The organism is Bradyrhizobium algeriense (assembly GCF_036924595.1).
GTDB lineage: Bacteria > Pseudomonadota > Alphaproteobacteria > Rhizobiales > Xanthobacteraceae > Bradyrhizobium > Bradyrhizobium algeriense.
This window is the reverse complement of sequence record NZ_JAZHRV010000001.1, coordinates 4,538,700-4,596,370: the sequence shown is the minus strand read 5'-3', so window position 1 is coordinate 4,596,370 and position 57,671 is coordinate 4,538,700. Positions and strand designations below refer to the sequence as shown.

Here is a 57,671-nt window from a genome sequence, read left to right as displayed (position 1 = left end):
CGCCTATAATCGCGTGCTGTTGTCGTCGGTGCTGGCCGGCGAGACCACCTCGCAGGACATCGAGCTGCGGCCGGCCTCCTGGTGGCGCGACCGCGGCGTCACCCTGAAATATGGCTGCACGGCCACCGGGGTCGATGTCGGCCGCCGCGAACTCAAGATCGAGAATGACGAGAGCGTTCCGTTCTCGAAACTGGTGCTGACCACGGGCTCGTCGCCGCTGCGGCTCAACGTGCCGGGCGCCGACCTTGCCGGCGTGCATACGTTCCGCGACAGCCGCGACGTCGATTTGTTGCTGACGCTGGCTGCGCAGAAGAAGCGCGTGGTGGTGGTCGGCGGCGGGTTGCTGGGCCTCGAAGCGGCCTATGGTCTCGCCAAGGCCGGCGCGCCGGTGACGCTGGTGCATCTGATGGACCGCCTGATGGAGCGCCAGCTGGATGCGCCCGCGGCCGAACTTTTGAAATCCCTCGTCGAGCGCAAGGGGATCGAAATCCTCCTCAACGCCAACACCGCGCGCATCCATGGCGTGACGCGCGTCGAAGGGGTCGAACTGGTGGACGGCCGGCTGATTCCGGCCGACGCCGTGATCTTCGCGGCGGGCATCCGGCCCAACGTTGCGCTCGCCCGGGAAGCCGGCATATCAGTCAAGCGCGGCATCGTGGTCGACGACCATCTGCAGACCGGCGCACCCGATGTATTTGCGATCGGCGAATGCGCCGAGCATCGCGGCATCTGCTACGGGCTGGTCGAGCCGGCCTATGAGCAGGCGAGGGTGCTGGCGCGGCATCTCGCCGGCCGCGAGGCTTCCTATGCCGGCAGCATCGTTGCGACCAATTTGAAAGTCTCCGGGGTCAGCGTGTTCTCCGCCGGCGATTTCATCGGCGGCGACGGCAGCGAGAGCATCGTGCTCTCCGATATCAATCACGGCACCTACAAGAAGCTTGTGATATCAGGCGGGCGATTGATCGGTGCGGTCCTGATCGGCGATGTCGGCGACGCGCTCTGGTATCTCGAACTGATACGCACGCGGCAGCCGACGCAAAGAATTCGCGCCGACATGATGTTCGGCCGCTCGCTCGCGATCCGTTCGGAAGCTGCATAATCCGGTTGCCGCCATGACCGCCATCGATCCCGATCTACGCACCATCAGCACCACCTGCGCCTATTGCGGCGTCGGCTGCGGCATTCTGGCGACGCCGGACGGGCGGGGCGGGGCGGCGATATCGGGCGATCCCGCGCATCCCGCCAATTTCGGCCGGCTGTGCTCGAAGGGATCCGCGCTCGGCGAGACGCTCGGCCTGACCAACCGGCTGCTCTATCCGATGATCCGCTGCGGCAAGGGGATCATGGAGCGGGTGGCCTGGAGCGACGCGCTCGACCATGTCGCCCACAGATTCCAGCACATCATCGCGCGCGACGGCCCCGGTGCGGTTGCGTTCTATCTCTCCGGTCAGTTGCTGACCGAGGACTACTACGTCGCCAACAAGCTGATGAAGGGCTTCATCGGCAGCGCCAATGTCGACACCAATTCGCGGCTCTGCATGGCCTCATCCGTTGCCGGCCACCGCCGCGCCTTTGGCGCCGACACGGTGCCGGGCTGCTATGAAGATCTCGACGAGGCGGACCTCTTGGTGCTGGTCGGTTCGAACGCGGCCTGGTGTCATCCGGTGCTGTACCAGCGCATGCTCGTCAACAAGCAGCAGCGCGGCGCGCGGATGATCGTGATCGATCCGCGCCGGACCGATACCGTCGGCGATGACGATTTGTTCCTGGGGTTGAAGCCGGGCACCGATACCGCGCTGTTCAGCGGGTTGCTCATTTACCTCGCCGACAATGGTGCGCTCGATCGGGATTACATCGAGCGCTACACTTCTGGCTTCGACGACGCGATCGCCCGCGCGCGCAACATGGCCGGCAGCCTCAGTGCAACCGCGCTGGCGACCGGCCTCTCCGAGCAGGACGTCGCGGCATTCTTCCAGATGTTTGCGAGCACCGAGCGTGTCGTCACGATGTATTCGCAGGGCGTCAACCAGTCGGCGCAGGGCACCGACAAGGTCAACGCCATCGTCAACTGCCATCTCGCGACCGGGCGGATCGGCAAGCCGGGCGCGTCTCCGTTCTCGCTGACCGGGCAGCCCAATGCGATGGGCGGCCGCGAGGTCGGCGGGTTAGCCAACCAGCTCGCCGCCCATATGGGATTTACGCCGCCGGATATCGATCGCGTGCGCCGGTTCTGGAAGGCGCCGCGCATCGCCACCCATGAGGGGCTGAAGGCGGTCCAGATGTTCGAGGCCATCGCGCGCGGCGAGATCAAGGCGCTGTGGGTGATGGGTACCAATCCGGCGGTGTCGTTGCCGAACGCCGACGGCGTTCGCGAGGCGCTGAAGAAGCTCGAGCTGTTCGTGGTTTCCGAAAACGTCATCTCCAACGACACGGTCGACGTAGGCGTGCATGTGCTGCTGCCGGCGCAGGCCTGGGGCGAGAAATCCGGCACCGTGACCAATTCGGAACGTTGCATCTCGCGGCAGCGGGCGTTCCTTTCCCCACCCGGTGAAGCCAAGCCCGATTGGTGGATCATGGGCGAAGTGGCCAGACGCCTCGGCTTCGGCGCCGGCTTCGACTTCCATTCGGCGGCGGATATCTTTCGCGAGCACGCCGCGCTCTCGGCTTTCGAGAACGAGGGCGCGCGCGACTTCGACATCGGTGCACTGCAATCGCTGTCGGACAGCGATTTCGACGCCATGGTGCCGGTGCAATGGCCGGTTCGGCAAGGCAACGAGCCGCAGGCGCGCTTCTTCGCCGAGGGCGGATTCTTCGCCAACGATTTCAAGGCCCGCTTTGTCGCGCCGGAAATTCCCGCGTTGCGGACCGAGACCACGGCGGCACGGCCGCTGCGGCTGAACACCGGCCGCATCCGTGACCAGTGGCACACGATGACCCGGACCGGCGAAAGCCCGCGGCTCGGCCAGCATTTGCCGGAGCCCTTCGTCGAAGTTCATCCTGACGATGCCGCCAGGCACGGGCTCGCCGACGGCGACTTCGCGCGGGTTACCACCGATTACGGGCAGTGCACGCTTCGCGTCATCGTCAGTGAACGCCAGCAGCGTGGCATGCTGTTCGCGCCGATCCACTGGAGCGAGGCCAACGCGACCGGCGCGCGTGTCGGTTCGCTGGTGGCGCCCATCACCGATCCGTTCTCCGGCCAGCCCGAGAACAAGGCGACACCAGCATCGATTACGCCTTACGAATATGTCTTCCGCGGCTTCGCGCTGTCGCGCAAGCCGCTGGCTTTGCCTGAGCACGCCTGGAGCGCCCGCGTCGCCGTCAGTGGCGGTCACGGCTACCTGTTTGCCGACAATGCCGATCTGGCGGGCTGGCAATCCTGGCTGAAATCATTCACGACGGACGATCTCGCCGAATACAAGGATTTCGGCGGCGGCGTCTATCGCGCGGCGTGCTTTAGCGGCGACCGCATCGAGACCTGCCTGTTCATCGGGCCCGCGCGGGACGCCGGCGACTGGAACGTCGTGAAAGGGCTGTTTGCCGCCGATACGCTCGGCACCGATCAGCGCCGCATGCTGCTGTCGGGCAAATCGATGGATGGCCTTGCGAATGCCGGCCCGATCGTCTGCGCCTGCTTCGGCGTCGGCCGCAATACCATCTGCGATACCATCGCGGGCGGCGCGCGTTCGGCGGCGGATATCGGTGCCAGGCTGAAAGCAGGCACCAATTGCGGCTCCTGCATTCCGGAGCTGAAGCGGTTGATTGCGCAGGCGGGGCCGGGCGATCCCGCGCAGCGGAAGCTGGCGGCGGCGAATTAGAATTATCCGCCGTCATTGCCTGCGACAAACGCGAAGCGTTTGCGCAAGGGCGCCACCGGGTCGCGCGACGCGCGCCCGATGACAGGCTCCGCGACGACTTGTCCGCCGAAGCTCAAAGAGCGAAGGCGGAAGCAATCCATGCTTCCCCAGGCGGAGAGGAGGGTTGCTGCGCTGCGCTTGCAATGACGCGTCCCGTCTCCCTCGCCCCGCGCAATCTTCGGGGCTCAGCCATGTCGAAGATGCCCGCTAACCGGACATCGACAGGCATGCCAAAACCGACGCGAATGACCCAACTCGGACATGGGGCCTAGCCTGACAACGGCTCGACATGCTTTGATGACAATCAGAACCCATGCCTGAAGCCGACTGCGACGTTGATCTTGTCGCCAAGTAATCCACTACCCGTATTTTTCCAAGCGTAACCCACATTGCCATAGACGAAGTTACCTGCGCTCCATTCATAAGTCAGGCCGGTTGCGACCTTGGGAGTGATCCACGTGTAGTCGAACGCGTCACGGTAGCGCACCTCAAACATGTTCCACGTCCATTGCGAATTGAGCTTCAGGTCGCCGGCTAGATACAAAGCATAATAATACGCATTGGCGGTGCTGCTCGTTCCGAGCCCCGTTGCACCTCCGGTATTGCCGATTGCGACAGACGGCTTCAAGGTGAATTTGTCAAAATTGAATCTGTATCCGACCGAGCCCTCAACATAATTTTGGTAAGTATTGTCGTTCTTGACCGTCACCTGAAACAAACCGCCTACAAACCAATTGTTTGCGAAGGCATGGGTGACGCCGAGTTTTGCCTCCGTGTCGGCGTAACTTCCGGCGGCGTGAGAGCTGTCCGAAAGTGCATAGAATTCCGGACTGGCTTCAATGCCAATCGTCGTCGTCCCCCAAACGCTCGCCGCGCGCGATGGATTGACAGGGGCAAGATCGCCAGCCGTGGCCGGCCGCGAGACCACGAGCGCGAATACCGCAATCCACAAGTCAGTGCGCGTCCGTATCCGGATCGAGGAGCCCTGGTATTGTTTGGTAGCCGTCATGAAGAGCACCTGCATGGTTGCCAACTCCACTCACGACAGGCAGCGCCAGCAAATAGGTCTGCACAGCATACTTAAGGTCCAGATTACAGCTCGCGCCTTGATCTGTGTCAATCTAGCGCTTTGGCTTTGTATTAGGGGATTTCCGTTGTGCATCACTTCCGCAGGAGGGGCTTCTTCCAGGAGTTCGACTCGCGGTGAGTCCTAAGCCGCTGGGTGACGTTTGCCTTAATTTATTTGCAAAAGTCTTTTTGGGATGACGAGCGAAGATTTCAGGGACGCCGACGCGCGTGTTGCACGTGACGACGTAAACCTTGCTGTGCGACCAAATTGGCCACGAACATGCCTCAGCATGGATTGAATGCTTTTGTGTCGTTTCATTAAAGGAAGGACATCCCATGCACCCGGCACATGCCCGCCTATCCTGAGAATGTGCGTTCACCGGGGTAGACCGGAAGTCGCCGTGGTCCGGCTAAGCCGACGCGAATGGCCCACAGCAGACCACCCGGCGTGTCCTACTCCTGTTCGACCCGCGAGAACCGAAAATTGCAGCGGCTCGCACCGCCAGCCAGCGTTTGTGTCCGTTCCAAGCGAATGCCACGTGTTGCATAGGCCTCGAAATCTAGCCCGCAAATGTGCGGCAGGATTTCTTTATCACCGTGGCGAGCAGCGAACTTGCAAAAGCCGCAGGCCTTGTAGTCGATGCCGAAGTCAAAGCTGTCGCCGGGGCCGGACTCGACGAAATCGTAGACGAAATCCTCCGGATATTCTTCCGCGTGACTTTTTACCGCCTGCTCGCGCAGCAAGGCTTGGTTCTCTCGAGACATGAACTGACGGCCAGAAGCGAGCCGTTCGGCTTCGGGCACGGTTAGTAGCTGCGCCTTGTAGCTCTCTCGCTCGATGTCGCCGATTACTGGCAGCGCCACGCGGTGTCGCCTGAGCACGCGGCCGATAGCCATAAAGCCCATCAAACGCATGAAGAAATCGCTCATGCGGCTGGCGGCGCCTCCGACATAAGGCATCTGGGTGAGCACAATCTCGAACTCGTCCATTACCTCCCGCCTGATCCTGTCCACGTCAGAGAGTTGCGCTCGGTCGCGCAGCATCGCTTCGGCAATGTCTAGGCGTTGGAGCATCGCAGCTTCCATTGCGCCGCGATGCGCCTCGTAAAAGGAATGAATTTCAGCCATGGGATATCCTCGCCTGATCAGCCCCTGAAGCCCGGCCCGCGTTTTATTCCGCGGCGATCGCCTCGATCTCCAGCAACCATTTTCCGTCGACGGTTTCAGCGATCATCACGGTGGACGCGGGTTCGTTTCCCCCGAGCATCTTGCGGCGAATGGCGCGGTTGGCCACGACCTGGCTTCGGTCGGTCAGGAACGTATTGACCTTGACCAAATGCTCGACGCCGAGGCCGGCGGCGGCGAGCACCTCGATGACGTTGCGCCAGGCTTGCTCGCATTGCGCTTCGAAACCTTCGGGCACGCTGCCGTCAGGTTTTTCCGGCACCTGGCCGCTGACGAACAGCAGCCGGCGATGCTGGCCAAGTTCCTGCCCCATGCTGTAGCCGCTGGAAGGCGCGTGGACGCTTGCGGGATTATGGCGGATGATGTGAGCCATGTCAGATTATCTCCTGTTGGATGAATTCCAGCGCCAGGCCATGTGACGCCGCGGGCGGAACGAGCAGCACGGCGCCGGCAACTTCGACGGCGACGCCATTGTCTTTCAATACCCGCCTGGTCGCATCCAGATCGGTGACCGCCAAACGCGCGGCGCAAAAGTGCGGCGAAGTATTGCTGGCTAAGCCCGGCAGACGGCGCGCCATTTCGGCCGGACCGAGCACGGTGATCCGATCGCCGCTTTCGCCGACCGTCAATCGCCCGGGCGCAAGCTCGGCTGCGCTTTCCGTGAAGCACTCGAAGAAACCGCGATGCTCCGCCGGCTCCGGCGCCGACATCACGACCTCGATCACGCGCAAGGCGCCGTTGGGGTGGCGCTGATAGTCGGGCTTCCAGAACAGTTCCGGCGGGTGACGCTGCTGGCAGGTGAAGAAGGCGATGGCGGGCATGGCGGGATCGGTGGCGAAGGCCAGTGAAAACTCAAGGCGAGCCGTGTCTCCGCCCGGCAGCACCGTGTCACGGCCAAAATCAAACGGCGCATAGGCGCCGATGTTGTGGGCCTTGAAGCGCGCCGCATCGGCATGGGCGTCGTCGCTGTGCAAAGCCAGCATCGACATTCCTTCCGCGGTGGCAAGAAAATCCCGGTTATGGGCGGCAAAGCTGAATCTATCAGGCGTGGCCGGCGGCACCGCCGCAGCATCGGTGACGGCCAGAAGTTCCAGAAAATTGTTCCCGAACATCGCGAGGCGATTGCTCGTTCCGAACGGATGCACGCCGGTCGGCGTGAGATTGAAACCGAGCGTTTGCCAGTCCAGCGCAGCCTGCGCCAGTTCGTGGACACAAATGACGAGATGATCGATTAGGCGTGGCATGGGATCTCCGGATTGCAGGCCGACCGTAACCGGCGGCGGCACCGCGGGGCAAAGCATAGTTGCTGCAGGTGTGCGCAAGAAAATCTATTGCAAGGCCAGCGCCTATCAGTGACAAACTGGACGGCGATGACCTACATCCTTCCCCCACTCAATGCGCTCCGCGCGTTCGAAGCCGCCGCGCGGCATCTCAGCTTCAAGCTGGCCGCGCATGAACTGCATGTGACGCCTGCCGCCGTCGGGCAGCAGGTGAAGGCGCTGGAAGCGCGCCTGGGCGTCCGCCTGTTCGAACGGCTGCATAAGCAGCTCGTCCTGACCGCGGCCGGCCAGGCCTATCTGCCGGAAATTTCCGACGGCTTTCGCCGCATCGCCGATGCGACCGCGCAATTGAAGCCGGTGGGCGCGGTGCTGCTACAGCTCGGCGTGCACGGCAGCTTCGATCTGCGCCGTCTGGAACTGGAGGCGTTTCGCGCAAGCCACGCGGAAATCGGCTTGCGGGTGCTGCAGCCCGCCGGCCTGCACGAGTTGATCGAGGGCAAGGTCGATGTGCTGATCGCGCGCGGGCTCGGCAACCATCCGGGCTACCGCTGCGACCGCGTGACCGAAGGATCCGGGCTCGGCGATTGGCTGATTGCGCCTGCCGGCACGGCGGACTGTCCCGAGATATCGAGTTTCCGCGATTGGCTGCGCGCTCTCCCGGTCGAGAATTCGCTCGCGCTGCATCGTCGTCGTGTGGTCGGCATCGTCAGAAGCTGAGGTCATCTTGAAACAGAAAAAATTCGGCATAGGCGGCCCCGACGTATCCGTGATCGGGCAGGGCACCTGGTATCTCGACCGCGGCGACCGCAAGGCGGCCGTTGCGGCGCTGCGCCGTGGCATCGACACAGGCATGACGCATATCGACACCGCCGAGATGTATGGCGACGCGGAGCTCGTGATCGCAGACGCGATCGCGGGGCTGCCACGTGAAAAACTGTTTGTGGTCTCCAAGGTGCTGCCGAGCAACGCCTCGCGGCGCGGCACCATTACCGCCTGCGAGCGTTCGCTGAAGCGGCTGAAGACCGATCATCTCGATTGCTACCTGCTGCACTGGCGCGGCTCGTATGCATTCGAGGAGACGGTGGCGGCGTTCGACGAACTGGTGAGAAGCGGAAAGATCCGCTCCTGGGGTGTCAGCAATTTCGACGAGGACGATCTCGACGAACTGCTCGATGTCGCGGGCGAGGGCAAAATCGCCTGCAACCAGGTGCTCTACCATCTGCAGGAGCGCGCCATCGAGCACGCGGTGATTCCGTGGTGCGAGCAACACGGTGTCGCCGTCGTCGCCTATTCGCCGTTCGGTCATGATGATTTTCCGTCCGCACGCAGCAAGGGCGGCGAGGTGCTGCAGGCGATCGCCGACGCGCACAAGGCGACCGCGCGTCAGGTAGCGCTGGCGTTTCTCACGCGGGCAGCTTCGGTGCTTGCAATTCCCAAAGCCTCGAGCGCGGAACACGCGGCGGAGAATGCCGCCGCCGGGGATCTGAAACTGAGCGACGCCGAGATCGCCGCACTCGACAAGGCCTTTCCGCGCGGACCCAAGCCGCGCGGCTTGCCGATGCTCTGACGGAACACCGTCCTTAACAAAGTGTTTCAATTGCCCCCTCAGCGCATATCCGCATCCTGTTTTCGGACCTAGTCGCGTCGGGCTATCTGGTGTTTTTTAAAGCCTCGCCCGAGTCGATCATTACTGCCTTTCGAGATTGCCGTGACACCGCCCCCCGCCGCAGCCGCGAGGCTGGACAGCGCTCCGTTACCTTTGCCCGAGAAGAAGAAGTCCGCCGCTCCAGCTGCGCCCGCGCGCGCCGACCGCCCGTTCAAGGGCATTGCGCTGGTGCTGGCCTCGACGATCTTTCTCGGCACCTCCGACGTGACGGCAAAGTATCTCTCGGCGACACTGCCCTCGATCGAGATCGCCTGGATCCGCTTCCTGGTGTTCGCGATGATCATGACGCCGGCGATGATGCCGGGTTCGCCATTGTTTGCGCTGCAAACCAACCGGCTCGGCCTGCATCTGATGCGCGGTGCGGCACTGCTGGGCTCGTCGCTGTTCTTCATTTCCGGCCTGCGGTTCCTGCCCATTGCGGAAGCTTCCGCCACCGGTTTCGTCGCGCCGCTGTTCGTCACGGCGCTGTCGATCATCTTTCTCGGCGAAAAGGTGGGCCTGCGCCGCTGGATCGCCACGGCAGTGGGCCTGATCGGCGTGCTCATCATCTTGCGCCCCGGCACCGGCGCGTTTCATCCCGCAGCATTCTTTCCGCTGGTCTCGGCGCTGGCGTGGGCCTGCACGCTGATCATGACGCGGATGATGAGCGGCACCGAGCGCGCCATCACCACCATGACCTATTCGTCGATCGCCGGCCTACTCATTCTCTCCGCGCTGGTCCCGTTCGTCTGGGTGACGCCGACCTGGCACGACATCGCCTTCGGCATCCTGATCGGCGTTGCCTCGACCGCGGGGCAGTGGATCGTGGTGCTGGCGTTCCGCTATGCGGATGCGTCCGTGCTGGCGCCGTTCTCCTACACGCAATTGCTGTGGGTCAGCGTGCTCGGCTTCCTGGTGTTCGGCGAAGTCCCTGACGCCTACACCATCACCGGCGCCGCCTTCATCGTCGCTAGCGGCCTCTACACCGCCCATCGCGAGCGGGTCCGGCGCTCCCAGCTTCTGGCTGTCTCGGGCGAGCCGTCGCCGAACGCCTGATATTGCCTCCGCTTATATCGCGCGCCGTGTGACAATCCAGTCATGAAAAACGTGGCGAGAGCGCCACAGTTGCGGCGGAAAACGTCCATTCTTCTGGCCAAATCAATGGATTGTCGCTGCAACCGTAATTCTACGGTGGAACCCGTGCTACCTTAAGTTCAAGACGGCGCCGCAAGAGCGCCGGGGGTAATGGGGTTCGGGCGTTGTATCTTCAATTGCTACGGTCGGTGCGAAGCCGAAATTGTCGGCATCTGGCTGCGCGGGCGGCCGGCGTGTCGGCGCTTTTCGTTGGCCTGTGCCTGTCGGCGGCGCCCGCGAATGCGGCATGCGCGCCCGATCCGGCAGCGAGCGGCCAGACCGTCACCTGTAGCGGCAACACCCCGGCGGGCTTCCAGGCCGGCGCCGGCGTCGACAACCTCACCGTCAACGCGCTGTCCGGGGCGATCGTCAGCGACGGCGGCGGTGGCGTGATCATCGGCGTCAACGACTTCAACACGGTTACCAACAGCGGCACGCTCACCGCCGGGCCATCGAGCACCGGCATCTTTGCCGGCGTGAACAACACGATCGTCAACGCCGCCTCCGGCGTCATTACCCTCGGCGACAATGGCGTCGGCATCTTCGCCGCCGGCAACAGCACCGTGACGAACGCAGGCCAAATCACGATCGGCGACGCGGCCGGACTGGTGGCCGGCATCGTTGCCATCAACGACGACAACACCGTCAGCAACCTTGCCGGTGCAACCATCACCGTCGGCCTCAACGCCGACGGCATCCTGATGCAGGGCGATCGCGCCATCGTCAACAATGCGGGCACGATCAACGTAACCGCTTTCGGTGCCGCCATCGACGTGTTCGGCGACGATGCGCTGATCACGAGCAATGGGGTGATCAACGCCGGCGACAACGCGGCCGGCATCTCCGCGCAGGGGGACGGCGCCCTGATCACCCATTTCGGCACCATCAATGGCGGCATCGCAAGCGCCGGCGTTGCCTATAACGGCTCGTCAGGCACGATCAACAACAGCGGCCGCATCCTTCTCGGCGACGATGCCGTCGGCATCATCGTGTTCGGCGATTCCAACACCATCACCAACAGCGGCACCATCACGGTCGGGAACGGCGTCGCCGTCGGCATCGACGTCAGCAGCAGTTTCGCCGGCGGCAATTCCATCATCAACACCGGCACGATTAATGTCGGCGCGGGTGGGACGGGCATCCTCGTCAGCGGCACCGGCACCGTTTTCAATTCGGGCACGATCAACGCCGCGACCGGTTCCGCGGCGATCGAGTTCTGCGGCGGCTGCGGCATCGCCAACGTGCTGACGCTGGGGCCGGGCAGCGTCATCAACGGCCTCGTGCTCGGCACCGGCATCGACACGTTCCAGCTCGGCGGCACCGGGAAGGATACCTTCAACCTCAGCCTGATCGGCGCCGGCCGGCAATATGACGGCTTCACGACCTTCAACAAGATCGACAGCTCGAACTGGACCGTCACCGGCACCGGCACGCAGGACTGGAACGTCCTTGGCGGCACGCTCTCGGTCAACGGCACCATCAACGGCCTCGTCACCGTCAATGCCGGCGGCACGCTCGGCGGCACCGGCACGATCAACAATGTTTTCGTCAATGGCGGTGTGCTCGCGCCGGGCAATTCGATCGGCACCCTCAATGTGGCCGGCAGCCTGACATTCTCGGCGGCGTCGAGCTACATGGTCGAGATCTCGGGCACTAGCAGCGATCTGACCCTCGTCACCGGCGTGGCGACCCTTGGCGGCGCTTCCGTCGTGGTCGTTCCGAGCGGCACGGTGGCGAAGCAGTACACGATCCTGACAGCGGGGAGTGTGCCCGACACGTTCAACCCGGTGGTTACTGGCGTTTCGTCCAACCTGAATCCGACGCTGAGCTACGACGCCAACAACGTCTATCTGAATTTCGCGCTGGATTACGGCGGCGGCCTCAACGTCAACCAGCAGAACGTCGCCAATGCGCTGACCAATTTCTTCAATGCCACCTTCGGCATTCCTGCCGGCTTCGCGTCGCTCTCGCCGGCCGGCCTGACGCAGGTCTCCGGCGAACTGGCGACCGGATCGCAGCAGGGCACTTTCGACGCGATGAACCTGTTCCTGTCGCTCATGACCGACCCGTTCGTGGCGGGCCGCAGTGACGGCTTCGGTGGCAATGCAGGCGCGATCCCGTTCGCCGAAGAGAGCGCGCTCGGCTATGCCGTGAAGAAGCCGCGCGCGGCGCGCGATGCCTTCGGCAAATTCCCGACCAAAGCGGATGTCGCACGCAACGACCTGTTCGATCAGCGCTGGAGCGTCTGGGGCGCAGCCTTCGGCGGCGGCAGCAACACGTCAGGCAATGCCGCGCTGGGATCGAACGACGCGACCGCGCGCGTGTTCGGTTTTGCTGTTGGCGCCGACTATCGCCTCTCGCGCGATACGTTGGCCGGTTTTGCGCTCGCCGGCGGCGGCACCAATTTCAGCGTCAGTGGTTTCGGCTCCGGCCGCTCGGACCTGTTCCAGGCCGGCGCCTTCATCCGCCACAACATCGGCGCGGCTTACATCACCGCCGCGGCGGCCTATGGCTGGCAGGACGTGACGACCGAGCGCACGGTCACGGTGGCCGGGTTCGAGCGCCTGCGTGCCCAGTTCAATGCCAACGCGTATTCCGGCCGCATCGAGGGCGGCTACCGTTATCTGACGCCGTGGATGGGCATCACGCCCTATGCCGCTGGCCAGTTCACCACCAACAGCCTGCCGGCCTATGCCGAGCAGGTGCTGGCGGGCGCCGGCACCTTTGCGCTGAACTATGCCGCCAAGGACGTCACGGCCTCGCGCACCGAACTCGGCGTGCGCACCGACAAATCCTTTGCCGTACCGAACGGCATCCTGACCCTGCGCGGCCGCGCCGCCTGGGCGCATGATTTCAACACCGACCGCAACGTCACGGCCTTGTTCCAGACGCTGCCGGGCGCTGCCTTCGTCGTCAACGGCGCGGCGCAGGCGCATGACTCGGCGCTGGTCACGGCGGCTGCCGAGATGAAATGGCTGAGCGGCTGGTCGGCGGCGGCCATCTTCGAAGGCCAGTTCTCCAACGTCACCAATTCTTACGCCGGCAAGGGTGTTGTACGTTACGCGTGGTGATCCCCCACAGCGTTTTCGAGCGAAAGCCTGCCCCGCACTTGATGCGGGGTGACCCCGGTTCGCGAAGAAAACGCGTCAAAACAAAAATCTAGAGCTTTGGTTCTGATGCAATCAGAACCGAAAATGCTCTAGGGTGAAAGAAAATCACCGGGAGGATCTTTCGTGCGCGCAGCCATTTTCCGCAACGGGGAAATTGTCGTCGACGAGATGCCTGAGCCCAAACCGGGGCCCGGCATGGTGCTGGTGAAGTCGCTGGCCTGCGGCATCTGCGGCTCCGACCTGCACGCGCGCAAGCACGCGCACCGCATGGTGGAACTGGCAAAACACTTTCCCGGCCGCAAGCCGATGGACCTTTCACGTGACGTCGTGTTCGGCCATGAATTCTGCTGCGAGGTGCTCGACTATGGTCCGGGCACGACGCAGAAGTTCAAGCCCGGCACCAAAGTCTGTTCGCTGCCGGCGCTTTTGACCACGGAAGGCCCACAGGGCATCGGTTATTCCAACGACAATGTCGGCGCCTATGCCGAGCGCATGCTGCTCAGCGAAGCCTTGCTGCTCGAAGTCCCGAACGGCCTCGCCGCCGAGCATGCCGCGCTGACCGAGCCGCTCGCGGTCGGCGTGCACGCGGTGGCAAAAGCCAATATCAAAGGCGGCGAGGTGCCGCTGGTGATCGGCTGCGGCCCGGTCGGGCTTGCGGTCATCGCGGCGCTGAAGATCAGGGGATTGCACCCGATCGTCGCCGCCGACTATTCGCCGGCCCGCCGCGCGCTCGCTGAAAAGCTCGGCGCCGACGTGGTCGTCGACCCTGCGCGCACGCAACCTTATGCGACGTGGGCCGAGCACGCCCAGATGTCGCCGGAAGAAAAGGCCGCGCGCCCGCCGCTGCAGGCGTTGCTGCCGGCGCTGAAGCCCGCGCTGATTTTCGAATGCGTCGGCGTTCCCGGCCTGATCCAGCAAGTGTTCGAAGGCGCGCCGCGCGACGCGCGCATCGTCGTGGTCGGCGTCTGCATGGAAACCGACCGCTCCGAGCCGATGCTCGGCATCCTCAAGGAGCTCAACGTTCAGTACGTGCTGGGCTACACGCCGGAGGAGTTCGCCTATTCCCTGCGCCTGATCGCGGAAGGGCAGGTCGATGCGGCCTCGATGGTGACCGCCAGCGTCGGCATCGACGGCGTCGCCAAGGCGTTCGCCGATCTCGCCAACCCGGAGGCGCACACCAAGATCATCGTCGAGCCGTGGCGGTGAATATCGTTGGAGTAGCGTAGGGTGGGCAAAGCGAAGCGTGCCCACCATTCAGCCTGCGAACCAGAGAGATGGTGGGCACGCTGACGCTTTGCCCACCCTACGGGCCACGGGCCGGCCCTCACTGCGTCGCCCGGTGCCTTGGGTACTCTAGCTGCATCGCGACGAAATCGGTGGTGCGCGTTCCGTAGCGGGCGGTAATTTCCTGCAGCGCGTTGTCCAGCGCTTCCGCTGGTTTCCTATCGCCAACAGACGGCAGCAGCCGCTCCGCTGGCCAACTCGTCGCGACCTCATCGGGCAGGATACGAATGCCGTTGCGGCTTTGTTGGGCGCCGGCTGCGCGTGCGAACGTCACCGCCTGCGAGCGATAGGTGCGCGACCACGCGTCCGCAACGAGCGCCAGCGACACTTCGTCTACGCCTTCCTTGAGTTCGATGCCGAACCGCTCGTGCGCCCAGAACGCGGCCGTGTTGCCGATCGCCGTCAGCGCGAACGGACGCGTGAAGCGAAACTCGTCGCTTTCATGCCGTGCGTCCCAGTCGGCGAGGCCGATATCGCGACCGACAGCGCGCGCCTTGTCGCGGCCGGCAATGGCCTCGATCAGCGCCAGCGACATCGGCATCGACGCCGTGATGCCGGTCGTCGTCGCCACGCCGTCATCGACCACCAGCCGCCGGTCTTCGACATAGCGCATCGTGGGATGCTTGCCGCGCAATTCCTTGACGGAATACCAGTGGGTGGTCGCCCGCTTGCCATGCAGCAGTCCGGCGTCGCCGACCACCTTGGCGCCGACGCAGACGCCGATGATGATCGCCCTTTTGGCCGACTGATTCCTGATCCATTGCAGCGCCTCGGGATCGTCGTCGCGGCTCATGGCGGGAACGATGACATAGTCGGCGCCGTCGGGATGCCGCGCATCGAACGTCGCTATGGTCGCCTGCGGTTCGATCTTCAACGCCGGAAACAGCGTCATCGGGCCGGGGCGGGTTGACAGCGTTACGACGTCGGCGACGTCGGCGCGCTTGAGGATGCCGTAGGGCATCAGGTAATCAGTAGTTTCGGTGGCGTCGTTGATGCCGATGATAGCGATCAGCGGGCGCTGCCGCTTCGGCGGCTTCAGCGCCAGGACCGTCGCGTCACGCTCGTCTTGCGCGATCGCCGGCGGGGCTGCGACGGAAGGCGCCGTCGGCAGCGAGAAAATCCAGGCTCCGCCGATCACGGCGGCAAGTGCGATTGCGCCTATCGCGCTCCACAATACACGTCGCGAATTCATGGTTTGCTGGCTCGCGTCTCACTCATTTCAATCGACTCCAATTCTACTGCCGCGATGATCTGTCTGAAATGACGTAAATCCGGCGAAAACGGCCATGCATCGCGGAACTGCGGCGACGGGTTCCACGACGCCAGACTTGTTCACGCTCACCATGAATGGCAACCGGGACAGGCGGGATCCTCCCGGTTTGCGGGAATGTCCATCCGGCGCGAAGGCGATTGTCTGATGCCGCGCGACGCCACAGCTTTGCGGGCAAGCATCACGGCCTCTGGACAAGGAGGGTTTCATGCCATCGGACAGACGTATGTTTTTGAGCGCAGGCCTGGGCGTCACAGCCGCGCTCGCCAGCGGGCTCACGACATCGGCGCAAGCGGTCGATCGTCCGCAGCTTTCCGGCAATGTCAGCCTTGACCCGGAGGTTCGCGCCGCAGCGGCCCATGATTTCGGCCGCCTCATTCACCGGCAACCACGCGGCGTACTCAGGCCCGCATCGGGTGCCGACATTGCGGGCCTGATGCGCTGGGCCAAGGGCGAGGGCGTCAAGGTGGCGGCACGCGGGCAGGGCCATTCGATCTACGGCCGCGCGCTGGTCAGCGATGGCATCGTGGTCGATATGGGCGCGATGAACTCGATCCGCGATATCAAGGCCGATCGCGTCGTGGTCGATGCCGGAGCGTCGTGGAAAGATCTGCTGGATGCGACATTGGCGCAGGGGCTTACGCCGCCGGTGCTGACCAACTATCTCGGCCTCTCGGTCGGCGGAACGATCGCGGTAGGCGGCATCGGCGCGGCGTCATCCAGGCATGGCATGCAAACCGACAACGTCATCGCGCTGGACGTCGTGACGGGCGACGGGAATGAGGTGAGCTGCTCGGCGGCCAAAAATCCCGATCTCTTTGACTCCGTCCGCGCCGGCCTCGGCCAATGTGGCATCGTCACACGGGCGACGCTGCGCCTGGTCCGCGCGCCCGAGCGTATCAGGCGCTTTCAGCTCTTCTACCGCGATTTCCCGTCGCTGGCAGCGGACCAGCGGCGCGTCCTGTCGGAAGGGCGCTTCGACCAGTTGCAGGGGGCGGTTCTTCCCGATGGAAGCGGCGGTTGGCGGTATCAACTCGATGGCGCGGTAGCTTATCGGAGCGGTTCGGCGTCCGACGACGGGGCCGTGCTTTCCGGATTGTCCGATGAGCGCGGCGCCGCCGTCATCGCCGACCTGACCTATCACGAGGATGCGCTAGCGTTTGGAAAGTTCGAAGATCTGCTGCGGTCGAAAGGCCAGTGGTCCAACCCGCAGCCCTGGCTGTTGACGTTCCTGCGCGGTAGCAATGCCGAACGGGTCGCCGGCGACATCCTGGCGAGCTTAAAGGGCGACGCGGTCGGTCCGTTCGGGCGGATAACCTTTTACCCCTTGCTCACGCGGGCGTTTCACACGCCGCTGGTTCGCTTGCCGGAGGAAGACATCGTCTTTGTCTTCAATCTCATTCGCATCCCGCCATCGAACGATGCGGCGGCGGCGGAGCGGATGGTCGTGGAAAATCGCACGCTGTTCGATCGCATTCGAGAAGCCGGCGGCGTTCAGTATCCGGTTAGCGCCTTTGCCATGTCGCCTTTCGACTGGGAGATTCACTTTGGATCTGGCTGGCCAAAGCTTCGCGAGGCCAAGCAGCGCCATGATCCCGGCCATCTGCTGGCGCCTGGCTATAATGTATTCTGACGCGCGGGCGTTTTTGCGGGGTCCTAAAGCAGATCGGTCTTCAGGCTGCTCGCCAGAAAATCCACGAACCGACGGACGCGTTCCAGCGGCGCCCGCGTCGGCGGCCAGACGAGCTGGATCGGCATGCCCTCGGTTTCAAATTCCGGTAGCACGATTGCAAGCGCACCCTGCGCGACGAGATCGCTGATCTGCCATAGCGGTAGCAGCGCAAGGCCGGTGCCTTCGCTCGCCGCCGCGCGGATCGAAGCGGCGCTGTTCGAACGAAAGCGACCGTGCACCTTGACCGACTGGAGCTCGCCGTCGATGCGAAATGGCCATTTGTCGATTACGTCAGTGGCGGCCCGCAGGATGCAGGCGTGCTGTTCGAGATCGTTTGGGTGCTTCGGCCGGCCGTGTTGGGCGAAATAGGATGGCGCGCCAACGATAACGACGCGCAGTGAATGCAATCGACGCGCAATCAGGGATTCATCCATGGAGTTACCGATGCGCACGGCAATATCGAGGCCGTCGGCAACGAGATCGGCCTGCTCGTCGGAGGCCCGGAGTTCGACATCCACATTGGGATAGAGATTTAGAAAACGGCTGACGATCGGCGCCACATAGGATGACGCAAACAGGATGGGCGCACCGACTTTCAACGGGCCGGAAATTTCGCCGCGCAGATTGGCCGCCTCGGCCCGCGCTTCGATGATCTCTGCAACCGCCGGCTTGATGCGCTCATAGAACACCCGCCCGGCCTCGGTCGGTTCCGATCGCCGCGTGGTGCGTTTCACGAGTTCGACGCCGAGGGCGCGCTCCAGCGTCATCAGCGACCGGTTGAGGGACTGCAACGGGCGTCGAAGATGCCGTGAGGCCGCCGCCTGGCTGCCCTTCTCGATGACAGCAAGGAAGGCTTCGAGGTCGTCCAACCGTTCCAATTCGATATACCGCGTCTGATATACCGCCCCTCGGGATGGTGGATCGAGCAAGCAGCAATTGCAAGGTCCCACGATTGCTGCGAACTGATTTGCTTTGCAAGCAAGCACTACTTCGTGCAGCGGTCTGCGACAAACTGGCACGACGGGCAAATCAGTCAAAACCTGTCCAGCCCTCTTTGCAAAAATATTCCGCTTTCGTTCTCACCCAAATCACTCGCATAACTCCGCCCGTCTCACGGCAGATGAGGGGCGCTCGCGATCGTCACGAACGTGCAGTGAGATGCGATGGACGCAGAAGGCGCGCTAGACGTACGCGCCGAAAGCGTACGGCGAAGTCGTGTGGTTCGGGCGCCGCGGTGCTGGCGCTAAGTTGGCGGTTGCGCATCGATCCTATTGGATCGAGCGCGGTGTCCCGCCGGCGATGGTGGCAAGAAAGCCGTTCACCAGGAAGAGCACGAAGTAAGCCGTAAAGCCATTGCGCAGGGAAGGCCGGAATGCTCCCGCTGCCCTGTATGCTCGTGTGCAGTTTTGTTTGTGCAAATCGCACGCGAGACCGCGGGTGCAGCAAGCACCCGGTCTTCCCTGCGCCCTCTGACAAAGAGGGCAGGAAGTCGACAGCAAACCTCGGGCGCCATGCGCCGCGAGATCGCGAAACTGTATCACGTCATTGCGAGCCAACGGGTCGGCGCGAAGCGCCGCCCGATGACAGGCTCCGCGAAGCAATCCATGCGTCCGTTATGCCGTGAAATGGATTGCTTCGCTTCGCTCGCAGTGGCGTGGAGAGTGTCGTGTCACACCGGCAGCGCGATCGAATACTTCACCTGGCTCAGCGCAAAGCTCGACTCGATCGAGGCAATACCATCCAGCCGTGTCAGCTTGTTTTTCAGAAATGCTTCATAGGAGGAGAGATCGGCGGCGACGACGCGCAGGAGATAGTCGCGGTTGCCGGTCATCAGGTAGCATTCCAGCACCTCGTCCCATTTCGAAATCGCTTTCGCAAACCGGTTGAGGTCCTCTTCCTTCTGCCGCGCCAGCTTGATCGAGATGAAGACGCTGACATGGAGCCCCAACGACTTCTGGTCGACGGTCGCGATGTAGCGCGTGATGACGCCGCGCTCTTCCAGAAGCTTGACCCGGCGATGGCAGGGCGACACGGACAGGCCGACCTTGTCGGCCAGTTCCTGCATGGTCATTCGGCTGTCGGATTGCAGCAGGCCGAGAATCTTGCGGTCGATGACGTCGAGAGGGGGCATTGGGATGAACTCATGGCTTGGAGGGAGTTTGTGGGAAATTATCCCAATATTGGGCGGTATGTCGCAGGAAATTGAGAAATTTGGCACCTCGCCGCCCGCTAAAATCGGCGCATACTGATCCTGTCCGGAGCATGGCTATGCCCATCGAGCCCGCACGCCTCGAACTGTTGTCCGCGCTGGCGGCCAAGGTCCTCTGGCTGTCGTCGTGGATGATCCATCACGCCAATCACGTCAGGCCGAATGTCGATGGTCTGAAGGTCGGCGGCCATCAGGCCTCGTCCGCCTCGCTCGCCAATATCATGTCGGCGCTGTATTTCTCGGTGCTCCGTCCGCAGGACCGCGTCGCGGTGAAGCCGCATGCGAGCCCGGTGTTCCACGCCATCCAGTATCTGTTCGGCCATCAGGCCCGCGAGAAGCTGGAGAATTTCCGCGGCTACAAGGGCGCGCAATCCTATCCCTCGCGCACCAAGGATGCCGACGACGTCGATTTCTCCACCGGCTCGGTCGGTCTCGGCGTCGCGCAAACCCTGTTCTCCTCGCTGGTGCAGGACTACATCACCGCGCATGGCTGGATGAAGGACCGGCCCGAGGGACGGATGATCGCGCTCGTCGGCGATGCCGAGATGGACGAGGGCAACATTTTTGAGGCGCTGCTGGAGGGCTGGAAGCACGGCCTGCGCAACACCTGGTGGGTGGTGGATTACAACCGCCAGAGCCTCGATGCCGTCGTGCGCGAAGGGCTGTGGGCGAAGTTCGAGAGCATGTTCCGAAATTTCGGCTGGGAGGTCGTGATCGTGAAATACGGCCGCCTGATGCAGGCGGCATTCGCCGAACCCGGCGGCGAAGCTTTGCGGCGCTGGATCGATAATTGCCCGAACCAGATGTATGCGGCGCTGTGCTTCCAGGGTGGCGCAGCCTTCCGCAAGCATCTGCAGGACGACATCGGCGATCAGGGGCAAGTATCGCAACTGATCGATCGTCGCAGCGACGACGAACTGCTGGCATTGATGTCCAATCTCGGCGGCCACGACATGGCCAGCATGATCGAGGCCTTTGAAGCCATCGATCACGACCGGCCCGTCTGCTTCATCGCCTACACCATCAAGGGTGTCGGCCTGCCGATGCAGGGCCACAAGGACAATCATGCGGGCCTGATGACGGTCGCGCAGATGGAGAAGTGGCGCGCCGCGCAGAACATCCGTCCCGGCCATGAATGGGACAGGTTCGAAGGCCTGTCGCAGCTGCCGGCCGAGCTCGAAGCATTTTTGGCGGCAGCGCCCTTCAACCAGGAAGGCCGCCGCCGTCTCACTGCGCCCGTGATCGACGTTCCGCAACAGCTCACCTTCAAGCCGGCGGCGCAGATGTCGACCCAACAGGGCTTTGGGCTGGTGCTCAACGAGCTCGCGCGCGGCGACAGCGAACTCGCCGCGCGGATCGTCACCGCGTCGCCCGATGTCACCGTCTCGACCAATCTCGGCGCCTGGGTCAACCGCCGCGGCCTGTTTGCCAAGGCCGAAAACCACGATCTGTTCCGGCAGGAGAAAATCCCGTCGACCTTCAACTGGGATTATTCGCCCAGGGGGCAGCATCTGGAACTCGGCATTGCCGAGATGAACCTGTTCATCATGCTCTCGGCGCTTGGGTTGTCGCACGCGATCAATGGCGAACGGCTGCTGCCGGTCGGCACGCTGTACGATCCCTTCATCGAGCGCGGCCTCGATGCGCTGAACTACGCCTGCTACCAGGACGCCCGCTTCATGGTGGTGGCGACGCCGTCCGGCATCACACTGGCGCCGGAGGGCGGTGCGCATCAGTCGATCGCCACGCCGCTGATCGGCATGGCGCAGGATGGGCTGGCCTCGTTCGAACCGGCCTTTGTCGATGAACTTGCCGTGATCATGGGATGGGGTTTTCGCCACATGCAGCGCGAAGCCGGCGAGGGCGGTTCCGTGTACTTGCGGCTATCGACCCGCACGCTGGACCAGCCGCAGCGCATCATGGCGCCGGAGCTGCAAAGCGACATCACCGAGGGCGCCTACTGGCTGCGCGAGCCGGGCCCGAACTGCGACATCGTGATCGCTTATTCCGGCGCGGTGGCGCCGGAGGCGATCGAGGCGGTGGGCTTCATCGGCGAAAGCCACCGCGATGTCGGTTTACTGGCGATAACCTCGGCCGACCGGCTGCATGCCGGATGGTCCGCCGCGCGGAATTTGCGGCGCGACCGCCGTGGCATCCAGTATCTCAGCCATGTCGAAAAGCTGCTGGCGCCGTTGCCGCGCGATTGCGGCATCGTGACCGTGATCGACGGCCATCCAGCCGCGCTCGGCTGGCTCGGCAGCGTGCGCGGCCACCGCCTCGAGGCCCTCGGCGTCGAGCAGTTCGGCCAGACCGGTACAATTCGCGACCTCTACCGCCACTACGGCATCGACGCCAACGCCATCATCGATGCAGCGGAAAGCCTGACCGTCGGCGCGCCGGTGCGGCACCGCAAGATGGCGGTGTGATCTTGTTTACCCGCCCCTGGAGGGGGCGGGTCGACGAACATCTTGCGAAGCGAGATGTTCGTCGGGGTGGGGTGACGGTCTCTCCACGTCCAACAGTGCCCGCGCGGAGAGACCGTCACCCCACTTCGGTTCGCATTGCATGCGAACCGATCCACGAGCGAGCTTCGCTCGTCTCGGACCCCTTCAGGGGAGGATACGAAGAACGCCGCACCTTGCCACCGTCGCGCCGGTGATCTTATATCCAGCGCCTGCCGCATCGCGGCACCCCGCATATGGCGGGTTCAACTGCCCTGGCTTTCGTGCAAGGATGCCTGCCGAATGCTACCGTTCCCCCTCCATTGCTCCGAGATAAAGAGGTTTCCGATGGTCAATCGCATGCAATTCTACATCGATGGCGCCTGGGTCGATCCGGCCGTCAAGAAGTCCACGCCCGTCGTCAATCCGGCGACCGAAGAAGCGATGTACGAAGTTGCGCTCGGCTCCAAGGCCGACCTCGACAAGGCCGTGGCCGCCGCCAAACGCGCCTTCGTGACCTATTCGCAGACCAGCCGCGAGGAGCGCATCGCGCTGTTCGAGAAGATCATCGAGATCTACAAGACCCGCATGAAGGACATCGGCGCCGCCGTGTCCGACGAGATGGGTGCGCCGCTGCCGATGGCCGAACGCCTGCAGGCCGGTGCCGGACTTGGCCACATCGCCTCCACGCTCGAAGTGCTCAAGAACTATCATTTCGAGGAAAACGTCGGCACTGCCGTCGTGGTGCGTGAGCCGATCGGCGTCATCGGCATGATCACGCCGTGGAACTGGCCGCTCAACCAGATCGCCTGCAAGGTCGCGCCCGCACTCGCCGCCGGCTGCACCATGATCCTCAAGCCCTCGGAATTCACGCCGACCTCGGCGTTGATCTTCGCCGAAATCCTGCATGAAGCGGGCGTGCCGAAGGGCGTGTTCAATCTGCTCAACGGTCTCGGGCCCGAAGTCGGCGCCGCGATGGCCGAGCATCCTGATATCGACATGATCTCGTTCACCGGCTCGACCCGCGCCGGCGTCGACGTCGCCAAGCGCGCGGCGCCGACGGTGAAGCGCGTCAGCCAGGAACTGGGCGGCAAGTCGCCGAACGTCATCCTCGAAGGCGCCGACCTCACCAAGGCCGTCACCGGCGGCGTGATGCACATGTTCAACAACTCCGGACAGTCGTGCAACGCGCCGTCGCGGATGATCGTGCCGCTGTCGAAGATGAAGGAAGTGGCCGCAATCGCCAAGGGCGTCGCCGACAAGACCAAGGCGGGCGATCCGCGCGCCGAAGGCACCACCATCGGCCCGGTCGTGTCGCGCATCCAGTGGGACAAGATCCAGGCGCTGATCAAGAAGGGCATCGATGAAGGCGCGACCCTCGTCGCCGGCGGTCCCGGTCTCCCCGAAGGCGTCAACAAGGGCTTCTATGTGCGCCCGACCATATTCGCCGACGTCACCAACGACATGACGATTGCCCGCGAAGAAATCTTCGGACCCGTGTTGACCATCATCGGCGCCAAGGATGAAGCCGATGCGGTGAAGATCGCCAATGACACGCCCTATGGTCTCGCCGGTTACGTCTCCGGCGATACGGTGGAAAGCGCGCGCCGCGTGGCCCGCCAGATCCGCGCCGGCAACATCAACCTGCAGGGCGTGCCGAACGACCGCACCGCGCCGTTCGGCGGCTACAAGCAGTCCGGCAACGGCCGCGAGTGGGGCAAGTACGGCCTTGAGGAATATCTCGAGGTGAAGGCGGTCGCCGGCTACAACGCGGCGTAAATTGATGCGGCGCTCGCGCCGATCGTGAAAGATGCCGGCTGCCAAAAAGCGGCCGGCATTTTTTTGACCAGAATCATCGTCAGGCTAAGACACGTCGATGCCGACACGGCGACGATGCAACAAGAAAAGACGGAGGATGCCCGTGAAGAAAATCGTCGTTGCGCTCGTCGCGCTGCTGCCGCTTGCCGGGACAGTGCAGGCCCAGACCGTCAAGGATCTGCTTGAGACGCTCAAGGTAAAGTGGAACACACCAACCGAGCCGTTCAAGATGATCGGCAACGTCTATTATGTCGGAACCGACGGCCTGGCGTCCTACCTGATCACGTCGCCGCAGGGCCATATCCTGGTGGATACGGTGATGCCGGAGGCAACGTCGCAGATCAAGGCGAACATCGAGAAACTGGGCTTCAAGATCACCGACATCAAATACCTCGTCAACACCCATGCGCATATCGATCACACCGGCGGCCTTGCCGAATTGAAGCAGGCCAGCGGCGCCCAGATGGTCGCGGGCGAAGCCGACAAGCCGTTGCTCGAAGGCGGCTACTATCCGGGCGCGCAGGAAGATACGGCGCTCAATTTTCCGCCGGTGAAGGTGGATCGCATGGTGCGCGAAGGCGATAAGGTCAAGATAGGTGACGTCACGCTGACCGCCCGCGAAACCCCCGGTCATTCGCCGGGCTGCACGAGCTGGGAATTCTCCGTCGGGGATGGCGACGCAACGCGATCCGTCCTCATTTTCTGCAGCGGCACCGTGGCGCTGAACCGCCTCGTCCCCAACCCGACCTATTCCGGGATCGTCGCCGACTACCGGAAGACGTTTGCACGGGCGAAGGACATGAAGGTGGATGTGCTGCTCGCGCCGCATCCGGAAATGTACAGGATGCAGGACAAGCGTGCCCTGATCTCGGATGGCGCGCCCAATCCATTCGTCAATCCCGGCGAGTTCAACGCCTATGCCGCGACGCTGGAGAAGGCGTTTGAAGACGCGCTCGCCAAGCAGACCGCCGACGCACAGGAAAAGAAGGGGTGAGGCGGCGCTGAAGGGCGCGCGGACCTATCCGCCCGGAGCGCCCTGCGTGTTCACGTAGAGCGCGTAGATCGACTGGCTTGCGGCCATGAACAGGCGGTTGCGCTTCACGCCGCCGAAGCAGAGGTTGGCGCAGCGTTCGGGTAGCGCGATGCGGCCGATCATCACGCCATCAGGGCTGAACACGACGACGCCGTCGAGTTCGGGATCGCCCATGCCCCAGCCGCACCATAGGTTGCCGTCGATATCTATTCGAAAACCGTCCGGCGTGCCTGGTCCGGCATCGACAAACACGCGCTTGTTGGAAAGCTTGTCGCCGGAAGGCGAGACGTCATAGGCGAGGATCTTGCGGTTCGGCACGCCGCGCGACTCGATGACATAGAGGATTTTTTCGTCGGGCGAGAAGGCGAGTCCGTTGGGCCCGAGAATGCCTTCGGCGACGATGGTGGCCTTTCCGGTCGCGCCGTCGATCCGGTAGACGTTCATGTCGATCTCGGGCTCGGCCTTGTAGCCCTCGTAATTGCCGAGCAGGCCGAACACCGGGTCGGTGAACCAGATCGAGCCGTCGGATTTGACGACCACATCATTGGGCGAATTCAACCGCTTGCCGTCGAAGGAATCCATCAGCACCGTGATCGATCCGTCATATTCGGTGCGGGTGACGCGGCGGCCGCCGTGCTCGCAGGTGACCAGCCGTCCCTGACGGTCGCGGGTGTTGCCATTGGCGAAGTTGGAGGGCTTGCGGAAGATGCTGACCGCGCCGGTCTCCTCTTCCCACTTGAGGATACGCTGGTTCGGAATGTCGCTGCAGAGCAGATACCGCCCGTCGCCGAACCACACCGGCCCTTCGGCCCAGCGCAGACCGGTGGTCAGCCGCTCCACCGCCGACAGCTTGAGCCAGTATTTCTCGAACCGCGGATCGAATGCATGGATGGCCGGATCGGGATAATAGGTGGCTGGGCGCCAGCCGGCTGAGTGCGATGCTGCATCGGACATTTGCTGTTCTCGTTGTTGCGTTCCCTGAGCGTTTGAGTTTGCTATCATTCCCGGCTAATGACCGCAAATCGGTCGAGAGATAAGAGGAACGAAATGCCACGCATATTGATGACCGGCGCCGCCGGCGGGATCGGCACATCCTTGCGCAAGCTGCTGCCGCCGATCTATCCGGACCTGCTGCTGAGCGATCTGAAGGCGCCGGCCGATCTCGGCAAGGACGAGAAATTCAAGGCGGCCGATCTGGCCGATCTCGCCCAGGTCGAGGCGATCTGCGAAGGCGTCGACGGCATCCTGCATTTCGGTGGTTATTCGGTGGAAGGTCCCTGGGATTCGATCCTGCAGTCCAACATCATCGGCGGCTACAACCTGTTCGAGGCCGCGCGGAAAAAGGGCGTGGAGCGCATCGTGTTCGCCTCGTCGAACCACGCGGTCGGCTTCTATCCGCGCCATCACCGGATCGGCACCGACGTCACCGCGCGTCCCGACAGCCGCTATGGCGTCAGCAAGGTGTTCGGCGAAGCGGTCGGTGCGCTCTATGCCGACAAGCACGGGCTGGGTGTCACCTGCATCCGGATCGGCAATTTCGGCGAGATGCCGCTCGATCATCGCCGCCTGTCGATCTGGCTGAAGCCGGAAGATCTGGTGCAACTCTGCCGCATCGGGCTCGATCATCCCGATATTCATTTCGAGATATTCTACGGCGCCTCTCATAACGAGCGCGCCTGGTGGGACAACCATCGCGCCTATGAGCTCGGCTACCGGCCGACCGGCCGCGGAGAGGACTTCCGCGAACACGCCATGGCCGAGCAGGCCAAACTGAAGCCGGATCCGGTCGGCGATTACTACCAGGGCGGCACGTTCTGCAGCATGGAGTTCGACGGCGACAAGGACCGCATCGTGGACTGGAGCAAGCGCTAGCGCTTGCCCTCATCCACTGGCAATGCGGCCGAGATAGTCCGACTTGCTGTACTGCATGTGATCGACGCAGAGCTGCGCCAGTGCCCAGCTGTCGCGGCCCTTCAATAGCTCGATCATCAATTCGTGCTGGCGGCGGGATAGCGCCAGCCCCTCCTTGTCGGCGAGATTCTTGGCGCGCATCGGCAGCGTCAGGTTCATGTAGTCCTGCAGCGAACGCACCAGATACGGGTTGCCGCAGGCGGAAAACAGCGCGACGTGAAAAGCGTCGTTGACCTCGTGGATGCCGCGCAAATCCTGCGCATCGGCCCTGGCGCAGTATTGCCGATGCAATTCGTTCAAGTGCTCGATCAGGCTGGCTGGAGCGGGCAGGGCGATCATCAACGCCGCCTGCCGCGTCAGCATTTCACGCACCTCGTAGATCTGGCGCACTTCCTCGGCCGAATAGAACCGCACCGTGGCGCCGATGTTCTTCTCGCGCAGCACGATGCCCTGGCGTTCGAGCTGGAATAGCGCCTGACGGACGAAATGCCGGCTGGCGCCGTAGCGCTGCATCAGCGTGTCTTCGACCAACCGCGAACCCGGCGCGAAGCGGCCGAAGATGATGTCCTCTTCCAGCCGGCGGATGACCTCGGCCTGCTCCTCCTCACGCGTCGGCGAGGAAATCTCGGTCAACGATTCCTGCGGCTTCATCGCAAAGCCTCCCAGCCGGACAGCCGATAGCAATCCTCGACCAGCCGCAAGGTCTTCAGGTTGTCCTGCGGCGCAGTTTCGAAGGGCCTATTGTCGCGGAGCGATTCCGCAAAATGCGCGATCGTCCGGTTATAGGAACCCTGATATTCGATAGCGAGGTCGTAGATGCGCTCGCCGGGCGATGTGCCCGAGCATGTCAGCGATGGCCCATCGAGTTTGATGGCGCCCTTGTCGCCGAGAATCTCCAGCCGGTCGACCTGCACGGCTGGATGCCCATGGGCGGCGAAGCTTGCAAAGACAACGACGCCCGCGCCGTTGGCGGTTCGAAGCTGGATCACCGCGCCGTCTTCGCCGACGAGGAGGTCGCTGGAACGGGAGAGCTGCGCCGCGGTCACCTGCAGCGGCCCGAGCAGCATGCGCAGCGTATCGAGATGATGGATCAGCACTTCCGCAACCAGCATGCGCCGTTCCCGGCGCATGAAAGGCTGCCGCTCCAGCGCCGGGCAAAGCCCATCCGGCCCCGGCAATACGCCCGACGTCAAAAGCGTGAGCTGCGCCTGCTTGACGTTGCCGATGCGTCCCTCACGCAGCCATGCCGCGGCATCCCGGTAATAGCCGCGAAAGCGCCAGTTCTCATGCACCATCAGGCGCGTCAGGTCCTCGACCTCTGCGGCGAGGTCGGTTGCCTCCTGCAGGTTGGGCGCGAGCGGCTTCTGGCAAAGCACCGGCAATCGCTTAGCGGCAGCGAGCCGCACCAGCGGCGCGTGCATCTCGCGGGGAGCTGCGATATCGATGGCGTCAAGTTCGGCTGCCGCCAGCATCTCTTCGGCACTGGCGTAGGTCTGCGGGATTTCGAACTCGTTCGCGCGCCGCGTGGCATTTTCGCTGTAGGGATCGGTGACCGCCACGACGCGGGCTTGATCTGATATGCTCGCCCAGGCGATGAGATGATGACGGCTCACCATGCCGGCGCCGATCAGGCCAATGCGCAATGGTTGGTTCATGGACACACGGTTCCGATCATGGCCGGGAAGTCAGCACGCGTTCGCATTATTGTCAATAATATAGCGCTGGATGCGGCAAAAAGAGCCGCATCCGCGCCAAATAATCAAGCATTGACAATAATCCGGCGCGCTTCTTAAGTGGGCGTTCACGACGACAGGAAGCAAGAAAATGGCCGACGGACTTCGCAAGGGACTGACGAGTTATGGCGATGCTGGCTTCTCGCTGTTCCTGCGCAAGGCCTTCATCAAGGCGATGGGCTATTCGGATGATGCGCTGAACCGGCCGATCGTCGGCATCACCAATACCTACAGCGACTACAATCCCTGTCACGGCAACGTTCCGCAGATCATCGAAGCGGTGAAGCGCGGCGTGATGCTGTCAGGCGCGATGCCGATGGTGTTCCCGACGATTTCCATCGCCGAGAGCTTTGCGTTTCCGACCTCGATGTATCTGCGCAATCTGATGGCGATGGACACCGAGGAGATGATCCGCGCGCAGCCGATGGACGCCGTGGTCGTGATCGGCGGATGCGACAAGACCTTGCCGGCGCAGATCATGGCCGCCGTCAGTGCCGACCTGCCGACCGTCGTTATTCCGGTGGGGCCGATGGTGGTCGGGCATCACAAGGGCGAAGTTCTGGGGGCGTGCACGGATTGCCGGAGGCTGTGGGGAAAATATCGCGCCGGCGAAATTGACGACATTGAAATCGAAGCCGTCAACGGCCGGCTCGCGCCGTCGGTCGGCACCTGCATGGTGATGGGCACCGCCTCGACCATGGCATGCTTCACCGAGGCGCTCGGTCTGTCGCTGCCGATGAGCGCGACGATCCCGGCGCCGCATGCCGAGCGTTTTCGCTCGGCGGAGGCGAGCGGCAGGGTAGCGGCCGTGATGGCCAAGGCCAAGGGACCAAAACCCAGCGAATTGCTGACGCAGGCCTCATTCCAGAACGCGCAAGTGGTACTACAGGCGATCGGCGGCTCGACCAACGGGCTCATTCATCTGACGGCGATTGCCAACCGCACCAAACACCGCATCGATCTCGAAGCGTTCGACAAGCTCGGCCGCGAGGTGCCCGTGTTGATCGACCTGAAACCGTCAGGCGAGCATTACATGGAGCATTTTCATCATGCCGGCGGCGTGCCCAAACTGATGGCGCAGCTCGGCGATCTCATCGATCTCGATGCCAAAACCATTACGGGGCAGACGCTGCGCGAGGTCGTCGCCGACGCCGAGGAGGTGCCGGGGCAAGACGCCATCCGTCCGCGCGACAATCCGATCAAGAGCGAAGGCGCGATGGCGGTGCTGCATGGCAACCTGGCGCCGCGCGGCGCGGTCATCAAGCAATCGGCGGCAAGCCCGAAACTGCTGCAGCATACCGGGCGTGCGGTGGTGTTCGAATCCGTCGAGGACATGACGCTGCGGGTCGACGATCCCGATCTCGACGTCAACGCCGATGACGTGCTGGTGCTGCGCAATGCCGGCCCCAAGGGTGCGCCCGGAATGCCGGAGGCGGGCTATCTGCCGATCCCGAAGAAACTCGCGCGTGGTGGGACCAAGGACATGGTGCGGATATCCGACGCACGCATGAGCGGCACCGCGTTCGGCACCATCGTGCTGCACATCACGCCGGAATCCGCCGTGGGCGGTCCGCTGGCGCTGGTGAAGAACGGCGACATGATCTGTCTGGATGTCGCGAAACGCAGCATCGATCTGCTGGTCGACGAGGCGGAACTGGCGAAGCGCCGCGCGGCGCTTGCTCCGGCCGTCGCGCCCGATTGGGCCAGGCGCGGCTACGCGCACCTGTTCAACGAGACGATTCTGCAGGCCGACGAGGGCTGCGACTTCGATTTCATGCGCGGGCAGGGGAAGGACTAAGCGATCAGAACCGCCGTCGTCGCTGCGAACGCAGGGACCCATACGCCGCGGCCTCAGTTGCGTTGGGAGACGTCAGCCATCTTGCCTTTATCGATAGGACAACGCGGTATGGGTCCCTGCGTTCGCAGGGACGACGGCGAAGAATGCTAGTTCTCTTCCCCAACGCTCCACGTCGTCTCACTTCGACTTGCTGGTGAACTTCTTCACCGCGACGCGGAAGTCTTCGGTGTGCATGGCGTCGATGATCTTCGCTTCCTCGGCATCGAGTTGCTGCCTGGTCGGTGTAACCGCGGCCTGATAGACCAGCGACTTGGTGCCGGCGATCGCCGCGGGCGGATTCTGCGCCAACCGCTCGGCGAATTTGCGGGTCTCTGCCTTCAGCTCCGCTGCCAGAACGACGCGGGCGACCAGGCCCCATTCATAGGCCTGCTGCGCGGTAAAACTGTCTTCGGCCAAAAATATCTGCAACGCGCGGCGGGTGCCGACGGTGCCGACCATGCCGACCGTGCTGCCGCCGTCCGGCGAGACGCCGATCTTGGCATAGGCCGGTGTGAAGCGGGCGTCGTCGGCGGCAATGCAGAGATCAGCGACGAAGGCCAGCCCCATGCCGGCACCGGCGGCGGAGCCGTGGACGCTCGAGAGCACGATCTTCGGCATCCGCCGCACCGTCTCGATAAAGGCGTGGTAGTGCTTCAGCAACTCGCCGACCACGGGCGCGATGGTATCGTTGGCGGCGGCAGCGCCGATGGTCTGCAGATCGCCGCCGGCCGAGAAGGCGCGGCCTTCGCCCTCGATGACAAGCACACGGATATCGTCGTTGCCCTCGACCTCGCTGCCTAGCTGCTCGAGCTTTTGCGCGATCGACAGATTGATGGAATTGAAGGCCGCGGGCCGGTTCAGGGTGATGGTGGCAATCGGACCCTCGATCCGGAGCAGGGCAGGGGCGCTGGCGGCGGTATCATCTGACGTCGGCATGGCTGGGCCTCGGCTCGGAACGGAGGCCAGCATTTAAATAGCAGAAGGTAAGAGGTGACAATCCCCGGCCAAGCCTGCAAAATGCCTGGCAATCCTTCCCCCTGGGCGATGGCGCTCTTGCGTCTGTTCGCGCCATGAGGTCAGATAGGGCCTGTCATCGTTCGGAACGGACACGAGCGCCGCTTCCAAGGGACGAGACAGGCAAGCCAAAATCAGTGGAGAGGAAACGACATGGGTCATTCCCGTGCGCTCGAACGTAGGATGTTCCCATGACGGCAGGACCGGTTGTCATCATTGGCGCGGGCCACGCGGGCTTTCAGCTTGCGATGTCGCTGCGCCAGCACGGCTTTTCCGAACGCATCGCGCTGTTGAACGATGAAGGCCATCTGCCGTACCAGCGGCCGCCGCTATCCAAGGCCTATCTGAAGGGGACCGGCGGACCCGACAGCCTGATGTTCCGCCCGGAAAAATTCTATCATGACCAGAACATCGATCTGGTCTCCGATCGCGCGGTATCGATCGACCGCGCCGCGCGCAAGGTGCGGCTCGCCTCCGGCACTTCGCTCGATTACGGCCATCTCGTGCTGGCGACCGGTGCGCGCAATCGCCTGCTCGACATTCCCAATGCCAATCTCGACAGCGTGCGCTATCTGCGGACGCTCGACGAGAGCCAGTCCCTGCGGGACTACATTGGCCCGGGCCAGCGCGTCGTCGTGATCGGCGCCGGATTTATCGGCCTCGAATTTGCCGCGACCGCGCGGGTCAAGGGCCTCGAAGTCGACGTCATCGAGCTCGCGCCGCGGGTGATGGCGCGCGCGGTGACCGCGGAAATCTCGGAATACTTTCAATCGCGGCATACCTCGGCCGGTATCCGGATTCATCTCGGCGTACAGGTCACCAGCATCGAGGGCGACGGCAGCAAGGTCACTGGCGTCAGCCTCAGCGACGGGCGGCATATCAAAGCCGATCTGATCGTGGTCGGCGTCGGCGTCCTGCCCAATGTCGAACTGGCGGCGGAGGCAGGGCTGAAGGTCGCGGCCGGCATCGTGGTCGACGAGCATTTGCTGACCTCCGATCCGAACATCTCGGCGATAGGCGATTGTGCGCTGTATGCGAGCCCGCGGTTCGGCGGCTCGCTGCGGCTGGAGTCGGTGCAGAACGCCACCGACCACGCGCGCTGTGTCGCGACCCGGCTCACTGGCGATGCCAAGCCCTATGACGGCTTGCCCTGGTTCTGGAGCGATCAGGGTCCCGACAAGCTGCAGATGGTGGGACTGACCACCGGCTACGACCGCGTGGTGGTGCGCGGCGATCGCGCCCAGGGGGCGTTCTCGGCGTTCTGCTACAAATCCGGGCAACTCGTCGGCATCGAGTCCGTCAATCGCGCCGGCGACCACATGTTCGGCCGGCGCCTGCTTGCCGCCCACGGATCGATCACGCCAGAGCAGGCGGCGGATGCGAGTTTTGATTTGAAGCGCGCGCTGACATAAGTCGGTAAGCGGAGCGCGAGCACGTAGCCCGGATGGAGCGAAGCGAAATCCTGGCTACGGGTGCAGGGCGTCCGCCACCTCGGCCGCTGTCGGCATCGACGGCGCGGCGCCCATTCGCTGCACGCAGATCGATGCGGCGGCATTGGCGTATTCGAGCGCGTCGCGGATCGCCTTTCCATTGGCAAGCTGGGCTGCGAGGGCGCCGACAAAGCAATCGCCAGCGCCGGTGGTGTCCACTGCCTTCACGGCACGCCCCGCAATCAGCGAGGGTTCGCCGCCCATGAGCGCGAGCACGCCGCGCTTGCCTAGCGTGACGCAAATGGTTTTGTCGGCATCGGTCGGCAGGCGCCGCGCTGCTTCAATGAAACGTTCGGGGGCGTCGGTATCGGCCAGCGCGGTGCCGGCGATAAACCCGAGCTCGGTCTCGTTGAGGATCATGATGTCGACGAGTTCCAGCAATTCCGGCCCGCAGGCCATCGCCGGCGCCGGGTTGAGGATGGTGGTCGCCCCGGCCGCGCGCGCCCGTTTGAAGAAGGCGCCGATCGTCGCTTGCGGAATTTCGAACTGGCTGACGGCGACGTCGCCTTTGGCCAGCACGGGGGCGGCGACATCCTCGGCACTGACCAGCGCATTGGCGCCGGGCACAACGACGATGGTGTTGTCGGCGTCGGCGATGGTGATGATGGCCGTCCCGCTATGGATCCCGGCGATGTCCTTGACGAGCGCGAGGTCGACGCCTTGCGCGACGAGGAACGTCCGCAATTGCTGCCCGAAGGCATCTCGGCCCAGCCGGCCGATCAGCGCGGTTGTTGCACCCAGCTTCGCCGCGGCGACCGCCTGGTTCGCACCCTTGCCGCCCGGAAAATAATGCACGGCGTTGCCGGCGACGGTCTCGCCGACCTTCGGATGCCGGTCGGCCGTTGCCACCACATCCATGTTGATGCTGCCGGCGACGAAGACGCGTCCCATGCGTTACCCCTGCTTCGCCGGTCAGGCGCTCTCCCGAAACTCCTGCTTGACCGCGTCGATATCGCCGAGCGACGGCAGGCCAGCCTCGTTGCCGAGGCGCTGGATCTTGTAGGTCGAGGCGGCGCGCGCAAACTCGAAATGATCCTGCCAGCTTTTAGCGGGATGGCTGAGATAAGAATAGACATAGGCGCCGTGGAAAACGTCGCCTGCGCCATTGGTGTCGATCACGCGGTCGCGCGGGATCGGCAGCGCGGGCAGGCGGCGGATCGCGCCGGTCTCGTCATACCAGAGCAGGCCTTGCTCGCCCATGGTGACGCCGCCGACCCGGCAGCCGCGGCTCTTGAGATAGTCGAGCATGGCGTCCGGCGTCTTGTCCATCTGCTCGCACAGCCGTTCGGCAACGATGGCGACGTCGATGAATTCCAGCAGCTCGTGGGTGTTGGTGCGCAGGCCGCCGCCATCGAGCGACGTCAGAATGCCGTCCTCGCGGCAAAGTTTGGCATAATGGATTGCGGCGTCCGGCTGGTGGCCGTCGATGTGCAGCGCGCGGCAGCCCTTCAAGTTCAGCATCGGGAAGGGATGGATGTGCTCGTCGTCGCGGCAGCGCACGATGGCGCGTTTGCCGTCTTTCGGCATGATGAACGACAGCGAGGAGGAATTGACCTTGCGCGGATGGATCGAGATTCCGTATTTCGCGCTCATGTCCTGAAACATGCGGCCGAGCCAGTCGTTCGCCACCGTTGCGATCAGGTCGGGCACGATGCCGAGTTTGGCGCAGCAGAATGCCGCGGTGACGGCGTTGCCGCCAAACGACACCGCATAAGCGGACGCCACATGTTTTTCGTCGCCGGTCGGCATGTGGTCGGTGATGAAGGTAACATCGATATAGGTCTGTCCGATGAAGAGAGCCTGCATTCGTTTTCCGTCATGAGCTGATGGGTGGTCCCGGCCCGGCGCCGCTACATTAGCACCGGTTATCGGATGCATTCGCTGAAATTATTCGCAACCGTGCCGTCTTTGCAGCTTGAGATGGGAGTATGAGGAGACTACGACCGTTCTTAGACTAGTCCTTGGGGCTATCGCCAGCATCCGCCGATAACGGCGAACCGCTGCCTGGGGTTCCTGACGGTGCAACAAAAGGGGGCAAGGATGACTGTTTATTCCGGTCCGGTGTTCGACATGGCTGTTAACCAGTTCGGTGTCATCGCCAACCATCTCGAAATCCCGATGGACGAGCGCGACCGAATCCTGATGCCGAAGCGGGCCATCACCATTTCCTGTCCGATCCACCGCGATGACGGCACGGTCGCGGTATTCGAAGGCTACCGGGTGCAGCACCACCTCACGCTCGGCCCGACCAAGGGCGGCACGCGATTCGCGCCCTCCGTCGACATCGGCGAGGTCGCAGCTCTTGCGATCTGGATGAGCTGGAAATGCGCGCTGGTCGGGTTGCCCTATGGCGGCGCCAAGGGCGGCGTCAATGTCGATCTCTCCACCATCTCCAAGCGCGAACTGGAAGCGCTGTCGCGGCGCTACATGCAGGAGATGATTCCTTTCGTAGGCCCGCATACCGACGTGATGGCGCCTGACATGGGCACCAATGAGCAGGTGATGGCCTGGTTCATGGACACTTATTCGATGTACCAGGGCCGCACCGTGACCGAGATTGTCACGGGCAAGCCGGTATCGTCGGGCGGCACGCTCGGCCGGCGCGAAGCGACGGGGCGCGGCGTCGCCTATCTTGCCAGGCGCGTGCTGAAGGAGCTGTCGGTCAATCCAGGCACCGCGACCGCTGTCATCCAGGGCTTTGGCAATGTCGGCTCCTATGCGGCGCTGGAGCTGCATCAATACGGGTTGAAGATCATCGCCGTCAGCGATCACACCGGCGCGCTGCACGATCCGGCCGGGCTCGATATTCCCACGCTGATGCGGCACGCCAGCACGCATGGCAGCATCGCCGGTTTCTCGAACCAGTTGGCCTTCGATCCCGAGCAAATCCTGACGCTGGCCTGCGACGTGCTGGTGCCGGCGGCGATGGAGCGGGTTATCGATGCCAGCGTCGCGGAAAATCTCAAATGCCGCGTGCTGGCCGAAGGCGCCAACGGCCCGACCACGCCGGAGGCCGATCTGGTGCTGGAGAAGCGCCAGGGCGAAGTGTTTTTGATCCCCGACATTCTCTGCAATTCCGGCGGCGTGGTGGTCAGCTACTTCGAATGGGTGCAGGATTTACAGCAATTGTTCTGGGAGGAAGAGGAAGTGACGCGGCGCGAATACGCCATCCTCGATCGCGCCTTCGACAGCATGTTGACGCGTGCCAAGGCGGACAATATCCCGCATCGTACAGCGGCGATGGCGATCGGGGTGGAGAAGGTCCGCGCCGCCAAGAACACGCGGGGACTGTTTCCGTGATCACCGGCCTCGATCACGTCGTCGTTCTCACCGGCGATATCAATGTGGCCAGCGCGGCCTACCAGACATTGTTTGCCCGCGCACCGGCCTGGCAGAACAGCGGCGAGGGCGCTGACCGTGTCCTGTTTACGCTCGACAACACGACGCTGGAATTGATGGCGCCGAGTGACGAGGGCGCCAATGCGGAGCGCATTCGCGCTGTGCTGGCCGTGCAGGGCGAGGGGCTCGCAAGCATCTGCTTTCGAACCAGCGACATCGCCAGGATGCATCGCAGGCTCGAGCGGCTCACGCTGAAGCCGGACGCGATTGCCGACGTCGAAAGCCAGGACGCGATCTCAGGTGCGACGCTGTCATGGAAGCGCACGCGCGCGGCAACGGAGGCCACGCGCGGCGTCCGCCTGTTCTTCCTCGAGCGCGACAAGGAGCGGCCGCTGTCGGTGCGAACCACGACCGGATCGATCACGGCGATGGATCATGTCGTGGTCTCGACGTCGGAGCCCGAGCGGGCCGCAGCCCTCTATGGCGCGCGGCTCGGCCTCGACATGGCGCTCGATCGTTCGCACCCGGATTGGGGGCGGCTGATGTTCTTTCGCTGCGGCGACTTGATTGTCGAGGTCACCCACCGGCCGGGGAAGCAGGCCGATACATCGCAGGACCGGCTGCGCGGCCTGTGCTGGCGCGTCTCCGACATCGACGCCACCCACGCGCGGCTGGCTCAGGCCGGCGTCGACGTCTCGGAAGTCCGCACCGGCCGCAAGCCGGGGACGCGGGTCATGACGGTGCGCAGCGGGACGTGCGGCGTCCGGACGCTGCTGGTGCAGCCGTCCGTGGGGAAGGACGCGTGAGGCGAGGTTCACCCTCCCAGGGGAGGGTGGGGAAACGCGGCGCGATTCGTTCTCAAATCGCGCCATGCGTGCTACAGCAGACATCATGTGTCTACCGGGCGATTGATTTGGCAAAGGCAAAACGCGTTCAGAAATGGCAGCGCGACCCCGAGGGGATGCGGCTTCGCATTCTCGAGGCCGCCAAGCAGGAATTCGCCGCCCATGGCCTGGCCGGCGCACGCGTCGACCGCATCGCGGCCAATGCCGGCGCCAACAAGCGCATGCTGTATTACCACGTCGGCAACAAGGAAAACCTCTACCTCGCGGTGCTCGAAGGCGCCTATGAGAAAATCCGTTCCGAGGAGCGCGGGCTCGATCTCGAACATCTCGATCCGCCCGAGGCGATCGAACGGCTGATCGACTTCACCTGGAACTACTTCCTCCGCAACCCGGAATTTCTGGCGCTGCTCAACACCGAAAATCTCGCCAAGGCGCGCCATCTGAAGCGCTCGACCAAGGTCAAATCGATGCATTCGCCGTTCGTCGAGATGATCCGCACGGTGGTGACGCGCGGCGTCGAAAGCGGCGATTTCCGCGTCGCGGTCGATCCGGTCCAGCTCTACATTTCGATCGCAGCGCTGTGCTTCTTCTACCTCTCCAACAGCGCCACGCTTTCGGTGATCTTCGGCCGCGACCTCCTGAAGAAGGAGGCGAGGGACGAGCGCCTCGCCCACATGGTGGCGCTGGTGCTGGCGGCGCTGACGGGCAAATCGACGGCGGATTTCGGCAAGGCCGTAGCGTCCGGCGTGCGAGCACCGGCGCATCAGCCGGTTTAGCTGTCGTTCCTGCGAAAGCAGGAACCCCGAGCGTGAGCGCAATTGCGCTCATCGCGGCGCCGCGGCCCCTCGAAGTCAGGCGGTAGTCTTTGATCCTGCAGTAACAATTGACGCCGGTGGCTATGGGTTCCTGCGTTCGCAGGAACGACCGCGGGAGTGCAAATTGCCGCACGAAAACCTGCTTGCCAGTATTTATCCAACGGGTTAATTTCTACCCAGAAAAGACGATCATCAGGGAGCGGGACGTGGCGGAGCTGAAGCGCGAGAGTGGCTTGTCGAAAGCGCTGAACGCGGCGTGGGTGCGGCCGTTTTTGTTCCTGCTATTCATTGTGGTTGCCTGGGATCTGACCATCCGCGTGTTCCGGATTCCCGCCTACCAGATCCCCGCGCCCGGCGATGTCGTGGCCGTGCTGTGGACCGATTGGCCTGAGCTGCTTCGGCAAGCCTGGCCCACCACCTACGCCACCCTCTGCGGTTTCCTGCTGTCGGCCGTGTTCGGCATTCCCGTCGCCATGCTGATTGCGGGATCGAAAACGGTGGAAAGCTACGTCTATCCGCTCCTGGTGTTCTCGCAATCCGTGCCGAAGATCGCGATCGCGCCGCTGTTCGTGGTGTGGTTCGGTTTCGGCATCATCCCGAAAGTGATTTCGGCGTTTCTACTCGGGTTTTTCCCGGTCGTCGTGTCCGCCGTGCAGGGCTTCAAGTCGGTCGACCCTGACATGGTAGATCTCGCGCGCGCGATGCAGGGCAGCCGCTTCCGCGTATTTTGCGCCGTCAACCTGCCGCATGCGATGCCCGCGATCTTCTCCGGGCTGAAGGTCTCCATCACGCTCGCCGTCGTCGGCGCCGTGGTCGGCGAATTTGTCGGCTCCAATTCCGGCATCGGCTATGTGCTGCAGCGCTCGATCGGGACTTTCGACCTGCCGACGATGTTCGCCGCACTCGTCATTCTCGCGCTGCTCGGCGTGGTCCTGTTCTGGATCGTCGACCGCATCGAGCGCCTCGTGATCCCCTGGCATGTCAGCCAGCGCGACGACGTGATTTTTGCTTCGTAACCCAAACCAGAAAGCGACCCGCCTCAAGGGCCGCACCAACACCACCGGGAGGAAGACCATGATACGAACGATAGCGGCGATCTCCGCCGCCTTGATCTGGACCGCGCTTTCAGTGCTGCCCGCATCGGCCGCCGACAAGGTCGTGCTGATGCTGAACTGGTACGTCTATGGCGAGCACGCGCCGTTCTATTACGGCAAGGCCAAGGGCATCTATGCCGCCGAGGGCATCGACCTCGAAATCCAGGAAGGCCGCGGTTCGGCAGCGACCACGCAGGCCGTGGCGGCCAAGACCGCCAATTTCGGTTATGTCGACGTGCCCACGATGATGCGCGCGGCGGTGAAGGGTGCGCCGATCGTCGCCACCGGCGTGCTGCTGCAGACCAGCCCGATGTCGGCGATGGGCTTTGTCGAGAAGAACATCAAGAAGCCCGAGGACATCAAGGGCAAGACGGTGGCGATCACGCCGGCTGACTCGATGACGCAGATCTGGCCGCTGTTCCTGAAGAAGACCGGCCTGAAGGAAAGCGACTTCCAGACAGTGGCCGGCGACGGCCAGACCAAGCTGAACGCCGTCATCAACGGCCAGGCTGACCTTCTGCTCGGCTATGTCATGGACCAGTCGATGAAGATCAAGGACGCCACCGGCAAGGACGTCAACGCCATCAAGTTCGCCGACTACGGCATCAACATGGTCTGCTCGGGCGTCGTCGCCAATACCGACTTCGTCAAGGCCAATGCCGATCTGGTCAAGCGCTTCATGTCGGCGACGACGAAGGCGGTTGAAGCCGCCGAGAAGGATGCCAAGGGAGCGGCGCAGTCGATCCTCGACGCCAACCCGAAGGGCGGCAAGATCGAGACGCTGACGCAAGGCTTTGAGCTGACGATCCCGCTCTACCGCACGGCGGAAACCAAGAACAAGCGGCCGTTCCAGGTGACCGACCAGAACATGACCGACACGGTCAACCTGATGGTCGAATATGGCGGGCTGGATGCCAAGGCCAAGGATAATCCGAAGGCGTTTTACACCAACGACTACCTGCCGCAGGGCGGTTCGTGAGGGGCCTTTGAAGATTCTATCGTCGTACCCGCGCACGCGGGGACCCATAGCCACCGGCCTGCGTTGTTGCAGAAGGTCTCTACCGCCGTGTCCGAACGAAAGGACACGGCGTATGGGTCCCTGCGTTCGCAGGGACGACGGGCTGTGGGAGACTCTCCCAAATGGAATCAGCTGAATGAATCCCGCGACCAAACAAACCAACGCCGAGCAGCCAGGCGCGCATCTGCGCCTGGTGTCGGATCGCGCTGGCGGCGCCGCGCCCGGCATCACGCTGTCCGGCGTCTCAAAAACCTATCGCTCGCGCGACGGCGATGTGCCGTCGCTGCGGCCGCTGGATTTCCACATCAACGAGGGCGAGTTCTTCGTCGTGGTCGGCCCGTCCGGCTGCGGCAAGTCTACGCTGCTGAAAATGATCTCCGGTCTGCTGGCGCCGTCGACCGGCGAGATCCTGGTCGAAGGCGAGCAAGTCACAAAACCGCACGGCAATGTCGGCATCGTGTTCCAGAACGCGCTGCTATTGCCCTGGCGCAACATCCTGTCCAATGTGATGTTGCCGATCGACATGAAGAAGCTGCCGCGCGACGAATATTTGCCGCGGGCAAAGGCGCTGTTGAAACTGGTCGGCCTCGAAGGCTTCGAGAAGAAGCTGCCGTGGCAATTGTCCGGCGGCATGCAGCAACGCGCCTCGATCTGCCGGGCGCTGGTGCATGATCCCAAGATCATGCTGATGGACGAGCCGTTCGGCGCGCTCGACGCCATGACGCGCGAGAAGATGAATGTCGAGTTGATGCGCATCCAGCGCGAAACCGGCAAGACCGTGCTGCTGATCACGCATTCGATCCCCGAAGCCGTGTTCCTCGCCGATCGCGTGCTGGTGATGACCGAACGTCCCGGCGCGATCGCCGCGATCTATGACGTGCCGCTGCCGCGCCCGCGCTCGCTGGATGCGATGGCCGATCCCGCCTTCACCGAACTGGTGCAGCGCATTCGCAAGCATTTTTTCACCCAAAGTGCGCTGGATTGAGAGCTGGCCTGATGTCGTATCGCTTGGCCGTAAAGGACATTGCTTTTTTTGAACGCCCGGTGACCTTTGCCCGGCCGTTCCGGTTCGGTGCAGTCGTCATCAACGCGACGCCGCAGGCTTTTGTGCGCGTCGAGATCGACGTCGAAGACAAGGGCAGGGCCATCGGCGCCAGCGCCGAGCTTTTGGTGCCGAAATGGTTCGATAAGCGGCCTCATCTTGCGCCGGAGGAAACGGTCGCGGAGTTACGCCGCTCGCTGCTGATCGCGCGCGAGCTCTATCTGGCGCATTCCGGCTTCGAGACCGCATTCGGCCTGCACGCAGCCTGCATCGGCGCGCAGGTCGAGGCTTGCGCTGCGGAGGACATCCCGCCATTGGTTGCGGCTTACGGACCGGCCGAAATCGATAAGGCGATCCTGGATGCGTTGCTGCGCTGTGCGGGGGTAAATTTCTTCGATGGCATGGCTGCCAACGTCGCCGGCATCGATGCGCGCCTGTCGCGCGATCTTGGTGACAATGACGTGTCGCAGTTTCTCGCAGGCCGCAGGCGGCTGGAGCGCGTGGCGATCCGGCACACGGTCGGCATGGATGACAAGGTCGAAGGCGAGGGCGGTGTCGCCGACCTCAGGGAAAACGCCGGGGCGCGTTATTTCAAGCTCAAGCTCAACGGCGATCCCCCGCATGACGGGGACCGCCTGAGCCGCATCGGCAGGGAACTTGCCACACTGCCCTATGATCACCGCGTCACGCTTGACGCCAACGAACAATATGCCGATCTGGCTGCCCTGGGCGCATTGGTCGATCGGCTCGACCGCGACGCCGCGTTGCGGCCGATCGCGCAAAAGCTGCTCTATATCGAGCAGCCGATGCCGCGCGACATCACCCGCCAATCGCCGCTCGGCGCACTGGCGCAGCGTGATTTCATTGTCGACGAGGCCGACGATTCCTATGACGCGTTCCCGGTGGCCCGGGCACTCGGCTATCGCGGCATTTCGTCGAAATCCTGCAAAGGCATCTACAAGTCGGTGATCAACGCCACGCGCGCGGCAAAGTGGAGCGCAGCCGGCGAGAAATGCTTCATTGCCGGTGAGGATCTGACCTGCCAGGCGGGCCTTGCGGTGCAGCAGGATCTCGCGCTCGGCGCGCTGATCGGCGTCATCCATGCCGAACGTAACGGTCACCATTACGTCGACGGCTTTGGCGATACGCCGGCCGCCGAGGCGGAAGCGTTTCTCACGGCGCATCCCGATCTCTATGTCCGCGACGGCGATAAAGTTCGTCTCGCTATCCATGACGGCGATCTCCTGACGGGATCGCTGACCACACCGGGCTTCGCCGCGGCCACGCATCCGGACTGGTCCGCGATGTCGCCGCTCACGCAGCCCACAGCCAGAGTTCCCTTGGAGAAAGCAGTATGACGACCAAACGCCTCGGCCTGATCATGAACGGCGTGACCGGCCGGATGGGGCTCAACCAGCATTTGATCCGCTCCATCATTGCGATCCGCGACCAGGGCGGCGTGGTCCTCGCGAACGGCGATCGCATGCTGCCCGACCCGATCCTGATCGGCCGCGACGCGGATAAGGTGGAGCGGCTCGCCAAGCGCTTCAACGTCGAGCGCTGGTCGACCGATCTCGAGAAGGCGCTAGCCGACAAGAGCGATACGATCTTCTTCGATGCTGCCACGACGCAGGCGCGCCCCTCGCTGCTGACCAAGGCGATCAATGCCGGCAAGCACGTCTATTGCGAGAAGCCGATCGCGACCAATCTCGATGAGGCGGTGGCGGTGCTGCGGCTCGCCAACGCCAAGGGCGTCAAGCACGGCACGGTGCAGGACAAGCTGTTTTTGCCGGGCCTGAAGAAGCTCGCTTTCCTGCGCGATTCCGGCTTCTTCGGCCGCATGCTCTCGGTGCGCGGCGAGTTCGGCTATTGGGTGTTCGAGGGCGGCTGGCAGGAGGCGCAGCGGCCGTCGTGGAATTATCGCAGTGAGGACGGCGGCGGCATCATCCTCGACATGGTCTGCCACTGGCGCTACGTGCTCGACAACCTCTTCGGCGAAGTCGAAAGCATCTCCTGTCTCGGCACCACTGACATCCCCGAGCGTTTCGACGAGAAGGGCAAGAAATACACGGCGACCGCCGATGACTCCGCCTATGCTACCTTCCGCCTCAAGGGCGGCGTGATCGCGCACATCAATATGTCCTGGGTGACGCGGGTCTACCGCGACGACCTCGTGACCTTCCAGGTCGACGGCACGCACGGCTCCGCGGTCGCTGGCTTGACCGATTGCGTGATCCAGGCCCGGCAGGCGACGCCGCGCCCGGTCTGGAATCCGGACGAAAAGCGCACCCATGATTTCTATGCCGACTGGCAGAAGGTTCCCGAAAACGTCGTCTACGACAACGGCTTCAAGGAGCAGTGGGAGATGTTCATCCGCCACGTCTGCGAGGACGCGCCCTATAAATACACGCTGCTGGAAGGCGCCAAGGGCGTGCAGCTTGCCGAATGCGCGCTGCAGAGCTGGCGCGAGCGGCGCTGGATCGACGTCGCTCCGATCAAGGTGTGAGGAGGCCCACCCATGAACAAGCCCGTCCTGCCGATGTCGTCGCTGTCACTGAAGCTGCCGACGGCGGATCGCTCGATCGAAACCTATCGCCTGGCGGCGTCGCGGACATTTCCGGCGAAGCTTGAAGGCACGCTCAATCGCGTGGCGTTCTCGGCCGCGCATGTGGTGGCGGATCCGCTGGCCGACAACGTTCCGTGGCTGACATCCGCAATCGACTGGGACCGGACCATTGCGTTTCGCGAGCACATCTGGGATCTCGGCCTCGGCGTTGCCGAGGCGATGGATACCGCGCAGCGCGGCATGGGGCTGGACTGGCCGACCTCGCTGGAACTGATCCAGCGCTCGGTGAAGGCGGCGAAGGCCAAGGGCAATGCGCTGGTGTTTTCCGGCGCCGGGACCGATCACCTCGCGGCGGAGGATGCCAAGTCCATCGATGACGTGATTCGCGCTTACGAGGAGCAGATCGCGGCGGTCGAGAAGGCCGGCGGCCGGATCATCCTGATGGCGTCGCGCGCGCTGGCAAAGCTCGGTCGCAGCGCGGACGACTACGCCAAGGTCTATGACCGCGTGCTCGGCCAGGTTCGCGAACCCGTGATCATCCACTGGCTCGGCGACATGTTCGACCCGGCGTTATCAGGCTATTGGGGCACGGCCGATCTGGACAGGGCGATGGACACGGCGGTTGCCATCATCAACGCCAACGCCGCCAAGGTCGACGGCGTAAAAGTCTCGCTGCTCGACAAGCAGCGCGAGATCGACATGCGCCGGCGGCTGGACAAGAACGTCAGGATGTATACCGGCGACGACTTCAACTACGCCGAACTGATCGCGGGCGACGACAAGGGCTTTTCGCACGCGCTGCTCGGCATCTTCGACGCCATCGCGCCGGCGGCGTCCTACGCGCTGTCACGGTTAGCTGCCGGCGACGCGGCCGGCTTCCATGACGTGCTGGGGCCGACGGTGCCGTTGTCCCGCCACATCTTCCGGGCGCCGACGCGGTTCTACAAGACCGGCATCGTGTTCATGGCCTGGCTCAACGGCCATCAGGATCATTTCACCATGGTCGGCGGACAGGAGAGCACGCGCTCGACGCTGCATCTGGCCGAGCTGTTTCGGTTGGCCGACAAGGCCGGACTGCTCTCCAACCCTGAAATGGCGACACGGCGCATGAAGACGGTGCTGGCAACCCGCGGCATCGAGCCCTGATGCGCGATTTTTCTGCCGATCATCGCTGGCTGTCGCTGAACACGGCGACGGTCCGCAAGCAGGGCGATCTCACAGCCATTATCGACGCCTGCGCGCGCCATGGCATCCGGGCCATCGATCCCTGGCGCGATCAGGTCGCTTCCGTCGGGCTCGAGCGCGCGGCGCGCGCGGTACGCGACGCCGGGCTCGAGCTGTCGGGCTATTGCCGCGGCGGCATGTTCACGGCGGATGCGGCGCACCGCGTCGAGGCGCGCGACGACAATCGCCGCGCCGTCGACGAAGCCAGGGCGTTGGGCGCACCTTGCATCGTGCTGGTCGTCGGCGGGCTGCCGCAATATTCGCGCCCGGGAAGCGTTGCCTCGAAAGACATCGTGGCCGCGCGGACGCAGGTCCATGACGCCATTGCGGAGATGCTGGAATACGCCAAGCAGGCCAGCATGCCGCTCGCAATCGAGCCGCTGCATCCGGCCTATGCAGCGGACCGTGCCTGCGTGAACACGACGAGGCAGGCGCTGGATATCTGCGACCAGCTCGATCCGCAGCGCACCGGCGCGCTCGGCGTTGCGCTCGACGTCTATCACATCTGGTGGGATCCGGAATTGATGCCGCAGATCGCGCGCGCGGGAAAGGATCGCCTGCTCGCGTTTCACGTCTGCGACTGGCTGGTGCCGACCAAGGACATCCTCAACGACCGCGGCATGATGGGTGACGGCGTCATCGACATCACATCTGTGCGATCCGCGGTCGAGGCGCAGGGCTTTGCCGGCTATTCCGAGATCGAAATCTTCTCCAACGACTGGTGGGGAAGGCCGATGGACGAGGTTTTGCGGACCTGCATCGAACGACATCGCACGGTCGTTTAGCGAGGGTCGATCGAACCGGCCTGCTCGCTGTCTCAATGGCGGACGGTGTTGTCTCGTATGTGAACTGCCACGCGTTCTCTTTTCTGATAGCGTAGCGCCAGGAGACAGCGCACGGTTCCAGATTTAACCTTTTGCGCGGCTATTTAGATTAACAAAGGGTTACCGTTGCGCCCCCGCGAACTCCGGCGCTAGCTACGCCGCACGGAGAACGTCTCCGCGAGCGATGAGCGACAACATGAAAATCCTTTACGCAATTGCGACCCTCACCCTGCTGTCGACATCGGCGCAGGCCTGGCAGGTCGTGGAACGCTGCACCTACAGCAAGTTCTATGGCCAGATGTGCACAACGTCCTACCTGGACGATCCGCCGCGCAACGCGGCGCAGGATCAGGAAGACGAAAAGGCCAGACGCGCCAGCATCGAAAAGTGGGAAGCGTTCTGCAAGCCGAAGCGCACCTATGACGATGAAGGCGTCGTCCGCCTGGTTTACGCCCGCAAGGGCTGCGAGTTCGGCCGCAGCGAATAGCGCGCTTTCGCTCCTCGCGACCTGCGATGCGCATTTCCGGGCCTGCCGGCTCGATGAATTCCGGCGCCTTGTCGCGGCGGAAAGACTGCTAAATCTTTATCGACCAAATTGCGGCCCGGTTAGTCACGCCGCTTTACGCCGCCTCAATGCTTGTCGGGCATTCCTGACGTTCGGCATTCAGTTCAAGAGGCAGGGTCCATGCGCGTCTTCATCGCAATCTCGATCGTCGTTGCTTCGGTATCGTCCGCGTCCGCACAATTCGCGATGGATCACGGCCATGCCGCGGACGCCGCCCAGGCCGCTCGCGCGGCGCGGGCTGCCGCGGATGCCAAGGCCGCGGCCATCGCCTCCGGCGCGCCGCTGCTTCCGAGCCAGCAAACCAATTTCTACGTCGGCAGCAGCGGCACCGTGAAGATCGCGCCCCGGACCGGGGAAGAACTGAAAGCCGATGAAGCCGCCCAGGCCGCCTGGAAGGAACGCTGCCGGCCGACCGTGGTCGAAGACCGCGAGGGCTTGCGCCGCGTGAGATATGCCGAACGGGATTGCGATCTCTCCCGCTTCAACACCGCCGGGAACTAGAACTCCCGCGCATTAGGGCAGAATCGTGCGACGTGCTGCGAACCGGCAGTCCGGTTTCGGCTAGGCCCTCCCAGGTCAAAATGCTAGAGCTTCCCCAACAACCGTTGGGGAAGCATGACTTTTACTTCCTGGCAGTTCGGCGTCTTCGTCGCGATCGCATTTGCGGCCTATTACCTGCCGGCCTTGCGAGCGTTTCAGGTCCAGCTGCTGGTCTTCGCCAGCCTGTTCTTTTATGGGTATGGCCAGCCGGAACTGCTGGCGCTGCTGGCCGTCGCGCTTTTCGGAACCTACCTCTTCCTGATCCTGGCGTTGCGAAACCGGCGAGCCTGGCTTCCGGTCGGCATCGCCTTCAATCTCGCGCTGCTCGCGTTCTTCAAATACAAATTGCTGTTCATCGATCCGGCGTCCCCCAGCCTGGTGGACTTCGCGCCGCTTGATTTCCTGCTGAAGCTGCCGCTGCCGATCGGCATTTCATTTTTTGTCTTTCACAACATCAGCCTGCTGGTCGACCTGACCCGGCAGAAGGCCGGGCCGCCGACGCTAACCGGCGTCTTTCTCTACATCATCTTCTTTCCGCAGCTCGTGTCGGGTCCGATCACGCGCGCGGAAATGTTTATGCCGCAGATCAAGCCGAAATATTTCGCGGACATTCCCTTCGTCGAGGCCGCGAAATGGATCCTGACCGGGTTCTTCTTCAAGCTCTACGTCGCGAACAACCTCAATGAAATGACGTCCTATATGAGCTTCCCGCTCTACGAGACGCTGCAGACCCAGGATCGCTGGTTGCTCGTTTTCGTCTACAGCTATCAGATCTACGCGGACTTCTTCGGCTATTCCGCGATTGCGATCGGGCTTGCTCTCCTGTTCGGTTATCGCCTGCCGATCAACTTCAATCTTCCCTATATCTCGACCTCGTTCTCCGAGTTCTGGACGCGCTGGCACATCTCGCTATCGAACTGGCTGCGGACCTATCTTTACGTTCCGCTCGGCGGCAACCGCCATGGCGTATGGCGGACCTATTTGAACCTGATGATCGTGATGGGATTAGGCGGCCTCTGGCATGGCGCCGGCCTCAGCTATCTGATGTGGGGATTGATGCACGGCCTGCTGCTGGTGCTGGAACGCCCTTTGCTGCCGCGACTGGCTTCGATCGACTTTGCGGTGTTTCGGGCGGCCCGGATGACCGTGGTCTTTGTCTGCGTCAGCATGCTCTGGATCTTCTTCAAGCTGCCGAACTTCGATCATGCGGTCGGCTACCTCGCGGGCATGTTTACGCCGAGCACGAATCCCAACCCGACGAAGTTGTTCTATAGCCTGGCGCTGCTCTATTCACTGCCGGTCGTGATTCAGCATCTTGGTTTCCGTCTGCTGTTCGAGGGAAGACTTCGCTGGGTGGAGCCATATCTCTATGGTTCGATGGCTGCGCTGATGTATCTGGAGGCCGGTCCCGAAACGTCGTTCATCTATTTTCAGTTCTAGCTAGGGACGAAAAAAGCGTGTCTGCGGTTCGATGGTTGGTAAAATGCGGTGCTGCCGCGGCGATTGTCTTGATCGCCTGCGGGCTCGCCACCGTGCGCTTCGGGAGCGGCCTGCAAATGCCGGCGACGACGACGCGGGACGGCACGCTGATCACCCTGAGCCGCTACCTGCGCGAGCCGGTGCCTGACATCGTGTTGGTGGGCAGCTCGATCACGTTCCGCCTCAAGGAAGAATATTTCGCAACGCGCGGCTTGCGGAATCTGGCGCTTGCGGGAGGCTCTCCGGTCACCGGGCTGGAAATCGTTGCGAACCAGCCGCGGCTCCCGCGGTTCATTCTGGTCGAGGTGAATGTTCTCGCTCGCTCCACCGATACCGCTCTGGTCGAACGGTACTCACGCGGCGACACTGAGCCATTTTTCTTTCGCCCGGTCAGGGCCGCGGTGGCGGCGTACGAGCAGCGGCTCCACGCGCCTCTTACGCACGAGCAGGTCGCGCTCGACCTGCGCCGACTGGTTGGGCAGCAGCCGAGCAATTTCGACAGCCGGATCTATGTGGATCGCGCGCTGCAGCAGCTCAATGCGGAGGATCCGACGGATGCCGCTCGGTTCAACGTGAAACGAATTGAGGAATTGGTCCAGGTAATGGAACAACGCGGCGCGCGGGTATTCCTGTTCGAGCTAGCTTTTGCCGAGCCGATTGAAGAATCGCGATATGCAGCGACCACGCGGGAAATAATTCACGCCGCCTTTCCGGACTCGAATAGATGGTTGCCGATCGAAGTGAATAGAAGCGAGCTGCGCTGGGCGGACGGCGTTCATCTCGACGAACGCTCTGCGGTAATTGTGGCGCAGGCGATGGAACGCGCTCTGGCATTGGCGCGCACGGTGAGGTAACGGAGCAAGGCTAGTCGCCCTGTCTTCACCGAAAAAGCCGGAGGCTGCGGCGTTATCGCGGTTGAGCTAGGAAGGCGATGATCTTTTTTCTATCGTCGCTCGATGAGAGGCCACCATACGGCTTCATGCTGTTGCCGGGTACGACCTCATCGGGGTTTGCGATGAAGCGATCAAGCTTGTCCTCATCCCAGACGAAGCCTGCCTCTTTCATTGCGCTGGAAAACCCATAGTCCGGCAGCGATCCTGCTTTGCGTCCAATAATTTTGTGCAGGTTGGGACCGAGCCGATTATCGCCCTCTCTCACGATGTGACAAGTTCGACAGGCATTGTTGAACGCCTGTTGCCCTGAGGCGTCCTCCGCTCCTTGCGATGCCTGGGGCAGGGCGGAAGGTGATGCAAGCATGCACGCCATCCCGCTCAATGCGCCTATCAGGAGCATCCGGTTACGGTGCCGCGTAGGTGTATCTGGCCGACTGGACGAAGGCAGGGCGAGAAGCGTGACAAAGTGCCATTTCCTCATTCGATCCTCATAAGGATTGAGTTTCGCTCAGGGGCTTGCGACCTGCGGCAGTGTATTGAAGCGCGCCTTCTGTTCGCTGCTCAACGTGGCATAGAACTTGTCCAATGCGTCCTGTACCCACTCGGCTGCCTCGAGCATGGCCTTGAGCCGCTTCTCCATCGCGTCCAGCCGCCCGACCGGCGTAAGCGGCACGTCGTCCGGGCAGGCAGCTTGCAGCCCTGCAACCGCCTTCTTGGTCACGTCGCTCAAGCGGTCAAGCGCCTCCTTTTGCTCGCCCGCCGGCCGTACGACAGCCTCGATCCGTTCGATCGGCAGCTGGGTGAGGCTGGATTTCGGATCGCCGCAAGCCTCGGCCTGAGCATTTGCCTCCTGCTGCGGCTGCTGTTGCGAACGGTCGCCGACGTTCGGGCCGAGCGCGTTGAAGCGCGCCTTTTGTTCGTCATTCAGCGAATTATAGAACTGCTCGAGTGCCGGCCGCACGATCCTTACCGCCTCGAGCGTTGCGCTGACGCGGTTTGTCATCGCCCGCAAGCGACCGGGTGGCGTCATCGCATAGGAATCGGCGCAGGATTCCTTGAACACATCGGCAGCCTTTGCTGCAGCGGCCTTCAATTCGTCGAGCAGGGCGCGCTGCTCGGGCGTCGGCTGGACCGCGCGCGTGATCTCCGCGATCGGCCAGGCGGTCACGCCCTTATCCGGATCTCCGCACAATTGCCGGAGAGTCTGCGGGCTCACGCTTGCGCGTCCGCGCGCTCGAAAATCGGTGATCGCCGCGCCAGGCTCCGGATATCGGGCGTAGGCGGAATACGGGCTGTCCGTACCCCAGAAAACCGTGTCGACGAAGTCGTCGTAAGCGTAGGCCCAATAGCCGGGGTCATAGGCGTAGGGCCAGAAGGTGTAACTGAAGATGTCGGAATAGGCGTAGGGCCAGAATACCGGGCCGAGCCAGGCCACAAACGCTGCGCGGTGGCCGCGTCGCCAGGCATGGCGGGGAGCCCAGCCGTTCTCGCGGGCCATGAGCGCGGTTCGGGCTTGCAAGGCATCATTGCTGCGGAACTGCGCGGCAAACCGTCCGCGGGCTGCAGCCTGCGCGGCGGCAGTAGCGGCGGATCGTTGTTCAGCCGAAGGCGGTGGTGCCAGCCGCTGCAGCCGCGCCTGATCGGTCTGCTGCAGGCGCTGTTCGCGCTGGAGCACCCGGTTCTGCGTCTGCAACAACCGTTCCTGTGCGCGCTGCGCCCGGAGACCTTCCGGCTTTTGAGACTGCAATTGCTGCACGCGCTGCTGCAGGCGATCGATGCGGTCCTGGCGTGCTGTGCTCTGGCGCGACAGCATGTCACGCTGCCGCTCCTGCACAATTTGCTGTCGCTGCTGGACGCGCTGCTCACGCTGCTGGGCGCGCGTTTCGATCTGCTCCTTTCGCGACGGCCCCGCGCCCGCGGCGGGCGATGTGCGCGGGCCAGATGGTGTGGCGATGCGCGATTCCGGACGTCCCGTCATGGCCGGTCGCTGCGGCGGTGCGGCACGATGGATTTCGGGTCGTGGCGCTGCAACGCGCGGTGCGGCTGGTCGCGGCGGCCCGGCGATCCGCGGGGCTACGTGCGGAGCCATGGCTGGACGCTGCGGCGCGGGAGCCGCACGGAACGCCGGTGCGGCGGGTCGCGCCATGGCTGGAGGCGCTGCAGGACGAGCCATCGCGGGCGGTGCCGCTGGGCGGGCCATCGCCGGCGGTGGTCCCGTTGGACGGGCCATAGCAGGTGGTGCTGCCGGACGGGCTACCGGCGCAGCCACGCCGCCTGGGCCATGACCTCTTCCTTGTTGGGCGAACGAGCCGGTGCTCACCGCAATCGCGGAGACACCAAGAAAAAATGCTGCAGCGCGAGCGCATGGCGAAAGCATGATCTCAACTCCCTCATGCTTCGTCGCCCGGAAATGCCAACGCGCAAGCGCAGAAATCGTTCTCTTTTGTTTTGATTTGCATTGCGGTGTTGCGACGCAGGTGCAGTTCGTCTGCGGCGCTAGCCGACAGTGCAAGGCACGCTGAGAAAGCCGCGAAAGCGCACCCGGCCGCCACGGACCGGTTCGCCGGCGAGTGCATAATCCGGAAAGCGCGCGAGGAAGCGCGAGATCGCGATGGCGCCCTCGAGCCGCGCCAGCGCCATGCCGGCGCATTGATGCGCGCCGGTGCCGAAGGCCAGATGCCGGTTCGGCGAACGGCCAATGTCGAAACGTTCGGGATCGGCGAATTGCGCGGGATCGCGGTTGGCGGCGCCGATGCACAGCGTCACCGGCGTGCCCGGCGGCATCGCTATGCCGCCGAGTTCGAAAGGCTCGACCGTCATGCGGTTGCCAAGCTGGTTGGAGCTTTCGAACCGCAGCATTTCCTCGACCGCGGTCTTGATCAGCGAAGGGTTCTCGATCAGCCGCCGTTTCTCGCTGGCGTGGTTCGACAATGCCACCAGCCCGTTGCCGATCAGATTGGTGGTGGTCTCATGGCCGGCATTGAGCAGGAAGATGCAATTGTGCAGCAGCTCCTTTTCGGTCAGCCGCTCGCCATTGTCTTCGCCCTGGATGAGCCGGGTCAGCACGTCGCGGTCGGGATTGCCGGGCTTGGCCCGCCGCCGGGCCACCAGTCCTTCGAGGTACGACAGGAAGTCTCCCACCGCCTTGTTGCCGCGGGCGAACGCGTCCGGGCCGATCACCGGCTCCAGCGCGCCGAGGATGGCCAGCGACCAGTCGCGCAAGGGCTCGCGCTCGTCTTGCGGGACGTCGAGCAGATTGCCGATAACTTCGATCGGGATCGCGGCGGCGAAATCGTCGATCAGGTCCACCTTGCCCTTGGCGGCAATGGCGTCGAGCAGGCGGTCGATCAAGCGGATCAGATCGGGCTCCATGCCGGCGATCGCGCGCGGCGAGAGCGCACCCATGATCAGGCGGCGGACGCGGGTATGGGCGGGGGGATCGTTGAAGACGAGGCTCGTGGTGTGGTGCTCGTAGAGCAGGGAGGCGCCGTATTTCGGCGAGAACTCCTTCTTCTTGTCCGATGAGAAAGCTTTGGTGTTCTTGTAGGCCGCAACCAGGTCGTCGTAGCGGGTCAGGAAATACGAGCCGTTCGGCAGCCGCTTGACCGGATCGGTCTCGCGCAGCGCGCGATAGGTCGGGTAGGGGTTGGCATAGAACTCCGGCGTCAGCTTTTCGAGGTCGAAGGTGGCCGCCAGTTCGCGCGCATCCGAATTCATGGCCCGCCATACTCCCTGGGAAGATTAAGTAAGCGACCGCCAAATTAGTCGCATTTGCAACTATCTTAAATGCCGTGCCCAAGGCGTCAAGCCGGAGCGCAGCTTCCGGCCCCGCACCATCAGCGGCGCGTTCGGGTTGCGGCTGATCCGGGATGAACCGGAAAGGTGAGCGCCGGATTCCCGGAAAAACGGTGCTCGAACAAGGCGATGAAGCTGTGTCTTTGACGTCACCCCGCGACAGAATTCGCTTGGTGCGCTGCAATAGATCCTTGACTTCGTCAAGGTGAGTGATTACTCACGCCCGCATGTCTAGCCTGCGTATGACCAGTGACTTGCGGCGCCAATTGATCCTGAGCGCTGCCAAGCGATGCTTTGCCCGTAACGGCTTTGCCGGCACCACGACCAAGAGCGTGGCGGCGGCCGCGGCCATTTCGGAAGGGCTGTTGTTCAAGCACTTCCCTTCCAAGGCCGCGCTCTACGCCGAAATCCTCGCGGAGGAGTGCGAGGCCGATCCGGACTTCGCGCATCTGCTCGACCAGGAGCCTTCAACTGCCACACTGGTCGAACTGGTCAAGGGCATGGTTGGTCATTTCATGGAAGTATCCGACGGTTCGGACCAGGAGGAAGCGCAGCGGCTGCGGCTGATGACGACAAGTCATCTCGACGATGGCGAGTTCGCGCGTCTGCTCTACGACAAGATCGGCGGCCTGATCGGGCCGGTATTTAGAGCATCGATCGAAAGTGCTGTAGCGGCTGGCGATGCGTCGCGGATCGGCAGCGATCCGCTCAACCTGTTCTGGTTCGCCCACCACACCGTGCTGATGGCGGCGCTCTCGCGGCTTCCCGCCGTGCCCTGTCTTTCCTACGGCAACGCCGCCGATCTGGAGCGGCAGCTTTGTCAATTCATCCTGCGCGGCATCGGACTTACCGAAGCCGCAATTGCTTCTCATCTGGACGGCGAGCTGTCACCGAATTCGGGACAATCGGTAACTGCAGAAAGTGCATGACATGAATATCGTGACTGAACCCAAACTTTCGGGCAAGCCGATTAGCGACAAGTCGCACAAGCGGCCGGTGCGGTTGGTGCGCTGGTTCATCGTTGTGGGGACGCTGCTGGCCCTGCTGGTCGGCGGCCTGGTCTGGTTTAACTATTTCCGCGGCAAGATGATCGCGCAGTTTTTCGCGAACAACAAGCCGCCGCCGGTAAGCGTCAACGTCGCCACGGCGAAGTCCGAGACCATTCCGAACCTTCTGACCGCGGTCGGCGATCTCGCCGCCGTGCATCAGGTCAACGTGACTTCCGACGTCAACGGCCGCATCACCGACATTCAGTTCACGGCAGGCGCCAGCGTGAAGGCGGGCACGCCGCTGGTTCAGCTGTTCGACGGTCCGGAGCAGGGCGACCTTGCCAACTTCAAGGCCCAGCAGCGCGTGGCGCAGATCTCGCTGGATCGCGCCAAGCAATTGGCCGAGCGGCAGGTCGGACCGCAGGCGACGGTGGATACGGCGCAGGCTGCGTTCGATCAGGCCAGCGCCGGCATCGCCAAGACGGAAGCCATCATCTCGCAGAAGCTGGTGCGGGCGCCGTTCGATGGCGAACTCGGCGTTCGCAAGGTCGAGGTTGGACAATATCTGACCGCCGGCACGCAGATCGTCTCGCTGACCGATCTGTCGGCGCTGTATGCGAACTTCACCGTGACGGAAAAGGATTCCGGCCAGCTCAAGGTCGGCCAGATCGTTCGTATCGCGGTCGACGCCTATCCGGGCCGCACCTTCGAGGGCAAGATCACCACCATCGAGCCGCAGATCGCCACCGAGACGCGCAACATCCGCGTGCAGGCGACGATCCAGAACCCGGATCGGATCCTCAAGCCCGGCATGTTCGTGACCACCACCGTGGTGCTGCCCAACAAGCCGCCGGTCATCACCGTGCCCGAAACCGCGGTCGACTACACGCTCTATGGCGATTCGGTCTACCTCCTCAGCGAGAAAAAGGAAGAGGACGGCAAGACCAGCCTCACGGTGACGCGTACCTTCGTGCAGACCGGCAACCGCATCGAGGGACGTGCTGAAATCCTGAAAGGGTTGAAGGACGGCGACCGTGTCGTAGCCCTGGGCCAGCTCAAGCTGCAATCGGGATCGGCCGTGACGGTCTCGAACGAGCCGGTGCCGCCGATACCGGCGAAGCCGCCACGCTACTAACTGACGATCGCGCGGCCCGCGGGCCGCGCTGATGACAAGGCGGGCAACGGTCCTTGAGATGAGGCCGTGCCCGGAAAAATGCTGAACTCAGCGGGATAATTTTGCGATGGCCTTAACCGATATTTTCATCAAGCGTCCGGTCCTGTCGGTCGTCGTCAGCCTGCTGATCCTGCTGATTGGTCTGCGGGCCGCCAGCGTACTGCCGATCCGGCAATATCCGAAACTGTCGAACACGGTGGTCAATGTCACCACCGTCTATCCCGGCGCGTCGGCCAACCTGATTCAGGGTTTCATCACCACGCCGATCGAGCAGGCGGTCGCCTCCGCCGAGGGCGTCGACTACATCACCTCCTCGTCCGTGCAGGGCACCAGCACGATCCAGGTCTACGTCAAGCTGAACTTCGATCCGAACCAGGCGCTCACCGAAGTTCTCGCCAAGGTGAACTCGGTCAGATACCTGATCCCGAAGGAATCGAACGACCCGATCGTGACCAAGACGACCGGCCAGACCACGGCCGTGATGTATCTCGGATTCTCCAGCGACGAGCTCTCGGGATCTGCGATCTCGGACTACCTCACGCGCGTCGTCCAGCCCGTATTGTCGACGGTTGACGGCGTGGCGTCGGCCGACATTCTCGGCGGGCAAACGTTTGCGATGCGGCTGTGGCTCGATCCGGTGCGGATGGCAGGCCGCGGCGTGTCGCCAAGCGACGTCTCGGCGGCGATCGCCGCCAACAACTTCCAGGCCGCGGCGGGTCAGTCCAAGGGCTATTTCATTGTCTCGAACATTCAGACCAACACCGACCTGCGGAACCTCGAGCAGTTCAAGAAGATGATCGTCAAGTCCAAGGACGGCGGCTTCGTGCGGATCGAGGATATTGCAACCGTCGAACTTGCCGCCCAAAGCTCGGATGCGAGCGTCGCGTTCAGCGGCGAGCGCGCGATCTTCATCGGCGTGCAGGCGACGCCGCAAGGCAACCCGCTGACGCTGGTCAAGGGCGTGCGCGCGCTGTTTCCGGAGCTCGAACGCAACCTGCCGCCATCGATGAAGATGAAGGTGGCCTACGATTCCACCAAGTTCATTCAGTCATCGATCGACGAGGTGAAGAACACGCTGATCGAGGCCGTGTTGATCGTCGTGGTCGTGATCTTCCTGTTCCTGGCCTCGTTCCGCTCCGTCATCATCCCCGTGGTCACGATTCCGCTGTCGCTGATCGGCGTCTGCAGCCTGATGCTGATGATGGGTTTCACTTTCAACCTGCTGACGTTGCTGGCGATGGTGCTGGCGATCGGGCTCGTGGTCGACGACGCCATCGTGGTGGTGGAGAACATCCATCGCCATCTGGAGGAAGGAAAAACGCCGGTGCAGGCGTCACTGCAGGGCGCGCGCGAAATCGTCGGTCCCGTGATCTCGATGACGATTACACTCGCTGCCGTGTACGCGCCGATCGGCTTCCTCGGCGGCCTGACTGGTTCGCTGTTCCGCGAATTCGCCTTCACGCTGGCGGGCTCGGTGATCGTATCGGGCGTAATCGCGCTGACGCTGTCGCCGATGATGTGCTCGGTCTTATTGAAGAGTGCCGACGAGGGGCGGTTCGCCAGGCTCGTCAACCGCGTGTTCGGCGCGATGACGCGCTGGTACGGCCGTCAGCTCGACCGCTCGCTCGACTATCGTCCGATTACCGGCGTGTTCGCGCTGACGATTCTCGGCCTGGTCGGGTTCCTCTATATGAACACGGCCAAGGAACTCGCTCCCGAAGAGGATCAGGGCATCGTGTTCTCGGTGACCAAGGCGCCGAAATACGCCAACATCGACTATGTCGACTTCTACGGCGAGAAGCTCGACAAGGCGTTCGCCAAATTCCCCGAAACCGACCTGCGCTTCGTCCTGAACGGCATCAACGGGCCGCAGGGCGGCATTGCCGGCATGCTGTTGAAGCCGTGGGACGAGCGCGAGCGTTCCTCGATCAAGCTGAAGCCGCTGGTGCAGGCGGAGATCGCCAAGATTGAAGGCGTCCAGGCGTTCGCGTTCAACCTGCCGCCGCTTCCGGGCGGGCCGGGCGGTCTACCGATACAGATGGTGATCAACTCGACCTCCGGCTTCCAGGTTGTCTACGAGGAGATGAACAAGCTGAAGGCTGCTGCACGCAAGAGCGGCTTGTTCATCGTGTCCGACTCTGACCTCGATTTCAATCAGCCGGTGGTGCGTGTCTCCGTCGACCGTTCCAAGGCCAGCGATCTCGGCATCAACATGGCGCAGGTCGGTGCCACGCTGCAGACGCTGCTGGGCGGTAATTACGTCAACCGCTTCAATCTCGAAGGACGGTCCTATCAGGTGATTCCGCAGGTGCCGCGTGGCATGCGGCTGTCGCCGGAATCGCTCGGCGGTTACTACGTCCCGACCAACACCGGGCAGTTGGTGCCGCTGTCGACCATCGTGTCGATCGAGACCGCCACCGATCCGAACTCGCTGACGCATTACAACCAGCTCAATTCCGCGACCTTCCAGGCGGTGCC

Annotated in this window: 48 protein-coding genes (2 of these 48 cut by a window edge); 32 read left to right on the top strand and 16 right to left on the bottom strand. The window is 63.2% G+C overall.

The window, feature by feature from the left end:
• Together V1286_RS22245 and V1286_RS22240 are read left to right on the top strand one after the other, a co-directional pair.
• On the top strand, positions 1-1,099 hold the 3' portion of the coding sequence (locus V1286_RS22245) for an NAD(P)/FAD-dependent oxidoreductase (protein ID WP_334482644.1). Its footprint begins 119 nt before the window's first position; the window shows 1,099 of its 1,218 coding nt (coding positions 120-1,218); its start codon lies beyond the left edge, outside the window; its stop codon occupies positions 1,097-1,099.
• 13 nt (positions 1,100-1,112) lie between these two features.
• Positions 1,113-3,818, top strand: coding sequence for a nitrate reductase (locus tag V1286_RS22240; protein WP_334482642.1), 2,706 nt, complete (start codon positions 1,113-1,115; stop codon positions 3,816-3,818).
• Positions 3,819-4,161: 343 nt separating this feature from the next.
• Here V1286_RS22240 and V1286_RS22235 read toward each other — a convergent pair whose 3' ends face one another.
• From V1286_RS22235 to V1286_RS22220, 4 genes are all read right to left on the bottom strand, one after another.
• Complete coding sequence (locus tag V1286_RS22235; protein ID WP_334482639.1) at positions 4,162-4,881, bottom strand: hypothetical protein; 720 nt, start codon at positions 4,879-4,881, stop codon at positions 4,162-4,164.
• 497 nt (positions 4,882-5,378) lie between these two features.
• Positions 5,379-6,053 carry an L-2-amino-thiazoline-4-carboxylic acid hydrolase gene (locus tag V1286_RS22230; RefSeq protein ID WP_334482637.1) on the bottom strand — a complete coding sequence of 225 codons (675 nt, stop codon included), beginning with the start codon at positions 6,051-6,053 and terminating at the stop codon, positions 5,379-5,381.
• 43 nt (positions 6,054-6,096) lie between these two features.
• Complete coding sequence (locus V1286_RS22225; protein ID WP_334482634.1) at positions 6,097-6,483, bottom strand: RidA family protein; 387 nt, start codon at positions 6,481-6,483, stop codon at positions 6,097-6,099.
• A 1-nt stretch (position 6,484) separates the two neighbouring features.
• The gene (locus V1286_RS22220; RefSeq protein ID WP_334482632.1) at positions 6,485-7,354 is read right to left on the bottom strand and encodes a VOC family protein; all 870 of its coding nucleotides are present in this window, start codon (positions 7,352-7,354) and stop codon (positions 6,485-6,487) included.
• A 126-nt stretch (positions 7,355-7,480) separates the two neighbouring features.
• Here V1286_RS22220 and V1286_RS22215 point away from each other — a divergent pair, with 126 nt between their 5' ends.
• The 5 genes from V1286_RS22215 (at position 7,481) to V1286_RS22195 (ending at position 14,485) form a co-directional block, all read left to right on the top strand.
• Complete coding sequence (locus tag V1286_RS22215; protein WP_334489824.1) at positions 7,481-8,107, top strand: LysR family transcriptional regulator; 627 nt, start codon at positions 7,481-7,483, stop codon at positions 8,105-8,107.
• 7 nt (positions 8,108-8,114) lie between these two features.
• Positions 8,115-8,957: an aldo/keto reductase gene (locus V1286_RS22210; RefSeq protein WP_334482630.1), complete on the top strand. Its 843-nt coding sequence runs from the start codon at positions 8,115-8,117 to the stop codon at positions 8,955-8,957.
• Positions 8,958-9,149: 192 nt separating this feature from the next.
• The gene (locus V1286_RS22205; protein WP_417021273.1) at positions 9,150-10,091 is read left to right on the top strand and encodes a DMT family transporter; all 942 of its coding nucleotides are present in this window, start codon (positions 9,150-9,152) and stop codon (positions 10,089-10,091) included.
• A 272-nt stretch (positions 10,092-10,363) separates the two neighbouring features.
• Positions 10,364-13,240: an autotransporter outer membrane beta-barrel domain-containing protein gene (locus V1286_RS22200; protein ID WP_334482626.1), complete on the top strand. Its 2,877-nt coding sequence runs from the start codon at positions 10,364-10,366 to the stop codon at positions 13,238-13,240.
• A 162-nt stretch (positions 13,241-13,402) separates the two neighbouring features.
• Positions 13,403-14,485 carry a zinc-binding dehydrogenase gene (locus V1286_RS22195; RefSeq protein WP_334482618.1) on the top strand — a complete coding sequence of 361 codons (1,083 nt, stop codon included), beginning with the start codon at positions 13,403-13,405 and terminating at the stop codon, positions 14,483-14,485.
• A gap of 118 nt (positions 14,486-14,603) precedes the next feature.
• Here V1286_RS22195 and V1286_RS22190 read toward each other — a convergent pair whose 3' ends face one another.
• Positions 14,604-15,755 carry a DJ-1/PfpI family protein gene (locus V1286_RS22190; RefSeq protein WP_334482617.1) on the bottom strand — a complete coding sequence of 384 codons (1,152 nt, stop codon included), beginning with the start codon at positions 15,753-15,755 and terminating at the stop codon, positions 14,604-14,606.
• A 286-nt stretch (positions 15,756-16,041) separates the two neighbouring features.
• Here V1286_RS22190 and V1286_RS22185 point away from each other — a divergent pair, with 286 nt between their 5' ends.
• On the top strand, positions 16,042-17,466 hold the full coding sequence (locus V1286_RS22185; RefSeq protein ID WP_334482616.1) for an FAD-binding protein: 1,425 nt from the start codon (positions 16,042-16,044) through the stop codon (positions 17,464-17,466).
• A gap of 23 nt (positions 17,467-17,489) precedes the next feature.
• Here the strand turns inward: V1286_RS22185 and V1286_RS22180 are convergent, their stop codons facing one another.
• Both V1286_RS22180 and V1286_RS22175 read right to left on the bottom strand, forming a co-directional pair.
• Positions 17,490-18,374, bottom strand: a complete 885-nt coding sequence (locus tag V1286_RS22180; RefSeq protein ID WP_334482615.1) for a LysR family transcriptional regulator — start codon at positions 18,372-18,374, stop codon at positions 17,490-17,492.
• An 800-nt stretch (positions 18,375-19,174) separates the two neighbouring features.
• Positions 19,175-19,636 (bottom strand): Lrp/AsnC family transcriptional regulator, encoded by a 462-nt coding sequence (locus V1286_RS22175; protein ID WP_334482614.1) that lies wholly within the window; start codon positions 19,634-19,636, stop codon positions 19,175-19,177.
• A 137-nt stretch (positions 19,637-19,773) separates the two neighbouring features.
• Here V1286_RS22175 and V1286_RS22170 point away from each other — a divergent pair, with 137 nt between their 5' ends.
• The 3 genes from V1286_RS22170 (at position 19,774) to bla (ending at position 24,967) form a co-directional block, all read left to right on the top strand.
• The gene (locus V1286_RS22170; protein WP_334482613.1) at positions 19,774-22,140 is read left to right on the top strand and encodes a transketolase; all 2,367 of its coding nucleotides are present in this window, start codon (positions 19,774-19,776) and stop codon (positions 22,138-22,140) included.
• A gap of 363 nt (positions 22,141-22,503) precedes the next feature.
• Positions 22,504-23,934: an aldehyde dehydrogenase family protein gene (locus tag V1286_RS22165; protein WP_334482612.1), complete on the top strand. Its 1,431-nt coding sequence runs from the start codon at positions 22,504-22,506 to the stop codon at positions 23,932-23,934.
• Positions 23,935-24,076: 142 nt separating this feature from the next.
• A complete protein-coding gene (gene bla, locus V1286_RS22160) occupies positions 24,077-24,967 on the top strand; it encodes a subclass B3 metallo-beta-lactamase (protein ID WP_334482611.1) in 891 nt (296 codons plus the stop codon).
• Between the two features lie 24 nt (positions 24,968-24,991).
• Here bla and V1286_RS22155 read toward each other — a convergent pair whose 3' ends face one another.
• Entirely contained in the window at positions 24,992-25,960 is a 969-nt protein-coding gene (locus V1286_RS22155; RefSeq protein ID WP_334482610.1) for an SMP-30/gluconolactonase/LRE family protein, read from the bottom strand.
• Between the two features lie 93 nt (positions 25,961-26,053).
• On the opposite strand from V1286_RS22155, the gene V1286_RS22150 reads away from it, so the two are divergent.
• A complete protein-coding gene (locus V1286_RS22150; protein ID WP_334482609.1) occupies positions 26,054-26,878 on the top strand; it encodes an NAD-dependent epimerase/dehydratase family protein in 825 nt (274 codons plus the stop codon).
• 9 nt (positions 26,879-26,887) lie between these two features.
• On the opposite strand, the gene V1286_RS22145 is transcribed toward V1286_RS22150, so the two are convergent.
• Together V1286_RS22145 and V1286_RS22140 are read right to left on the bottom strand one after the other, a co-directional pair.
• Positions 26,888-27,568 (bottom strand): GntR family transcriptional regulator, encoded by a 681-nt coding sequence (locus tag V1286_RS22145; RefSeq protein WP_334482608.1) that lies wholly within the window; start codon positions 27,566-27,568, stop codon positions 26,888-26,890.
• Positions 27,565-28,572 carry a Gfo/Idh/MocA family protein gene (locus tag V1286_RS22140; RefSeq protein ID WP_334482606.1) on the bottom strand — a complete coding sequence of 336 codons (1,008 nt, stop codon included), beginning with the start codon at positions 28,570-28,572 and terminating at the stop codon, positions 27,565-27,567. The genes V1286_RS22145 and V1286_RS22140 overlap by 4 nt, the downstream gene beginning before the upstream one ends.
• A 169-nt stretch (positions 28,573-28,741) precedes the next feature.
• On the opposite strand from V1286_RS22140, the gene V1286_RS22135 reads away from it, so the two are divergent.
• Entirely contained in the window at positions 28,742-30,448 is a 1,707-nt protein-coding gene (locus tag V1286_RS22135; RefSeq protein WP_334482604.1) for an IlvD/Edd family dehydratase, read from the top strand.
• Positions 30,449-30,625: 177 nt separating this feature from the next.
• On the opposite strand, the gene V1286_RS22130 is transcribed toward V1286_RS22135, so the two are convergent.
• Positions 30,626-31,423: an enoyl-CoA hydratase/isomerase family protein gene (locus V1286_RS22130; RefSeq protein ID WP_334482601.1), complete on the bottom strand. Its 798-nt coding sequence runs from the start codon at positions 31,421-31,423 to the stop codon at positions 30,626-30,628.
• Positions 31,424-31,692: 269 nt separating this feature from the next.
• Between V1286_RS22130 and V1286_RS22125 the strand changes: the two genes are divergently transcribed.
• Entirely contained in the window at positions 31,693-32,913 is a 1,221-nt protein-coding gene (locus V1286_RS22125) for an NAD(P)/FAD-dependent oxidoreductase (RefSeq protein WP_334482598.1), read from the top strand.
• 54 nt (positions 32,914-32,967) lie between these two features.
• Here V1286_RS22125 and V1286_RS22120 read toward each other — a convergent pair whose 3' ends face one another.
• Both V1286_RS22120 and V1286_RS22115 read right to left on the bottom strand, forming a co-directional pair.
• Positions 32,968-33,882, bottom strand: a complete 915-nt coding sequence (locus V1286_RS22120; protein WP_334482597.1) for a ribokinase — start codon at positions 33,880-33,882, stop codon at positions 32,968-32,970.
• A gap of 21 nt (positions 33,883-33,903) precedes the next feature.
• Positions 33,904-34,797 carry a sugar kinase gene (locus V1286_RS22115; RefSeq protein ID WP_334482595.1) on the bottom strand — a complete coding sequence of 298 codons (894 nt, stop codon included), beginning with the start codon at positions 34,795-34,797 and terminating at the stop codon, positions 33,904-33,906.
• Positions 34,798-35,031: 234 nt separating this feature from the next.
• Here V1286_RS22115 and V1286_RS22110 point away from each other — a divergent pair, with 234 nt between their 5' ends.
• From V1286_RS22110 to V1286_RS22045, 14 genes are all read left to right on the top strand, one after another.
• On the top strand, positions 35,032-36,291 hold the full coding sequence (locus V1286_RS22110; protein ID WP_334482592.1) for a Glu/Leu/Phe/Val family dehydrogenase: 1,260 nt from the start codon (positions 35,032-35,034) through the stop codon (positions 36,289-36,291).
• The gene (locus V1286_RS22105; RefSeq protein ID WP_334482590.1) at positions 36,288-37,136 is read left to right on the top strand and encodes a VOC family protein; all 849 of its coding nucleotides are present in this window, start codon (positions 36,288-36,290) and stop codon (positions 37,134-37,136) included. Before V1286_RS22110 ends, V1286_RS22105 begins: the two co-directional genes overlap by 4 nt.
• A gap of 107 nt (positions 37,137-37,243) precedes the next feature.
• Entirely contained in the window at positions 37,244-37,951 is a 708-nt protein-coding gene (locus tag V1286_RS22100) for a TetR/AcrR family transcriptional regulator (protein WP_334482588.1), read from the top strand.
• A 245-nt stretch (positions 37,952-38,196) separates the two neighbouring features.
• A complete protein-coding gene (locus V1286_RS22095) occupies positions 38,197-39,006 on the top strand; it encodes an ABC transporter permease (RefSeq protein ID WP_334482586.1) in 810 nt (269 codons plus the stop codon).
• Positions 39,007-39,064: 58 nt separating this feature from the next.
• A complete protein-coding gene (locus V1286_RS22090) occupies positions 39,065-40,063 on the top strand; it encodes an ABC transporter substrate-binding protein (RefSeq protein WP_334482584.1) in 999 nt (332 codons plus the stop codon).
• Positions 40,064-40,238: 175 nt separating this feature from the next.
• A complete protein-coding gene (locus V1286_RS22085; RefSeq protein ID WP_334482582.1) occupies positions 40,239-41,087 on the top strand; it encodes an ABC transporter ATP-binding protein in 849 nt (282 codons plus the stop codon).
• Positions 41,088-41,098: 11 nt separating this feature from the next.
• A complete protein-coding gene (locus V1286_RS22080) occupies positions 41,099-42,502 on the top strand; it encodes a hypothetical protein (protein WP_334482579.1) in 1,404 nt (467 codons plus the stop codon).
• Positions 42,499-43,650, top strand: coding sequence for a Gfo/Idh/MocA family protein (locus V1286_RS22075; RefSeq protein WP_334482576.1), 1,152 nt, complete (start codon positions 42,499-42,501; stop codon positions 43,648-43,650). Before V1286_RS22080 ends, V1286_RS22075 begins: the two co-directional genes overlap by 4 nt.
• A gap of 12 nt (positions 43,651-43,662) precedes the next feature.
• On the top strand, positions 43,663-44,856 hold the full coding sequence (locus V1286_RS22070; protein WP_334482574.1) for a dihydrodipicolinate synthase family protein: 1,194 nt from the start codon (positions 43,663-43,665) through the stop codon (positions 44,854-44,856).
• The gene (locus tag V1286_RS22065) at positions 44,856-45,719 is read left to right on the top strand and encodes a sugar phosphate isomerase/epimerase family protein (RefSeq protein ID WP_334482572.1); all 864 of its coding nucleotides are present in this window, start codon (positions 44,856-44,858) and stop codon (positions 45,717-45,719) included. Before V1286_RS22070 ends, V1286_RS22065 begins: the two co-directional genes overlap by 1 nt.
• A 235-nt stretch (positions 45,720-45,954) precedes the next feature.
• Positions 45,955-46,245: a hypothetical protein gene (locus tag V1286_RS22060; RefSeq protein WP_145963734.1), complete on the top strand. Its 291-nt coding sequence runs from the start codon at positions 45,955-45,957 to the stop codon at positions 46,243-46,245.
• A 198-nt stretch (positions 46,246-46,443) separates the two neighbouring features.
• Positions 46,444-46,824 (top strand): hypothetical protein, encoded by a 381-nt coding sequence (locus V1286_RS22055; protein ID WP_334482568.1) that lies wholly within the window; start codon positions 46,444-46,446, stop codon positions 46,822-46,824.
• Between the two features lie 114 nt (positions 46,825-46,938).
• Positions 46,939-48,303, top strand: coding sequence for an MBOAT family O-acyltransferase (locus V1286_RS22050; protein ID WP_334482566.1), 1,365 nt, complete (start codon positions 46,939-46,941; stop codon positions 48,301-48,303).
• A 17-nt stretch (positions 48,304-48,320) separates the two neighbouring features.
• The gene (locus tag V1286_RS22045) at positions 48,321-49,196 is read left to right on the top strand and encodes a hypothetical protein (protein ID WP_334482563.1); all 876 of its coding nucleotides are present in this window, start codon (positions 48,321-48,323) and stop codon (positions 49,194-49,196) included.
• A gap of 52 nt (positions 49,197-49,248) precedes the next feature.
• Here the strand turns inward: V1286_RS22045 and V1286_RS22040 are convergent, their stop codons facing one another.
• Together V1286_RS22040 and V1286_RS22035 are read right to left on the bottom strand one after the other, a co-directional pair.
• Positions 49,249-49,599, bottom strand: coding sequence for a c-type cytochrome (locus V1286_RS22040; RefSeq protein ID WP_334482561.1), 351 nt, complete (start codon positions 49,597-49,599; stop codon positions 49,249-49,251).
• A 144-nt stretch (positions 49,600-49,743) separates the two neighbouring features.
• On the bottom strand, positions 49,744-51,048 hold the full coding sequence (locus V1286_RS22035; protein WP_334482558.1) for a Spy/CpxP family protein refolding chaperone: 1,305 nt from the start codon (positions 51,046-51,048) through the stop codon (positions 49,744-49,746).
• A gap of 128 nt (positions 51,049-51,176) precedes the next feature.
• On the opposite strand from V1286_RS22035, the gene V1286_RS22030 reads away from it, so the two are divergent.
• A complete protein-coding gene (locus V1286_RS22030) occupies positions 51,177-51,467 on the top strand; it encodes a hypothetical protein (protein ID WP_334482555.1) in 291 nt (96 codons plus the stop codon).
• Between the two features lie 264 nt (positions 51,468-51,731).
• On the opposite strand, the gene V1286_RS22025 is transcribed toward V1286_RS22030, so the two are convergent.
• Entirely contained in the window at positions 51,732-52,952 is a 1,221-nt protein-coding gene (locus V1286_RS22025) for a cytochrome P450 (protein ID WP_334482552.1), read from the bottom strand.
• Between the two features lie 305 nt (positions 52,953-53,257).
• Between V1286_RS22025 and V1286_RS22020 the strand changes: the two genes are divergently transcribed.
• The 3 genes from V1286_RS22020 to V1286_RS22010 form a co-directional block, all read left to right on the top strand.
• Positions 53,258-53,959 (top strand): TetR/AcrR family transcriptional regulator, encoded by a 702-nt coding sequence (locus V1286_RS22020; RefSeq protein ID WP_108521890.1) that lies wholly within the window; start codon positions 53,258-53,260, stop codon positions 53,957-53,959.
• A 1-nt stretch (position 53,960) separates the two neighbouring features.
• Positions 53,961-55,154, top strand: a complete 1,194-nt coding sequence (locus V1286_RS22015; RefSeq protein ID WP_334482549.1) for an efflux RND transporter periplasmic adaptor subunit — start codon at positions 53,961-53,963, stop codon at positions 55,152-55,154.
• Between the two features lie 106 nt (positions 55,155-55,260).
• Positions 55,261-57,671 carry the 5' portion of a MexW/MexI family multidrug efflux RND transporter permease subunit gene (locus V1286_RS22010; protein WP_334482546.1) on the top strand. It continues 685 nt past the right edge of the window, so only the first 2,411 of its 3,096 coding nucleotides appear in the window; it begins with the start codon at positions 55,261-55,263; its stop codon lies beyond the right edge, outside the window.

Bases quoted from the DNA above. Each gene is read 5' to 3' on its own strand.
- V1286_RS22070 (WP_334482574.1), top strand. From the start codon at position 43,663: ATGAACAAGCCCGTCCTGCCGATGTCGTCGCTGTCACTGAAGCTGCCG.
- V1286_RS22050 (WP_334482566.1), top strand. From the start codon at position 46,939: ATGACTTTTACTTCCTGGCAGTTCGGCGTCTTCGTCGCGATCGCATTT.
- V1286_RS22065 (WP_334482572.1), top strand. From the start codon at position 44,856: ATGCGCGATTTTTCTGCCGATCATCGCTGGCTGTCGCTGAACACGGCG.
- V1286_RS22220 (WP_334482632.1), bottom strand. From the start codon at position 7,354: ATGCCACGCCTAATCGATCATCTCGTCATTTGTGTCCACGAACTGGCG.
- V1286_RS22130 (WP_334482601.1), bottom strand. From the start codon at position 31,423: ATGCCGACGTCAGATGATACCGCCGCCAGCGCCCCTGCCCTGCTCCGG.
- V1286_RS22240 (WP_334482642.1), top strand. From the start codon at position 1,113: ATGACCGCCATCGATCCCGATCTACGCACCATCAGCACCACCTGCGCC.
- V1286_RS22140 (WP_334482606.1), bottom strand. From the start codon at position 28,572: ATGAACCAACCATTGCGCATTGGCCTGATCGGCGCCGGCATGGTGAGC.
- V1286_RS22135 (WP_334482604.1), top strand. From the start codon at position 28,742: ATGGCCGACGGACTTCGCAAGGGACTGACGAGTTATGGCGATGCTGGC.
- V1286_RS22115 (WP_334482595.1), bottom strand. From the start codon at position 34,797: ATGCAGGCTCTCTTCATCGGACAGACCTATATCGATGTTACCTTCATC.
- V1286_RS22185 (WP_334482616.1), top strand. From the start codon at position 16,042: ATGCCATCGGACAGACGTATGTTTTTGAGCGCAGGCCTGGGCGTCACA.
- V1286_RS22150 (WP_334482609.1), top strand. From the start codon at position 26,054: ATGCCACGCATATTGATGACCGGCGCCGCCGGCGGGATCGGCACATCC.
- V1286_RS22040 (WP_334482561.1), bottom strand. From the start codon at position 49,599: ATGCTTGCATCACCTTCCGCCCTGCCCCAGGCATCGCAAGGAGCGGAG.
- V1286_RS22155 (WP_334482610.1), bottom strand. From the start codon at position 25,960: ATGTCCGATGCAGCATCGCACTCAGCCGGCTGGCGCCCAGCCACCTAT.
- V1286_RS22075 (WP_334482576.1), top strand. From the start codon at position 42,499: ATGACGACCAAACGCCTCGGCCTGATCATGAACGGCGTGACCGGCCGG.
- V1286_RS22190 (WP_334482617.1), bottom strand. From the start codon at position 15,755: ATGAATTCGCGACGTGTATTGTGGAGCGCGATAGGCGCAATCGCACTT.
- V1286_RS22035 (WP_334482558.1), bottom strand. From the start codon at position 51,048: ATGCTGTCGCGCCAGAGCACAGCACGCCAGGACCGCATCGATCGCCTG.
- V1286_RS22120 (WP_334482597.1), bottom strand. From the start codon at position 33,882: ATGGGACGCGTCTTCGTCGCCGGCAGCATCAACATGGATGTGGTGGCA.
- V1286_RS22165 (WP_334482612.1), top strand. From the start codon at position 22,504: ATGGTCAATCGCATGCAATTCTACATCGATGGCGCCTGGGTCGATCCG.
- V1286_RS22055 (WP_334482568.1), top strand. From the start codon at position 46,444: ATGCGCGTCTTCATCGCAATCTCGATCGTCGTTGCTTCGGTATCGTCC.
- V1286_RS22015 (WP_334482549.1), top strand. From the start codon at position 53,961: ATGAATATCGTGACTGAACCCAAACTTTCGGGCAAGCCGATTAGCGAC.
- V1286_RS22020 (WP_108521890.1), top strand. From the start codon at position 53,258: ATGTCTAGCCTGCGTATGACCAGTGACTTGCGGCGCCAATTGATCCTG.
- V1286_RS22025 (WP_334482552.1), bottom strand. From the start codon at position 52,952: ATGAATTCGGATGCGCGCGAACTGGCGGCCACCTTCGACCTCGAAAAG.
- V1286_RS22235 (WP_334482639.1), bottom strand. From the start codon at position 4,881: ATGCAGGTGCTCTTCATGACGGCTACCAAACAATACCAGGGCTCCTCG.
- V1286_RS22175 (WP_334482614.1), bottom strand. From the start codon at position 19,636: ATGCCCCCTCTCGACGTCATCGACCGCAAGATTCTCGGCCTGCTGCAA.
- V1286_RS22110 (WP_334482592.1), top strand. From the start codon at position 35,032: ATGACTGTTTATTCCGGTCCGGTGTTCGACATGGCTGTTAACCAGTTC.
- V1286_RS22145 (WP_334482608.1), bottom strand. From the start codon at position 27,568: ATGAAGCCGCAGGAATCGTTGACCGAGATTTCCTCGCCGACGCGTGAG.
- V1286_RS22225 (WP_334482634.1), bottom strand. From the start codon at position 6,483: ATGGCTCACATCATCCGCCATAATCCCGCAAGCGTCCACGCGCCTTCC.
- V1286_RS22090 (WP_334482584.1), top strand. From the start codon at position 39,065: ATGATACGAACGATAGCGGCGATCTCCGCCGCCTTGATCTGGACCGCG.
- V1286_RS22030 (WP_334482555.1), top strand. From the start codon at position 51,177: ATGGTGTGGCGATGCGCGATTCCGGACGTCCCGTCATGGCCGGTCGCT.
- V1286_RS22215 (WP_334489824.1), top strand. From the start codon at position 7,481: ATGACCTACATCCTTCCCCCACTCAATGCGCTCCGCGCGTTCGAAGCC.
- V1286_RS22230 (WP_334482637.1), bottom strand. From the start codon at position 6,053: ATGGCTGAAATTCATTCCTTTTACGAGGCGCATCGCGGCGCAATGGAA.
- V1286_RS22170 (WP_334482613.1), top strand. From the start codon at position 19,774: ATGCCCATCGAGCCCGCACGCCTCGAACTGTTGTCCGCGCTGGCGGCC.
- V1286_RS22060 (WP_145963734.1), top strand. From the start codon at position 45,955: ATGAAAATCCTTTACGCAATTGCGACCCTCACCCTGCTGTCGACATCG.
- V1286_RS22080 (WP_334482579.1), top strand. From the start codon at position 41,099: ATGTCGTATCGCTTGGCCGTAAAGGACATTGCTTTTTTTGAACGCCCG.
- V1286_RS22085 (WP_334482582.1), top strand. From the start codon at position 40,239: ATGAATCCCGCGACCAAACAAACCAACGCCGAGCAGCCAGGCGCGCAT.
- V1286_RS22125 (WP_334482598.1), top strand. From the start codon at position 31,693: ATGACGGCAGGACCGGTTGTCATCATTGGCGCGGGCCACGCGGGCTTT.